Annotated in this window: 56 protein-coding genes and 1 tRNA gene (2 of these 57 running past the window's edge); 30 read left to right on the forward strand and 27 right to left on the reverse strand. The window is 51.0% G+C overall.

Going from position 1 to position 56,715, the window contains the following annotated elements; translation table 11 throughout:
* The 5 genes from Q4E40_RS00265 to rsmA all read right to left on the reverse strand — a co-directional run.
* Window positions 1–74 carry the start of an HIT family protein gene (locus tag Q4E40_RS00265; protein ID WP_303409386.1) on the reverse strand. It extends 328 nt beyond the left edge of the window, so only the first 74 of its 402 coding nucleotides appear in the window; it begins with the start codon at window positions 72–74; its stop codon lies beyond the left edge, outside the window.
* Between the two features lie 4 nt (window positions 75–78).
* On the reverse strand, window positions 79–552 hold the full coding sequence (gene greA, locus Q4E40_RS00270) for a transcription elongation factor GreA (RefSeq protein ID WP_303409387.1): 474 nt from the start codon (window positions 550–552) through the stop codon (window positions 79–81).
* 319 nt (window positions 553–871) lie between these two features.
* Window positions 872–1,825, reverse strand: coding sequence for an NAD(P)-dependent oxidoreductase (locus tag Q4E40_RS00275; RefSeq protein WP_303409388.1), 954 nt, complete (start codon window positions 1,823–1,825; stop codon window positions 872–874).
* Window positions 1,826–1,829: 4 nt separating this feature from the next.
* Window positions 1,830–3,182, reverse strand: a complete 1,353-nt coding sequence (gene mgtE, locus Q4E40_RS00280) for a magnesium transporter (protein ID WP_303409389.1) — start codon at window positions 3,180–3,182, stop codon at window positions 1,830–1,832.
* Window positions 3,183–3,186: 4 nt separating this feature from the next.
* On the reverse strand, window positions 3,187–3,966 hold the full coding sequence (gene rsmA, locus Q4E40_RS00285) for a 16S rRNA (adenine(1518)-N(6)/adenine(1519)-N(6))-dimethyltransferase RsmA (RefSeq protein ID WP_303409390.1): 780 nt from the start codon (window positions 3,964–3,966) through the stop codon (window positions 3,187–3,189).
* A 157-nt stretch (window positions 3,967–4,123) separates the two neighbouring features.
* Between rsmA and Q4E40_RS00290 the strand changes: the two genes are divergently transcribed.
* The 6 genes from Q4E40_RS00290 to Q4E40_RS00315 all read left to right on the forward strand — a co-directional run bounded on the left by Q4E40_RS00290 (window position 4,124) and on the right by Q4E40_RS00315 (window position 9,583).
* Window positions 4,124–5,557, forward strand: coding sequence for a leucyl aminopeptidase family protein (locus tag Q4E40_RS00290; protein ID WP_303409391.1), 1,434 nt, complete (start codon window positions 4,124–4,126; stop codon window positions 5,555–5,557).
* A gap of 7 nt (window positions 5,558–5,564) precedes the next feature.
* Window positions 5,565–6,587, forward strand: coding sequence for a 4-hydroxythreonine-4-phosphate dehydrogenase PdxA (gene pdxA, locus Q4E40_RS00295; RefSeq protein ID WP_303409392.1), 1,023 nt, complete (start codon window positions 5,565–5,567; stop codon window positions 6,585–6,587).
* Window positions 6,588–6,653: 66 nt separating this feature from the next.
* Window positions 6,654–7,202 carry a YceD family protein gene (locus Q4E40_RS00300; RefSeq protein ID WP_303409393.1) on the forward strand — a complete coding sequence of 183 codons (549 nt, stop codon included), beginning with the start codon at window positions 6,654–6,656 and terminating at the stop codon, window positions 7,200–7,202.
* Window positions 7,203–7,256: 54 nt separating this feature from the next.
* A complete protein-coding gene (gene rpmF, locus Q4E40_RS00305; RefSeq protein WP_007658910.1) occupies window positions 7,257–7,454 on the forward strand; it encodes a 50S ribosomal protein L32 in 198 nt (65 codons plus the stop codon).
* A 51-nt stretch (window positions 7,455–7,505) separates the two neighbouring features.
* The gene (gene plsX, locus Q4E40_RS00310; RefSeq protein ID WP_303409394.1) at window positions 7,506–8,450 is read left to right on the forward strand and encodes a phosphate acyltransferase PlsX; all 945 of its coding nucleotides are present in this window, start codon (window positions 7,506–7,508) and stop codon (window positions 8,448–8,450) included.
* 134 nt (window positions 8,451–8,584) lie between these two features.
* Window positions 8,585–9,583, forward strand: coding sequence for a beta-ketoacyl-ACP synthase III (locus Q4E40_RS00315; RefSeq protein ID WP_303409395.1), 999 nt, complete (start codon window positions 8,585–8,587; stop codon window positions 9,581–9,583).
* A gap of 73 nt (window positions 9,584–9,656) precedes the next feature.
* Here the strand turns inward: Q4E40_RS00315 and Q4E40_RS00320 are convergent, their stop codons facing one another.
* Window positions 9,657–10,022: a histidine kinase gene (locus Q4E40_RS00320; RefSeq protein WP_303409396.1), complete on the reverse strand. Its 366-nt coding sequence runs from the start codon at window positions 10,020–10,022 to the stop codon at window positions 9,657–9,659.
* A 24-nt stretch (window positions 10,023–10,046) separates the two neighbouring features.
* On the reverse strand, window positions 10,047–11,306 hold the full coding sequence (locus Q4E40_RS00325; protein WP_303409397.1) for a PAS domain-containing protein: 1,260 nt from the start codon (window positions 11,304–11,306) through the stop codon (window positions 10,047–10,049).
* Between the two features lie 315 nt (window positions 11,307–11,621).
* Between Q4E40_RS00325 and efp the strand changes: the two genes are divergently transcribed.
* From efp to Q4E40_RS00345, 4 genes are all read left to right on the forward strand, one after another.
* On the forward strand, window positions 11,622–12,185 hold the full coding sequence (gene efp, locus Q4E40_RS00330) for an elongation factor P (protein ID WP_303409398.1): 564 nt from the start codon (window positions 11,622–11,624) through the stop codon (window positions 12,183–12,185).
* A gap of 4 nt (window positions 12,186–12,189) precedes the next feature.
* Window positions 12,190–12,684, forward strand: coding sequence for an acetyl-CoA carboxylase biotin carboxyl carrier protein (accB, locus tag Q4E40_RS00335; protein WP_303409399.1), 495 nt, complete (start codon window positions 12,190–12,192; stop codon window positions 12,682–12,684).
* Window positions 12,685–12,811: 127 nt separating this feature from the next.
* Complete coding sequence (gene accC, locus Q4E40_RS00340) at window positions 12,812–14,155, forward strand: acetyl-CoA carboxylase biotin carboxylase subunit (RefSeq protein WP_303409400.1); 1,344 nt, start codon at window positions 12,812–12,814, stop codon at window positions 14,153–14,155.
* A 140-nt stretch (window positions 14,156–14,295) separates the two neighbouring features.
* Window positions 14,296–15,252 (forward strand): DUF6340 family protein, encoded by a 957-nt coding sequence (locus Q4E40_RS00345; protein WP_303409401.1) that lies wholly within the window; start codon window positions 14,296–14,298, stop codon window positions 15,250–15,252.
* 77 nt (window positions 15,253–15,329) lie between these two features.
* Here the strand turns inward: Q4E40_RS00345 and Q4E40_RS00350 are convergent, their stop codons facing one another.
* Together Q4E40_RS00350 and Q4E40_RS00355 are read right to left on the reverse strand one after the other, a co-directional pair.
* A complete protein-coding gene (locus tag Q4E40_RS00350; protein WP_303409402.1) occupies window positions 15,330–15,911 on the reverse strand; it encodes a DUF3109 family protein in 582 nt (193 codons plus the stop codon).
* Between the two features lie 77 nt (window positions 15,912–15,988).
* Complete coding sequence (locus Q4E40_RS00355; RefSeq protein ID WP_303409403.1) at window positions 15,989–17,599, reverse strand: ankyrin repeat domain-containing protein; 1,611 nt, start codon at window positions 17,597–17,599, stop codon at window positions 15,989–15,991.
* 250 nt (window positions 17,600–17,849) lie between these two features.
* Here Q4E40_RS00355 and Q4E40_RS00360 point away from each other — a divergent pair, with 250 nt between their 5' ends.
* From Q4E40_RS00360 to murA, 3 genes are all read left to right on the forward strand, one after another.
* On the forward strand, window positions 17,850–20,105 hold the full coding sequence (locus Q4E40_RS00360) for an ATP-dependent helicase (protein ID WP_303409404.1): 2,256 nt from the start codon (window positions 17,850–17,852) through the stop codon (window positions 20,103–20,105).
* Window positions 20,106–20,224: 119 nt separating this feature from the next.
* Window positions 20,225–20,902: a DUF4290 domain-containing protein gene (locus tag Q4E40_RS00365; RefSeq protein WP_303409405.1), complete on the forward strand. Its 678-nt coding sequence runs from the start codon at window positions 20,225–20,227 to the stop codon at window positions 20,900–20,902.
* A gap of 6 nt (window positions 20,903–20,908) precedes the next feature.
* On the forward strand, window positions 20,909–22,213 hold the full coding sequence (gene murA, locus Q4E40_RS00370; RefSeq protein WP_303409406.1) for a UDP-N-acetylglucosamine 1-carboxyvinyltransferase: 1,305 nt from the start codon (window positions 20,909–20,911) through the stop codon (window positions 22,211–22,213).
* Between the two features lie 141 nt (window positions 22,214–22,354).
* On the opposite strand, the gene Q4E40_RS00375 is transcribed toward murA, so the two are convergent.
* On the reverse strand, window positions 22,355–23,548 hold the full coding sequence (locus tag Q4E40_RS00375; protein ID WP_303409407.1) for a THUMP domain-containing class I SAM-dependent RNA methyltransferase: 1,194 nt from the start codon (window positions 23,546–23,548) through the stop codon (window positions 22,355–22,357).
* 260 nt (window positions 23,549–23,808) lie between these two features.
* Between Q4E40_RS00375 and murB the strand changes: the two genes are divergently transcribed.
* The 3 genes from murB (at window position 23,809) to Q4E40_RS00390 (ending at window position 25,911) form a co-directional block, all read left to right on the forward strand.
* Window positions 23,809–24,825 (forward strand): UDP-N-acetylmuramate dehydrogenase, encoded by a 1,017-nt coding sequence (gene murB / locus Q4E40_RS00380; protein ID WP_303409408.1) that lies wholly within the window; start codon window positions 23,809–23,811, stop codon window positions 24,823–24,825.
* 102 nt (window positions 24,826–24,927) lie between these two features.
* Window positions 24,928–25,365, forward strand: coding sequence for a lipocalin family protein (locus Q4E40_RS00385; protein WP_303409409.1), 438 nt, complete (start codon window positions 24,928–24,930; stop codon window positions 25,363–25,365).
* 105 nt (window positions 25,366–25,470) lie between these two features.
* Window positions 25,471–25,911, forward strand: a complete 441-nt coding sequence (locus tag Q4E40_RS00390; protein ID WP_303409410.1) for a hypothetical protein — start codon at window positions 25,471–25,473, stop codon at window positions 25,909–25,911.
* A 30-nt stretch (window positions 25,912–25,941) separates the two neighbouring features.
* Here the strand turns inward: Q4E40_RS00390 and Q4E40_RS00395 are convergent, their stop codons facing one another.
* On the reverse strand, window positions 25,942–28,338 hold the full coding sequence (locus Q4E40_RS00395) for an endonuclease MutS2 (protein ID WP_303409411.1): 2,397 nt from the start codon (window positions 28,336–28,338) through the stop codon (window positions 25,942–25,944).
* A 376-nt stretch (window positions 28,339–28,714) separates the two neighbouring features.
* Here Q4E40_RS00395 and Q4E40_RS00400 point away from each other — a divergent pair, with 376 nt between their 5' ends.
* Window positions 28,715–29,185 carry a NanQ anomerase/TabA/YiaL family protein gene (locus tag Q4E40_RS00400; RefSeq protein ID WP_303409412.1) on the forward strand — a complete coding sequence of 157 codons (471 nt, stop codon included), beginning with the start codon at window positions 28,715–28,717 and terminating at the stop codon, window positions 29,183–29,185.
* The gene (locus Q4E40_RS00405; protein WP_303409413.1) at window positions 29,182–29,895 is read left to right on the forward strand and encodes a hypothetical protein; all 714 of its coding nucleotides are present in this window, start codon (window positions 29,182–29,184) and stop codon (window positions 29,893–29,895) included. Before Q4E40_RS00400 ends, Q4E40_RS00405 begins: the two co-directional genes overlap by 4 nt.
* On the opposite strand, the gene Q4E40_RS00410 is transcribed toward Q4E40_RS00405, so the two are convergent.
* From Q4E40_RS00410 to Q4E40_RS00425, 4 genes are all read right to left on the reverse strand, one after another.
* Window positions 29,892–30,944, reverse strand: coding sequence for a serine hydrolase domain-containing protein (locus tag Q4E40_RS00410; RefSeq protein WP_303409414.1), 1,053 nt, complete (start codon window positions 30,942–30,944; stop codon window positions 29,892–29,894). The two genes, Q4E40_RS00405 and Q4E40_RS00410, sit on opposite strands and share 4 nt — an antisense overlap.
* A 23-nt stretch (window positions 30,945–30,967) precedes the next feature.
* On the reverse strand, window positions 30,968–31,744 hold the full coding sequence (locus Q4E40_RS00415; RefSeq protein WP_303409415.1) for a TIGR02757 family protein: 777 nt from the start codon (window positions 31,742–31,744) through the stop codon (window positions 30,968–30,970).
* Window positions 31,745–31,888: 144 nt separating this feature from the next.
* Window positions 31,889–32,875 carry a septal ring lytic transglycosylase RlpA family protein gene (locus tag Q4E40_RS00420; RefSeq protein WP_303409416.1) on the reverse strand — a complete coding sequence of 329 codons (987 nt, stop codon included), beginning with the start codon at window positions 32,873–32,875 and terminating at the stop codon, window positions 31,889–31,891.
* Between the two features lie 21 nt (window positions 32,876–32,896).
* On the reverse strand, window positions 32,897–33,667 hold the full coding sequence (locus Q4E40_RS00425; protein WP_303409417.1) for a DUF4905 domain-containing protein: 771 nt from the start codon (window positions 33,665–33,667) through the stop codon (window positions 32,897–32,899).
* Between the two features lie 84 nt (window positions 33,668–33,751).
* Between Q4E40_RS00425 and Q4E40_RS00430 the strand changes: the two genes are divergently transcribed.
* The 5 genes from Q4E40_RS00430 to Q4E40_RS00450 all read left to right on the forward strand — a co-directional run bounded on the left by Q4E40_RS00430 (window position 33,752) and on the right by Q4E40_RS00450 (window position 37,460).
* Complete coding sequence (locus Q4E40_RS00430; RefSeq protein ID WP_303409418.1) at window positions 33,752–35,104, forward strand: NfeD family protein; 1,353 nt, start codon at window positions 33,752–33,754, stop codon at window positions 35,102–35,104.
* A 133-nt stretch (window positions 35,105–35,237) separates the two neighbouring features.
* Window positions 35,238–35,573 (forward strand): hypothetical protein, encoded by a 336-nt coding sequence (locus Q4E40_RS00435; protein WP_303409419.1) that lies wholly within the window; start codon window positions 35,238–35,240, stop codon window positions 35,571–35,573.
* Between the two features lie 36 nt (window positions 35,574–35,609).
* Complete coding sequence (locus Q4E40_RS00440; protein WP_303409420.1) at window positions 35,610–35,954, forward strand: hypothetical protein; 345 nt, start codon at window positions 35,610–35,612, stop codon at window positions 35,952–35,954.
* A 104-nt stretch (window positions 35,955–36,058) separates the two neighbouring features.
* A complete protein-coding gene (gene kdsB / locus Q4E40_RS00445; protein ID WP_303409421.1) occupies window positions 36,059–36,793 on the forward strand; it encodes a 3-deoxy-manno-octulosonate cytidylyltransferase in 735 nt (244 codons plus the stop codon).
* A gap of 226 nt (window positions 36,794–37,019) precedes the next feature.
* A complete protein-coding gene (locus Q4E40_RS00450) occupies window positions 37,020–37,460 on the forward strand; it encodes a hypothetical protein (protein ID WP_303409422.1) in 441 nt (146 codons plus the stop codon).
* A 516-nt stretch (window positions 37,461–37,976) separates the two neighbouring features.
* Here the strand turns inward: Q4E40_RS00450 and Q4E40_RS00455 are convergent.
* From Q4E40_RS00455 to gap, 4 genes are all read right to left on the reverse strand, one after another.
* Complete coding sequence (locus tag Q4E40_RS00455) at window positions 37,977–38,324, reverse strand: translation initiation factor (RefSeq protein WP_303409423.1); 348 nt, start codon at window positions 38,322–38,324, stop codon at window positions 37,977–37,979.
* A gap of 64 nt (window positions 38,325–38,388) precedes the next feature.
* Complete coding sequence (locus Q4E40_RS00460) at window positions 38,389–39,270, reverse strand: diacylglycerol/lipid kinase family protein (protein ID WP_303409424.1); 882 nt, start codon at window positions 39,268–39,270, stop codon at window positions 38,389–38,391.
* A 123-nt stretch (window positions 39,271–39,393) separates the two neighbouring features.
* Complete coding sequence (locus Q4E40_RS00465) at window positions 39,394–40,239, reverse strand: universal stress protein (protein ID WP_303409425.1); 846 nt, start codon at window positions 40,237–40,239, stop codon at window positions 39,394–39,396.
* A gap of 179 nt (window positions 40,240–40,418) precedes the next feature.
* Window positions 40,419–41,411: a type I glyceraldehyde-3-phosphate dehydrogenase gene (gene gap, locus Q4E40_RS00470; RefSeq protein WP_303409426.1), complete on the reverse strand. Its 993-nt coding sequence runs from the start codon at window positions 41,409–41,411 to the stop codon at window positions 40,419–40,421.
* Window positions 41,412–41,594: 183 nt separating this feature from the next.
* Here gap and Q4E40_RS00475 point away from each other — a divergent pair.
* Together Q4E40_RS00475 and Q4E40_RS00480 are read left to right on the forward strand one after the other, a co-directional pair.
* Window positions 41,595–41,666, forward strand: a tRNA-Glu gene (locus Q4E40_RS00475).
* Window positions 41,667–42,077: 411 nt separating this feature from the next.
* On the forward strand, window positions 42,078–43,319 hold the full coding sequence (locus tag Q4E40_RS00480; protein WP_303409427.1) for an alpha/beta fold hydrolase: 1,242 nt from the start codon (window positions 42,078–42,080) through the stop codon (window positions 43,317–43,319).
* Window positions 43,320–43,620: 301 nt separating this feature from the next.
* Here the strand turns inward: Q4E40_RS00480 and Q4E40_RS00485 are convergent, their stop codons facing one another.
* Window positions 43,621–43,971, reverse strand: a complete 351-nt coding sequence (locus Q4E40_RS00485) for a winged helix-turn-helix transcriptional regulator (RefSeq protein ID WP_303409428.1) — start codon at window positions 43,969–43,971, stop codon at window positions 43,621–43,623.
* 181 nt (window positions 43,972–44,152) lie between these two features.
* On the opposite strand from Q4E40_RS00485, the gene Q4E40_RS00490 reads away from it, so the two are divergent.
* The 3 genes from Q4E40_RS00490 (at window position 44,153) to Q4E40_RS00500 (ending at window position 47,241) form a co-directional block, all read left to right on the forward strand.
* Window positions 44,153–45,277, forward strand: a complete 1,125-nt coding sequence (locus tag Q4E40_RS00490; protein WP_303409429.1) for an NtaA/DmoA family FMN-dependent monooxygenase — start codon at window positions 44,153–44,155, stop codon at window positions 45,275–45,277.
* 144 nt (window positions 45,278–45,421) lie between these two features.
* Window positions 45,422–46,165 carry an NADPH-dependent F420 reductase gene (locus Q4E40_RS00495; protein WP_303409430.1) on the forward strand — a complete coding sequence of 248 codons (744 nt, stop codon included), beginning with the start codon at window positions 45,422–45,424 and terminating at the stop codon, window positions 46,163–46,165.
* 65 nt (window positions 46,166–46,230) lie between these two features.
* The gene (locus Q4E40_RS00500; protein WP_303409431.1) at window positions 46,231–47,241 is read left to right on the forward strand and encodes an LLM class flavin-dependent oxidoreductase; all 1,011 of its coding nucleotides are present in this window, start codon (window positions 46,231–46,233) and stop codon (window positions 47,239–47,241) included.
* A 433-nt stretch (window positions 47,242–47,674) separates the two neighbouring features.
* Here Q4E40_RS00500 and Q4E40_RS00505 read toward each other — a convergent pair whose 3' ends face one another.
* The 3 genes from Q4E40_RS00505 to Q4E40_RS00515 form a co-directional block, all read right to left on the reverse strand.
* The gene (locus Q4E40_RS00505; protein ID WP_303409432.1) at window positions 47,675–48,277 is read right to left on the reverse strand and encodes an ankyrin repeat domain-containing protein; all 603 of its coding nucleotides are present in this window, start codon (window positions 48,275–48,277) and stop codon (window positions 47,675–47,677) included.
* Between the two features lie 59 nt (window positions 48,278–48,336).
* Complete coding sequence (locus tag Q4E40_RS00510) at window positions 48,337–49,695, reverse strand: amidohydrolase family protein (RefSeq protein ID WP_303409433.1); 1,359 nt, start codon at window positions 49,693–49,695, stop codon at window positions 48,337–48,339.
* 80 nt (window positions 49,696–49,775) lie between these two features.
* Window positions 49,776–50,624, reverse strand: a complete 849-nt coding sequence (locus Q4E40_RS00515; protein ID WP_303409434.1) for an AraC family transcriptional regulator — start codon at window positions 50,622–50,624, stop codon at window positions 49,776–49,778.
* Window positions 50,625–51,097: 473 nt separating this feature from the next.
* On the opposite strand from Q4E40_RS00515, the gene Q4E40_RS00520 reads away from it, so the two are divergent.
* Window positions 51,098–51,958 (forward strand): EamA family transporter, encoded by an 861-nt coding sequence (locus tag Q4E40_RS00520; protein WP_303409435.1) that lies wholly within the window; start codon window positions 51,098–51,100, stop codon window positions 51,956–51,958.
* A 97-nt stretch (window positions 51,959–52,055) separates the two neighbouring features.
* On the opposite strand, the gene Q4E40_RS00525 is transcribed toward Q4E40_RS00520, so the two are convergent.
* Together Q4E40_RS00525 and Q4E40_RS00530 are read right to left on the reverse strand one after the other, a co-directional pair.
* Window positions 52,056–53,021 (reverse strand): DUF5996 family protein, encoded by a 966-nt coding sequence (locus tag Q4E40_RS00525; RefSeq protein WP_303409436.1) that lies wholly within the window; start codon window positions 53,019–53,021, stop codon window positions 52,056–52,058.
* Window positions 53,022–53,045: 24 nt separating this feature from the next.
* A complete protein-coding gene (locus Q4E40_RS00530; protein WP_303409437.1) occupies window positions 53,046–53,558 on the reverse strand; it encodes an OsmC family protein in 513 nt (170 codons plus the stop codon).
* Window positions 53,559–53,972: 414 nt separating this feature from the next.
* On the opposite strand from Q4E40_RS00530, the gene Q4E40_RS00535 reads away from it, so the two are divergent.
* Window positions 53,973–55,145 (forward strand): MFS transporter, encoded by a 1,173-nt coding sequence (locus Q4E40_RS00535; RefSeq protein ID WP_303409438.1) that lies wholly within the window; start codon window positions 53,973–53,975, stop codon window positions 55,143–55,145.
* A gap of 43 nt (window positions 55,146–55,188) precedes the next feature.
* On the opposite strand, the gene Q4E40_RS00540 is transcribed toward Q4E40_RS00535, so the two are convergent.
* Window positions 55,189–56,064 (reverse strand): SDR family NAD(P)-dependent oxidoreductase, encoded by an 876-nt coding sequence (locus Q4E40_RS00540; protein WP_303409439.1) that lies wholly within the window; start codon window positions 56,062–56,064, stop codon window positions 55,189–55,191.
* A 220-nt stretch (window positions 56,065–56,284) separates the two neighbouring features.
* Window positions 56,285–56,715 carry the final stretch of an amidohydrolase family protein gene (locus tag Q4E40_RS00545; RefSeq protein WP_303409440.1) on the reverse strand. 814 nt of this gene lie beyond the right edge of the window, so only the last 431 of its 1,245 coding nucleotides appear in the window; the start codon falls outside the window, past its right edge; the stop codon is at window positions 56,285–56,287.

Raw genomic sequence — 56,715 nt, forward strand, 5'->3', positions numbered from 1 at the left:
TAGCGATCATCCTCGGCTATTTTGTAAGCGGGAATCTCGCCTTTTACAATTTTAGTGAAGATAGACGGCTCCATAAGCTTAGCGACTGATTTCCAGAATTTCGAACTCGATCTTTCCGGCCGGCACGGTGATCTCAGCCTTTTCGCCAACCGACTTGCCCAACAGGCCCTTTCCGATCGGAGACTTCACAGAGATTTTGCCGGAGGTCAGGTCAGCCTCTTCTTCTGCCACCAGGGTATAGTTCATCACCATGTTGTTTTTCAGGTTCTTGATCTTCACCTTGGAGAGGATCAGCGCCTTGCTCGTATCCAGGTTCGACTCGTCTATCAGACGGGCGTTGCCTACTACTTCTTCCAGCTTGGAAATTTTCAGTTCCAGGTGTCCCTGTGCGTCCTTGGCGGCGTCATACTCAGCGTTCTCGCTCAGGTCGCCTTTGTCGCGTGCCTCTGCCAATTGACGGGCAACCTCCGAGCGACCCTTTGTCTTCAGCTCGTGTAGCTCTTCCTTTAGCTTTTGTAAACCTTCAGCGGTGTAATAAGAAATGTTGCTCATAATACTGTCTTCACGTTTTAAAACACAAAAACAAAAAGAACGGCTATGTGAAACATAACCGTTCTTTTTGCCTGATATGTAATTGATTTATTTTCTCTTCTTCAGCCTGCCTGCATCAAAACAAGCGGGGGCTTCTGGGTAAGCCACATGCGCACGGGCATTCCCCGATGGCACTGAGTTGAGCAAATATACAAATTTATTTTAATACAAAATTTTTCGGCGATACTTATTTATCGGCACCAAAAACACTTGTTTCGGGCGCCTGTATCACTTCTATACGTAAATGCAGCAGCGTAGGACGGGACCCCGAACAGGATTCTTAAGAAAGCTTCCCGGCCTCCTGCAAGGCTTGTATTTTCTGTACCAGCACCTCGTTTATCTGCACATAGGATTCATGCGTCCAGCCCGCGATATGGGGCGTAAGCACCACATGTCCAGCGGACTTAAGGTAATCGAAGTTGCGGCTTTGCGCCTCCGTCAGGCTGTGTAGCTTCTCGTTTTCGAGCACATCGAGGGCAGCCCCTTTCAGCTTGCCGGTCTGCAGGTGCTGAACGAGTGCCGATTGGTCCACCACCTCGCCACGGGAAGTGTTCATGAACCAGATCTGCTTTTGAAAGCCCTGAAAAAAGGCCTCGTCCGCAAAAGTCCGGTTCTCAGGTATATAAGGTATATGCAGGCTCACAATATCCGCTTCTGCCTGCAACTCCTCCAGCGATACAGCCTCTGCCGGCGCTGAGATCTTTTCAGGGGCGAACCGGTCGTAGGCCAGGATGCGGCAGCCGAAGCCACGCAGCACGCGGGCAAAGCTTTGCCCCATGTTGCCGTAGCCGATGATGCCGACTGTTTTGCCGCTGATCTCTTCTCCCCTGTTCTCTTCGCGCAGCCATACCTTGTCGCGCACCTGCCGGTCGCCGCGCGAGATGTTGCGCATCAGACTGAACAGCATCCCCAGGGCATGCTCGCCAACTGCCTGCCGGTTTCCTTCGTTGGCCCCAAACAGCGCTATACCTCGCTCCTGCAGCGCCTCCGCATCGATGTTGTCCAGTCCCGCTCCAGCTCTTCCCACAAACCTGAGTGTATCAGCCATTTTGATAGTATCGGCCGTAATGCGCATTTTGCTCCGCACGATCATGCCCTCAAAACCCACCAGTGCCTCGCACACCTCGATCGGCTTGATGTCCGGGCGGTAGTCGTAGGCTATACCTATACCTTCCAGCATTGGAAACAGGCTGGGGTGTACTTCGTCAATGATGAGGATGCGTGGTTTGGCCATGGGCTTACAAATCATACAGCATGTGCGCTACACCAAAGTATATGGCCAGTCCCAACAAGTCGTTCGCCGTCGTGATAAACGGGCCGGCCGCAACGGCAGGGTTCACGCCCAGTTTGTCGAGCAGCATAGGCGTCAGTGTTCCCATCAGCGAGGCCAGCATCACGACGGAAAACAGCGCTACAGAAACAACCGTCGAGAGTTTGAGATCCTGCCGGAACAGATAGGTAAAACCAAAAACAAGCGCCGAGATGATGAGTGCATTCATAAACGCCACCATGATCAGCTTTAAAAGGCGCTGTGTAAAGTTCTCGAAGATCACCGCGTTGGATGAGAGCGTTTGGATGATGATGGACGAAGACTGTATACCTACGTTACCGCCCGTCGCCGTGATCAGCGGTACAAACAGTGCAAGCGCTGGCAGCATGGCAATGTCGGCCTCAAAAAACCCCATGAAATGCGCGGCCAGCAAGCCTCCCACCATCCCGATCACAAGCCAGGGTATACGGGAGCGCGAAATACGGAACACGCTGTCGTCTTCCTCTACATTCTCCGAGATACCCGTCATGAGCTGACGGCTGAGTTCGGCCTGCTCCTGCATTACGTCAATCACGTCGTCAATGGTGATGCGGCCAAGCAGTTTGCCCTGTATGTTAACCACAGGTATAGCCTCGAGGTCGTACTTCTGCATCACGCTCACCACCTCGTTTTCGTCGCGGAATGACTCGATCGAGATCACGTCTTCGTTGTAAATGTCTTTTACCAGCTTATCGTCTTTGGAGAGCAGAAGTGTTTTAATACCGAGTCGACCAAGCAAAATGTCGCGGTTATCCACCACGTACACGGTATAGATCCGCTCCACGTCCTCGGCCTGCCTGCGAATTTCCTCGATGCATTGCCGCACACGCCAGTTGATATTCACCTTGATCAACTCTTTCGCCATCAGACCGCCGGCGCAGTCCTCTTCGTAGTGCAGCAGGTCCAGAATGTCATCGGCCTTCTCCTCGTTCTCGATCAGGGCGATCACCTCCTCGCGCCGCTGCACATTCATCTCGTTCAGAATGTCCACGGCGTCATCCGAGTCCATCAGGTTGACGTAGCGCGCTATCTCCTGGCTGGTGAAATAGGCTAAGAAGTCGGTGCGGATGTCGTAGTCAAGATCACTGAGAATCTGCGAACCGGTTTCGGGAGGCAGCAGGTCCAGCACGTACTTCGACTCGTTGGTATCGAGCTCGTACAGCACCGTCGTGATGTCGGCCGGATACATGTCGGTCATGGTCTCCAGCAGGAAACCCTTGTCGTCGCGTGCTATTGCCTCTTCAACCTGTTCTATGTATTCGCGTGTGATCTCTACCTGCATGGTATTATATGTTCTGCTCTACGAGCTGGGTCAATGCTATAAAATCCTCTACTGACAACTGCTCTGCCCGTTGGTCGAAGACAGGCTGCGTTGTAACTTCCGGCGGGAGGTTGAAAGTCTTGAGGCAGTTACGCAGCGTTTTGCGCCTTGTTCCAAAACTGTTCTTCACGACAGAGAAAAAGAGCTTCTCGCTGCAGGGCAGGCTCTCCCGGTTGTTGCGCACCACACTGATGACGCCCGACTTCACTTTGGGTGGCGGGTGAAACACGTTTTCGTGCACTGTGAACTTATATTCAATGGTATAAAAGGCCTGCAGGAGCACGCTCAGAATACCATAGGCTTTGGAACCCGGAGGCGAGGCCAGCCGCTCGGCCACCTCTTTCTGGATCATACAGACCACCTCCGGCACCACGTCGCGGTGCTCGAGCACTTTAAAAAATATCTGGCTGGAGATGTTGTAAGGAAAATTGCCGATGATGGAGAACTTGCCCGGAAACAGCTTGCTCAGGTCGGTCTTCAGAAAATCAGCCGAGATGATGCGGTCACCCAGCTGCGGAAAATGCTGCTGCAAATAGGCAATCGACTCACGGTCGATGTCCAGCACTGTTGTGGTGTACTCCTTATGCTCGAGCATGTACTGCGTGAGCACGCCCATACCCGGGCCGATCTCCAGCACATCCGTCACCCCGCCGGGCAGCGTCAGTTGCTCCACTATTTTGCGGGCGATGTTCTGGTCGACCAGAAAGTGCTGGCCCAGGTGCTTCTTCGGACTTACTTTGCTCACGTGCTATGTGTTATGTTCCCGGCTGCTTAAGACAATTTCACCGAAAACCCGTTATACCCTATTACTATGCGACACCACTGCCGGCTATACCTGTGTGCGGCCTTTCGCATTACACTATATACTTACTATATTGCAGCTCCAAAGATACGAATGACAAATGCCAACACAACTCAAATACAATACATCGGTAGGTAAAAATACAGACGTAGCCCTGATTGTGCGGGCTGACCAGACAGATTCGCTCCCAGAGCTCAGCTCAGACGAAGCCGCCTACCTGAAACGTCAGTTGGAGGCGGAGGCGAAGATCGTCTCCCTGAACCGCTATACCCAACGGGTATACGTGGTGGTATACCCAGAAGGCAAAACTCAGAACGCCACCCGAGAGGCGCTGCGCCAGGCGGGCTATACCCTGCTCAAGCAACTTAAGGCCGACAAGGTGGAAGAGCTTGCCATTCAGGATCTCACCAAAACCGACGCCAGCCCCTACCTGGCCGAGGGCCTATACCTGAGCAACTACCAGTTTCAGAAGTATAGGACCAAGAACAGCAAGCCAAACCCTCTACAGACCATCGTGCTGACAGACGAAAACCTGTCGGAGTTTGATGTGATGGAGCTGCAAAACGTGCTCGACGCCGTGACCATCACGCGTGACCTGGTGAACGAGCCCAACAGCCATCAATCAGCCACCCAGTTCAGCGAGGAACTGGTAGCGCTGGGCGAACAGGCAGGATTTACCACGCAGGTGTTCGACGAACTGCAGTTACAGTCTCTGAAGATGGGTGGTCTGCTGGCCGTGAACCAGGGCAGCGAAGAGCCACCTACCTTTAATATATTAGAGTGGAAACCGGAAGGTGCCACTAATAGCAAACCTTACGTGCTGGTGGGCAAAGGCGTGGTATACGACACCGGCGGCCTCAGCCTGAAGCCAACGCCACAGTCTATGGACTACATGAAGTCCGACATGGCTGGTGCCGCTGCCGTAACCGGTGTGCTATATGCGCTGGCAAAAAACAATGTGCAGCTGCACGTCATCGCGCTTATACCTGCCACCGACAACCGTCCGGGCGGCAAAGCCTATGCGCCGGGCGACGTGCTCACCATGCACAACGGCATGACGGTGGAGGTACTCAACACCGACGCCGAAGGCCGCCTGATCTTGGCCGACGCCCTGAGTTTTGCCCAGAAGTACAAGCCGGAGCTGGTGATCGACATGGCCACCCTGACCGGAGCCGCGGCCCGCGCCATCGGCAAAGAAGGCCTGGTAGCCATGAGCAATGCCGGGGACGAGGTGATGACTGCCCTGAAAAAAGCAGGGGAAGCCGAGCACGAACGTATTGTGGAGTTTCCGCTGTGGGATGAGTATAAGAAGCACATCGAGTCGGACATAGCCGACATCAAGAACCTGGGTGGTGCCGAGGCAGGCGCTATTTCGGCGGGTGTTTTCCTGGAGTATTTCACCGACTACCCGTGGGTGCACTTTGACATCGCTGGCACGGCTTACCTGCTGGGCGAAGACTCTTACCGTGGCAAACTGGCTACCGGATCGGGCGTGCGCCTGGTTTACAACTACCTTAGCTCTCTGGCTAACTAAGCAACAAATGGACAACAGACACAAAGCAAAAATAGGCATCAGCATCGGCGACACGAACGGTATCGGCCCGGAGATCATTGTCAAAACCCTTTCAGACCAGCGCATCCTCAATTTCTGCACGCCGGTTATTTACGGATCTGCCGCTGTCATCAACCAGGTACGCAAAGCCCTGAGCGCCGAGCACTTCCACTATCAGCAGGTGGATTCTGCGCAGGAGCTTATATCGAAAAAGATCAACCTGATCAATTGCTGGGAAGAGGACATCGCCGTAGAGCCAGGCACACCCAAGCCGGAATCCGGCAAGGCCTCGCTTGACTCGCTGCTGGCCGCCTCCCGCGACCTGAAAGCCGGTCTGCTGGATGGCCTGGTAACCGCCCCGATTGATAAAGACAACATCCAGTCGGAAGAGTTTAAATTCCCGGGCCACACCGAGTTCCTGACTTCTTACTTCGACGCCGCCGACAGCCTGATGCTGCTCGTGGCAGACGACCTGCGTGTGGCAACCGTAACGGGCCATATACCTGTAAAAGACGTAGCCAGCAAAATCAATTTCGACCTGATCATCCGCAAGATCACGATCCTGCAGGAGTCGCTGCGCAAAGATTTCGGTATACTGAAGCCACGGATCGCCGTGCTCGGATTGAATCCCCATGCTGGTGAGAAAGGGCTGCTGGGAACCGAAGAGCTGGAAATCATCCGTCCGGCTGTGATGCACCTGAAGGACAAAGGTCAGCTAGTATTCGGCCCCTACCCTGCCGACGGCTTCTTTGGTATGCGCATGTACAAGCAGTTCGACGCCGTGCTGAGCATGTACCACGACCAGGGGCTCATACCTTTCAAAACACTGGCCATGGAAACCGGTGTGAACTACACGGCCGGCCTGCCGATCGTGCGCACTTCCCCGGACCACGGCACGGCCTACGACATCGCCGGAAAAAATACAGCTGATGAAACCTCTTTCAGAGAAGCGCTGTTCCTTGCCTGCGACATCATAAAAAAGCGCCAGACAGAGCAAAAGCCTGTTTTATAAATCGGGCTGCTATTTTATTTGTCAAAATATTGTTCTAATTTTGCGTCTTGCAATAAAAACACGGTAGTGAAAAAGCTTAGAGACTACGAAATCGGCATAGCCAAACTCAGTAACAGAAAGCATGATTACGAGTTTGAGATGGACGATTCATTCTTTGCTTTGTTTGAGCAGGAGATCATACTGGGGGGAAAGCTACTGGCGAAAGTAGAGCTCGATAAAACCGAGTCGCTGCTGACGCTGCATTTTGACATTAAAGGGCACGTACGCCTCACCTGCGACCGCAGTCTGGAGGAGTTTGACCAGCCGGTGGACATCGAAGAGACACTGCTGATCAAGTATGGAGAGGAAAATGCCGAGCTGGATGAGGACTTGTGGCAGATCACGCCAGAGACGCAGACGCTCAGCGTAGCACAGCACCTGTATGATTACATTGGTTTATCGCTGCCAATGAAGAAGCTCCACCCACGTTTTGTGGAAGAGCTGGATGAAGACGACGAAAGGGATATCCTGATCTACTCTTCGCGCAAGGCAAGCGACAGTGAAGGGAATGACAACGATGGAGATGACGATGATGACGTTGACCCGCGTTGGGATGCCTTGAAAAACCTGAACTAACAAGCAGTAGAATAATAAAGTATTACATAACAGCAAGTAAATTTATAACTAAAAATGGCACATCCTAAACGCAAGATTTCGAAGACCAGAAGAGATAAGAGAAGAACTCACCAGAAACTCTCTGAGAAAGCGATTGCTATCTGCCCTACTACAGACACTCCTCACCTGTTTCACCATGCTTACGTGGTAGAAGGCGACCTGTATCACAAAGGCAAACTGGCGATCAAAAATTATACAACAAACGCTCAGTAACCGAAGTCTGTACTCCGTTTCAGTTCTGTATAATTTAACGTCATCCAGTACATGAGAATCGCCCTGGACGCTATGGGCGGCGACTATGCACCTGAAGCAAACGTGAAGGGTGCAATGTTAGCTGCAGAACAGCTCGAAGAAGATTATGAGATCCTGCTTATTGGCAAGGAAGATATTCTGAATCAGCTGCTGAAAGAATATGGTTACACTGGTTCTGTTATAAAGGTGGTAAACGCCTCCCAGGTGATTGACATGGGAGAACATCCCACCAAAGCACTCACCCAGAAGCCGGACTCCAGTATCGCTGTAGGTTTTGGTATGCTTAAGGCTGGAAAAGCACATGCTTTTTGCAGCACCGGCAATACCGGGGCTATGCTGGTAGGAGCTATGTTCAGCGTAAAAGCCGTAGAAGGCATTTTAAGACCATCTATCGGCGGTCTGGTACCCAAGCTCAATGGTGGCTTCGGTATTATACTGGATGTGGGTGCTAACGCAGACTGCAAACCTGAAGTACTGGAGCAGTTCGGCGAAATTGGCTCTATCTACGCCAAATACGTACTGGAAATCGAAAATCCGAAAGTTGGGTTGATGAACCTGGGCGAAGAGGAAGGCAAAGGCACTGTCAACACACAGGCAGCGCACCAGCGCCTCAAAGTTAATCCAAACATCAACTTCATCGGCAACATCGAGGGACGCGACATGTTCAACGACAAAGCTGATGTGATCGTTTGTGACGGGTATACCGGCAACATCATTTTGAAGATGGCGGAGTCTGTTTACGACATCCTCAACGAGAAGAACATGCACGATCCTTTTTTCGACAAGTTCAACTATGAGGCCGTAGGCGGCAGCCCGATCCTGGGCATCAATGGCAACGCCGTTATCGGACATGGTGTCTCTTCTCCTCTGGCTGTCTGCAACATGGTGCTGCAGGCCCAGAAAATGGTGGCCACGAACCTGTCTGAACGTTTTAAAAAGCATACGGGCGTCCAATAAAAGACGCTGGCTCAGGCCAAACACCTTTCTTGGCACAAACTGTCTCACTACTCTTTTTGCGTGAGGGCGGTTTGTGCCAAGTTTTTTTTATTATATTGCCGTCTTAAACCTCCAACACTTATACCTTTCACAATATGAGTAAAATTACTGCCGCGATCACAGGAGTGGCTGGTTATGTTCCGGACTACGTGCTTACGAACAAGGAACTGGAAACAATGGTAGAAACCAATGATGAATGGATCCTTTCACGCACCGGTATTAAAGAAAGGCGCATTCTGAAGGGCGAAGGTAAAGGCACCTCGCATATTGCAGTACCGGCAGTACTGGACTTACTCAAAAAAACCAATACCAAACCAGAAGAAGTAGAACTCCTCATCTGCGCCACCACTACCCCTGACATGGTTTTCCCGGCCACGGCCAACCTGATCACGGCTGAAGTAGGCGCCGTGAATGCCTTTGGTTACGACCTGCAGGCTGCTTGCTCCGGTTTCCTTTTCGCACTGGCTACCGCCTCTAAGTTCATCGAGTCAGGACAGTACAAAAAAGTGATCGTAGTAGGAGCCGATAAGATGTCTGCTATCGTTGATTATACCGACCGTGCCACCTGTATCATTTTTGGGGATGGCGGTGGTGCTGTGATGCTGGAGCCTAACACGGAAGGCTACGGTATACAGGACTCCATATTGAAGTCAGACGGAACAGGCGCCCAGTTCCTGCACATGAAAGCAGGCGGCAGCCGCAAACCGGCTACTATCGAAACGGTACAGGCACGTGAACACTACGCCTACCAGGAAGGCCAGCAGGTATTTAAGTTTGCCGTTAAAGGTATGGCAGATGTATCGGCTGAGGTAATGGAACGCAACAACCTGACGGCAGAAGATGTCGCTTGGCTGGTGCCGCATCAGGCCAACAAACGCATCATCGACGCGACTGCGAACCGCATGGGTGTGGGCAGTGACAAGGTAATGCTCAACATTGAGCGTTACGGCAACACAACAAGCGGTACCATCCCACTTTGCCTGTGGGAGTATGAGAAACAGCTGAAAAAAGGCGACAACCTGATTCTGGCTGCCTTCGGCGGCGGTTTTACGTGGGGCGCCATCTACTTAAAGTGGGCTTACGATTCGAAATAACATACTCTGATTATAAACAGGAAAAGCGGCTGAGATGCCGCTTTTCCTGTTTATAGATCCTTCATCCGATTACTTATACCATGTCAGTACGTAGCGCAAGTCGCTTCTCCATTTGCGTGAGCAGTTCCTGAAAGCGATCAGAAAGCTTCTCTATCTCCTTCATGCCGGCATGTGCCTGGTCGATGCTGCCGTTTCGGTAAAGTGTGAACAGCTGATTCGCATATGACAGCAACTCGCTATGTGTTTTCTGGAGATTGAACAGTTCGGGTTCATTGCTATACTTTACCTTCCCCACTTGCAAGAACCAATGGCTGATCGGTCCTGACTCTGAAAAAAACACGCTATCGAATACCCCACCGTACAGCACAGAGCGCACCTTGGACTTAAACAGAATATGTTTAATCCGGATCTGCTGAAAATCTACCTGCGCTGAATTCACTTGTTTCCTTTCTAAAAGCTGCTCCTATTCATCTACTGCAATACCCAATTCCTGCAGTTTTTTCTTCATTTGATATTTGTCGGTCACATTAAAACCAGCGACCAGTATACCTATTGTTTGCTTATGCTCATCGAAAAGCGGCTGGAAAATGAAAGTAAGATAATTGTCCTCCAGCTTGCCCTCTGCAGTAGAGAGCTTCACAATAATCTCTTTGGCCTCAAAAGTCTTGCCCGTCTGGTAGACATTATCCAATACTTCAATAAAGCCCTGCTCTGCTATTTCAGGCAATGCTTCTGCCACAGTTTTACCTATCAGACTTACGTGAGGGAACAGGTCCTGATACTTGGTATTAACCAGTTCGTAGCGATGCTCCGTGCCTTTCAGGATGGCAAAGAAAGTCGGGGCCTGCATGATCAATCGCTCTAGTGTCATGCGCTCGTTCTCCACTTTGCGGAAAGCAAGCTGCACCTGGTCCGCCAGTTCCGACATCTGTTCGTTGCTTGTGAGGAGTTCCTGCACCAGGTTCTTCATGTCGTGGACGTCGCTGCAGCTTCCCAGCCACATCCGGATCGTGCCGTCTTCATTTCGCATGGGCAGGTAGCGGCTCAGGTACCAGCGGTAATCGCCTTCCTTGTCTCGGATACGGAGCTCAAGCTGGCCGGCCTCCCCTTTCTCAATCGCCTGCTGCCAGACTTTAGAGGCACTCTGCAAATCATCCGGATGAATGGCTTCTTTCCAACCACCCGCCATCAACTGCTCCATCGGGATGCCTGTATACGCTACCCACTGCTTATTGAAATAGGTCGAGTTACCTTCTGCGTCATCAGCATCGATGAGTTGCGGCATAGAGTCAGCCATGAACCGGAATTTCTGTTCGATGTCCTGCAAGGCCTTCTTCGTTTCCTCCCGCTCTGTCACGTCATTGGTTTCCTGCAGCACATACAACAATTCGCCCTGCTCATTCATAATCGGCGTATGAGAGGCTTCCCAGCATCGCTCATCGTAGCCGCTCCCGTCAGGTCGGGCAATTGCGTACCGTATCACGTCCAGGTATACCTTCTCGCCTTTGCGCATGGCTTCTTCTATGGAAAGCCGCACCGGGTTTTTTTCATAAGGCACATTCGGCTCGGGGAATGCCTCCAGTAAAAAATGTTTGCCCAGAATACTGTCCAACTGCCGCATCGTTACTTCCAGATAGCGCTTGTTGGCCCCTACTATTTTCATATCAGGGGCAAGCAGCACCAAAGCTTCGGGGGTGTTATCAAAGATGAGCTTATAATCCATGTAAGAGAGAGATTTACATTAAAAAAACGCACTGGCCAGGTGCTGTGGGCATACAACCATACGCACACCAGCAAAAAAGCGGCTATGCCGGCACAGCCTATTTTTTAAGATAATGGCAAATTTATATAAAATAAATGATTCGCCGGGCTATACCCCGGACTTTGTGGTAAGGATACATCCGGCTTGCTTTTCATGCGAATTGCCCTAAGCTTTTTAACCAATATTTGAGTATAATAGCTAACTTTGTTTGCAAGACAGCGATTTGCGCTATACTTTTATCGTTTCATTCAATTTCAAGCGTAACAACAGCATACTATGGCAACCACAGCTGATATCAGAAATGGTCTGTGCATGGAATTTAACAACGACCTTTATGTAGTTGTTGAATTTCAACATGTTAAACCAGGCAAAGGCCCAGCTTTCGTGAGAACGAAAATGCGCAACATCAAGACCGGAAAAATTTTAGATAACACTTTCTCGGCTGGTCATAAGATCACTACTGCCCGTGTGGAGCAGCGCCCGCACCAGTTCATCTATAAAGATGACATGGGGTATAACTTTATGGACATGAACACCTTTGAGCAGGTTGCGCTTGAAGAGAGAATGGTTCCTTTTGCCGATCTGATGAAAGAAGGTCAGGAGGTAACGATCCTGTTCCATGCTGAAACCGAAACGCCCCTTACCTGCGAGATCCCTCCTTTTGTGGAGCTCACCATTACCTATACGGAGCCAGGTCTTAAGGGCGACACAGCTACCAATGCATCCAAACCAGCCATCGTAGAAACAGGTGCCACCATCCAGGTACCGCTGTTTATTGGGCAGGATGAAAAAATCAAAGTAGACACACGAACTTATTCTTACGCAGAACGAGTAAAATAATAACATGAAAGCTAAAGAAATCCAGGACCTTATTGACTTTATCGCCAAGTCTGGCTTGAATAAAGTAAACATTGAGACAGAAGAATTCAAGATCTCGGTGAAGCGCGATCCAGACCAGAAGGTGAGCTATGTGAAAGAATCGGCAGGCGCAACGCATCATGTTGCAGCAGCTCCTGCGGCCGCTCCGGCAGCCCCTCAGGCTCCTGCGCCCCCCGCTGCTCCGGCAGCCCCTGCTGCGCCGGTAAGCGACGACAGCAAGTACATCGCCATCAAAGCACCTATGATCGGCACCTTCTACCGCTCTTCCAGCCCGGACAAGCCGGCGTTTGTGAACGTAGGCGACGAAGTGAAAAAGGGACAGGTAATCTGCATCATCGAAGCGATGAAGCTTTTCAACGAAATTGAGTCAGAGGTATCAGGCAAAATCGTAAAAGTGCTGGTTGACAACGCCAACCCGGTGGAGTACGATCAGCCGCTATACCTGGTAGATCCTAGCTAATTCATCGATTTGAAAATTTGAAAATGTGAAGATTCTGAAATGGAGATGGGGATAACCTTCTCCATTTTTATATCAACTCACCTGCATCTATCCATTTCCAAATCTCCGAATCTCCAAAACTGACATTATGTTTAAAAAAATACTAATCGCCAACAGAGGCGAGATTGCCCTGCGCATCATTCGTACCTGTAAGGAGATGGGCATCAAGACGGTTGCCGTATACTCCACGGCTGATAAGGAAAGCCTGCACGTGCGCTTTGCTGACGAGGCCGTATGCATTGGCCCACCGCCAAGTGCACAGTCATACCTCAACATGCCCAACCTGATCTCGGCTGCCGAGATCACCAACGCCGACGCGATTCACCCGGGTTACGGCTTCCTTTCTGAAAACGCTGAGTTCTCCCGCATTTGCGCCGAGCACAACATCAAATTCATCGGTGCCTCTCCGGAGATGATCAATGCCATGGGTGACAAGGCCTCTGCCAAGGACACCATGAAGAAGGCCGGTGTGCCGACCATACCTGGCTCTGACGGCTTGCTCAAGTCTGCGGAAGAAGGCAAGAAACTAGCCAAGAAAATCAAGTACCCTGTTATCATCAAGGCAACTGCCGGTGGTGGCGGACGTGGTATGCGTATCATCAAGAGCGAAGAAGAATTCGATAAAGCCTGGGAGGATGCCCGCACTGAATCCAAAGCTGCTTTCGGTAACGACGGCATCTACCTGGAGAAGTACATTGAAGAGCCGCGTCACATCGAGATCCAGCTGATCGGTGACCAGCACGGACAGGTAGCGCACCTTTCGGAGCGTGACTGCTCTATTCAGCGTCGCCATCAGAAACTGGTGGAGGAAACACCTTCTCCGTTCATCACAGACGACCTGCGTGACCGCATGGGCAAGGCGGCCATCAAGGGTGCCAAAGCCATCAACTACGAAGGCGTGGGAACGATTGAATTCCTGGTGGACAAGCACCGCGAGTTCTACTTTATGGAAATGAACACCCGTATCCAGGTAGAGCACCCGATCACAGAAGAGGTGATTGACTACGACCTGATCAAAGAGCAGATTAAGGTAGCCGCTGGTGAAAGAATCACGGGCAAAAACTACTACCCGAAGATGCACGCCATTGAGTGCCGCATCAACGCTGAGGATCCGAAGAACAACTTCCGTCCATCTCCAGGTAAGATTACCAATCTGCATGTGCCCGGCGGACATGGCGTTCGCGTAGACTCGCACGTTTACTCCGGCTATACCATCCCGTCGAACTACGACTCCATGATCGCGAAATTGATCGTGAGTGCACAGACGCGTGAAGAGGCCCTTGTGAAAATGAAGCGTGCTCTGAGCGAGTTCGTGATCGAGGGCGTGAAAACCACGGTGCCATTCCACCTGAAACTGATGGATGACCCGGGCTTCAAGGAAGGCAACTTCACGACAGCTTACCTGGACAATTTCGACTTCAGCTCGCTGTAAGCTCCAAAAATTATTAAATGAAAGAAAACCGGCCCCAAAACAGGGTCGGTTTTTTTATTTGGCCCGATATATGCGGTTTTAAAATATAGTGCGATTATCATATTTGCTTAACTTAGCCTCGCACCTCACAAGCAACAAAAATGAACCCAAACAAGCTTCTCGCAACCCTTTTGTGGATTGTACTGGCCATGCAGCTTAGTGGCTGCGCCACCATGATTACGATGGAAACGGTGCGTCCCCCTGTGGTGCGGGTGAGCCCTGATCAGTGGAAGGTGCTGGTCGTGAACCGCTACGATGCGGCTGCACAGGCTACAAATAAAAACGAAAACGTAACAGCCGTACTGCGCGATGGAGCCTACCAGGCTGCCGGGGGAGTCATGGGCGCTATTTACAACGACTCAACTTTTGTGCTGGTCAACCCGGATCAGGCCATCAGCCTGCCTGCCAATACGGAGCGACTCAACGCGGAAGAAACTAATGCACTTTTCAAGCAGTATGGCCCGCACCTGATCCTGACGCTCGACAAGTTCAAGACAGGATTTGGAAAGGTGATGGACAACTATGAGGATGAGGACGGCTTCAAGACAAAAGTTGCCAACTACGACCTGGTGGTGGCGAGCACCTGGTCGCTCTATGACAGCACTGGTACGCTATTGGACCAGGCAACAGTGGAGCAGCAGGAATTCTATGACTCAAGGACCGTAGTGAGTGGCTTGCTGGCCATCGGGCCGGCCATGGGCAAAGCGGGTCCTGTGGTAAACCGGCTGGCGGTAGAGACGGGCTACAGCTACTGGGACCGGTTCTATCCACAGCCGACGCTGTTGGTGCGGCAGGTCCACATGGCGAGCCCGCTGCAAGACGCCCACATCATGCTGCTCCTGGGGCAGTTCCAGCAGGCCATTGCCAATCTTCAGCCGCTGGCACAGGACCTCTCCTCTAAAACAGGTATAAAGGCGGCCCACAACCTGGCCATTGCTTACGAGGCCGCCGGCGACTACGAACAAGCCACCTACTGGGCACGCCAGGCACAAAGCAAAGGCGATAAACTCGCTACCAAACTGCTGGAACTCTGGGCCAACGCCGGCCTGCTCAAATAGTCATCTCCTGAAAACAGCAAAGTCCGTCCAATTTGGACGGGCTTTGCTGTTTTATATGGTATACTTATACCTATACCTTAGGTAGTGGCAGCTTGTGCTTCTTTCTCAATCAACTCTGTCAGTTCACCATACCAGGCCTCTCCGTATTTGCGGATCAGCGGCTCCTTCAGGAACTGGTATACCTTCACCCCCAGGTCCGCCCCGAAATTGCAGGCTGCTGCGCAGATGCTCCAGCGGTCGTAGTTCAATGCCTCAAAGTCGTCGTATTTGGTGATGCGGATGGGGTATAGGTGGCAGGAAATCGGTTTTTTCCAGCTGATCTTGCCCTCGTAATAAGCCTGCTCAATGGCACACTTCAATATACCCTGGTTATCATAAAGTGCATAGGCACACTCCCGGTTTTCGATGGTTGGGGTGGAGTAATCGCCTTCAAAGTCCTGAATATACAGCCCCTGCTCTTCCACGGCCAGTTTCCCGGCTCCGGTCATGTAGGGTTTGATGTGCTCGTAGTTATCCGCCAGTATAGTCAGTTCGTCCTCCTCCAGTGGAGCGCCCAAGTCGCCCTCCACGCAGCAGGCACCTTTGCATTTTTCAAGATTGCAGACAAAAAAATTATCACGGATGTCGTCGCTGATGACGGTATTCTGAAGAACGATCATGTAAGTAATGAAATAAGAAGTCTCATACCGGCCTCACCGGCAAAGAAGAGACAAAATTAACGTTAAATAAGTTTAGACTAGCGCTTCGGGGCCCTGGCTCCTGCCGCCGTCAGAATATTCTGCACACTTTCGCGCTTGGTGTAGTCCATGGCTGTTTTGCCTGAGAAATCGCGCAGGCTTGGGTCGGCACCGGCATTGATCAGCATCACGATCACCTCGTTGCCACCGTCCAGCTGACAGGCCAGCATCAGTGGCGTCAGGCCTTCCAGGTTTTGAATGTTCGGGTTGGCGCCACCTTTCAACAAACGGTTCATCTCCATCATGTGCGTACCATTGGCAAAGCGCACGGCATAGTACAGGGGCGTATTGCCTTTGTTGTCCACTAGGTTTGGGTCAGCTTTGTACTTGAAAAGGGTATCCAGCAGCTGGGCCTGCTCAATCTCAAACTCTTCGGTATTGATGCGGGCACCTGACATGGCATAATGCAGGGCAGTCTTCCCGTCCTGATCAGTCGCGTTTACGTCAGCCCCGGCCTGCAGCAGCAGGCTGGCTACCTCCAATCGAACTTTCGGCTGGTAGATCACACCATAGTCTTCGAGCAACAGCGGAATGAAAATACCATGCATAAGCGGGGTGCGCAGCCTGAAGTCAAAATCATAACCGTTTGGCACGGACACGGTGTTAACGTAAGCGCCATTCTCCAGTGTACGCTTTACGATATCCGGGATACGCTCAATGGCTGCCAGCACCAGCTTTTGGTCAGATGACTGGTTGAGGTACTTTAGTTGCTCAAAAGCATTGGAACTACCTTGGGAAATAGCCTGGTGATAGAGTTTGCGTGCTTTCTCAGGCTCCGGTTTTCCCAGGTTGCCTTCTTCGTAGAGCAGGCCCAAGGTATAGAGGGCTTCCTTTTCTCCGACAGCGGCACCTTTCTCGAGCCAGTACTTCGCCTGCGCCACATTCTCTTTCACACCCTCCCCTCTCAGGTATAGGTTGGCCAGCGAAGTATAGGCCACCACGTCATTCAGCTCAGCGGCACGCTTGATGTAGGTATAGGCATAGCCCTTGTCCTCCATTTCGCCGTAGCCGGTATAGTACATACTACCCAGAATGCGGTTACTGAAGGCGTCGCCCGCGATGGCCATGTCCCGGATGTCGAGGGCGGCACTGCGCATAAGTCGTGTAAAGCGCTGTTTGTCCTCATCGTTCCGGATGGTCATCAGTTCAGCCAGACCCAGGTTACCGAACAGACTGCTGCCTTCCAGCGCCTTTTCGAACAGGATGCGGGCCGTGTCAGGGTCTGCTTTGTAGAACTTCTCAGGGTTGCGCACATAAGCGACTGAGTCAGAGGTGATGATCTCGTCGATCGGTGCGCCGTCTTCCAGCAATTCGCCGTACTGGTGCATGCGCCCCATAAAGTAATAGGCCGCTGCTTCGTCACGCGCCGCTGCCTGACGGAACTTGGCGTATGCTTCGTTGTACTTTAATCCGATATAAAGGTCCATGCCTTCCTGCATTTCCGGGGTGCGCCATACCTGTTTGGTGGAGCGGGGCACCTTCACCTGCTTGAGGGAGTCAGGTATAACCTTAACGACCTGGCTGGTATCGGATTGCGCCACAGCCAGATGCCCGGCCGGGAGCAGTGCAAGGAACAGGAGTAGTTTCTTCATGCGTGGTAATGGGATCATATATTGCTCAGGTATAAGGCAGGTATAAAACGCACCTCTACCCTCTTAATTTACAAAGATACAGATAATGTGGCGTTTCTCTAAAAAGCCCTGCCCGAAGACACACAAATCAGAGGCCAAAAATGCATTCCTTAAGAAGAAACCAATTGATAGGGCTGTCTGGTTCTGTAAATGTGCAAGTGCCGTTCCTAAAACGGATAGGAATGTGTAAATTGCATGGATTATTAATGACGCACGCGGAAGAGACGAAATGGATTATATTAGTTTACTGAACGAGTCGCAACGCAAGGCCGTGCTCCATACCGAGGGGCCAGCCATGATCATAGCGGGTGCCGGCTCAGGCAAAACAAGAGTACTCACCTACCGGATCGCTTACCTGATTGATCAGAAAGTCGACCCGTTCAACATACTGGCCCTGACCTTTACCAACAAGGCGGCCAAAGAAATGCGCCACCGTATCGAGAAAGTGATCGGTAACGAGGCCAAAAATATCTGGATGGGCACGTTCCACTCCGTTTTCTCGCGCATCCTGCGTGCGGAGGCGGACAAGATCGGCTATCCGAAAAGCTTTACCATTTACGATACGGATGACTCCAAGACGCTCATTCGCAACATTGTGAAGGAGATGAACCTGGATGACAAGCTCTACAAGCCGAACATCGTGCTTGGCCGTATCTCCTCCGCCAAGAACAAGCTGATCTCGGTGAAGCAGTACCTGAACGATGCCGTAATCCAGGCGGACGATGAGGCCGCCATGCGCCCGAAGATCGGCAAGATCTACGAGCAGTATGCCAACCGCTGTTTCAAGGCCGGTGCCATGGACTTCGACGATTTGCTGTTCCAGACCAACGTGCTGTTCCGCGACCATCCGGATGCACTCAACAAGTACCAGCATATTTTCAAGTATGTGATGGTAGACGAGTACCAGGACACAAACTACTCGCAGTACCTGATCACGCGCAAACTTGCAGCTCAGAACCGCAATATTGTGGTGGTTGGTGACGATGCGCAGTCCATCTACGCCTTCCGGGGTGCTGATATCCAGAACATTCTCAACTTTGAGCGTGACTACCCGGAGTTGGAAGTGTTCAAGCTGGAGCAGAACTACCGCTCTACCAAGAACATCGTGAACGCCGCCAACTCGGTGATCAAAAATAACTCGGCTCAGCTCAAAAAAGACGTTTACACAGACAACGAGCAGGGGCCGCTGATCGAGGTGATCAAAGCTAATTCCGATAACGAGGAAGGCAAACTGGTGGCCACCACCATCTTCGAAGAGAAGATGAGCAACCACCTCTCCTACGACGATTTCGCCATCCTCTACCGCACCAACGCGCAGTCCAGAGCGATGGAAGAGGCCTTGCGCCGCATGAATATCCGGTATAAGATTGTGGGCGGTCTGTCGTTCTACCAGCGCAAGGAGATCAAGGATTTGATTGCCTACCTGCGCCTGGTGGTGAACCCAAACGATGAGCAGGCGCTGCGCCGTGTGATCAACTACCCGAAAAGAGGGATTGGCGAGACCACCGAGCAGAAGCTGTTTGTAACGGCAGACGAGTCCAACCACAGCGTATGGGAAGTGATCCAGAATGCCGGGCAGTTCCTGGGCAACCGCGTGGGCACCGCGATCGAGAACTTCTCGATCATGATCAAGGACTTTGCCCGCATCGCTGACAACACCGACGCCTTTGAGGTAGCCAAGCACGTGGCCAAGCACTCCGGCATCGTAGACGACCTGTACCAGGATAAAACCGTGGAGGGCCTTGCCCGTTATGAAAACATCCAGGAGTTGCTCAACGGTATAAAAGAATATGTGGATGATCCGGAGAAGGAAGACAAGAGTTTGTCAGCTTTCCTGCAGGACATTGCCCTGATCACCGATGCGGATACGAAGGCAGATATGGAAGGTGAGTTTGTCACGCTGATGACAATCCACTCGGCCAAAGGTCTGGAGTTTAAGAATGTGTTCATCGTAGGTATGGAAGAGAACCTTTTCCCAAGCCAGATGATGCTGAACTCCCGCGCTGATCTGGAAGAGGAAAGACGCCTGTTCTATGTCGCCATCACCCGCGCCGAGAAGAAACTATACCTGACCTACGCCACCAGCCGTTACCAGTGGGGTAACCTGCGCGCCTGTGAGAAGAGCCGCTTCCTCGACGAGATCGATCCGAAGTACCTCAACTTTAAGTATGGCGAGCAAAACACGGCCAGTGGAGGCGGAAATGTATTTGACCGTGTGATGCAGCGCAAGAGCAGCATCAGCAGCCTGGTGCAGCAGCCGGCGCGCAAGCAGGCCGCTACCGCCTATACCGCCCCTGCCGACTTCCAGCCAAGCGATACGTCGAATCTGGCTGCCGGCATGAAAGTAGAGCACCCTAAGTTCGGGTTTGGCGTAGTAAGCAAAATGGATACACAGGGCAACAGCACTAAGGCTATCATCAACTTCGACGAAGTGGGAGAAAAAACCCTGCTGCTGAGCTTTGCCAAGCTGCGAATTCATAATTGAGTGCATGAGTGAGTTAGTGAATGAGTGATTTTTTGTAAATAGAAATTTAATCGCTCAGTCACTCCATCACTCATTCAAAAATAATTAATCCCTACATTTGAGATTCATAAATTGAGATAATGGAAGCAAGTACCACCTTTAAGCAGGACCTGTTGCTGCGCGAATACGGCAGAAACGTACAGGATCTTGTCAATCACATACTGAGCATTGAAGACAAGGCAGAGCGCACCCGCCTGTCATACCTGTTGATCAATCTGATGGCCAAACTCAACCCGCAGTTGCGTGATACCCAGGATTTTCAGCAGAAGCTCTGGAACCACTTGTATGTGATGTCCGGCTCAAAGCTCGACGTGGATGCCCCTTACCCGCTCAGCGCCATGGAGTACCTAAACGACAAGCCGCAGCGCATGGAGTACCCGCTCAGCACGCCCAGGTATAAGCACTATGGTCAGAACGTGGAGTTACTCATACAGCGCGCCACAGAGCTTGAAGACGAAAAGGAACGCGAAGCGGCGACCATTTCCATCGGGAAACTGATGAAGACACTGTACCGCTCTTATAACAAGGACAGCATCACGGACGATGTGATCATGAGCGACATTCAGCAGATCTCCAAAGGAAAACTGAACCTGGACCCGTCTATGATTGAGAGCAACAGCCTGTTCGAATCTGTCAGCAGCAAGTCGCAGGACAGTGGCAGTAACCGCCCGCAACAGCAACAACAGCAGCAGAACCGTGGCGGTGACAAGCGCAGCCACAAAAACACAAGACCAACTTCCAACCAACGAAACAAATAGTATTAAATGGCTTCATTTGAAGTAAAAGGCGGTGCAAAACTGCGCGGAGAGATCATTCCGCAGGGTGCCAAAAACGAGGCACTGCAAATCCTGTGCGCCGTGCTCCTTACCCCCGAGAAAGTAGTAATTTCTAATATTCCCGATATCCGCGACGTCAACAAACTGATTGACCTGCTGCGATCGCTGGGTGTGAAAACAGAGCGCCTGTCGCCGGATACCTATTCCTTCCAGGCCGATGACATCGACATCGATTTCCTGGACTCCGAGCGTTTTGTAGAGCTCGGCCGTGCCATCAGGGGCTCCGTGATGATCGTGGGCCCGATGCTGGCCCGTTTTGGCAAAGCAAAAATGCCAAAGCCAGGTGGAGACAAGATCGGTCGACGCAGGCTGGACACACACTTTACAGGATTCGAAAAACTGGGGGCTACTTTTGAGTACAGCGCCGAAGACGATTTCTATACCGTCACGGCATCCGCTTTGAAGGGCGCATACATGCTGCTCGACGAGGCGTCGGTAACCGGTACAGCCAACATCCTGATGGCCGCCGTGCTGGCAGAAGGTACCACTACCATCTACAACGCCGCCTGTGAACCTTATGTGCAGCAACTTTGCCGTATGCTCAACCGCATGGGCGCGAAGATCAGCGGCATTGGCTCTAACCTGCTCGTGATAGAGGGTGTGGAAGCGCTTGGAGGAACCGAGCACCGCATGCTGCCGGATATGATCGAGATCGGTTCTTTCATCGGCCTTGCCGCCATGACCGGATCAGAGATCACCATAAAAGATTGCAAGATACCCGAGTTGGGCCTTATACCGGACACTTTCCAGCGACTGGGCATCAAAATGGAGTTCCGTGGCGATGACATCTTTATACCTGAGCAAGACCGCTACGAAGTGGATACCTACATCGACGGCAGCATCCTGAACATTGCAGACCATACCTGGCCGGGTTTGACACCGGACTTGCTGAGTGTGGCCCTTGTGGTGGCTACGCAGGCGAAAGGCACTGTGCTGGTGCACCAGAAAATGTTCGAAAGCCGCCTGTTCTTCGTGGACAAACTCATCGACATGGGTGCCCAGATCATTCTGTGCGACCCGCACCGCGCTACGGTGATTGGTCAGAACAAGCAGATTCCGCTTCGTGGCATCCGCATGACGTCTCCTGACATCCGTGCTGGTGTGGCCTTGCTCATCGCAGCTCTTTCCGCCGAAGGCACCAGCATCATCGACAACGTGGAGCAAATCGACCGCGGCTACCAAAACATCGACGGCCGTCTGAATGCGTTGGGTGCGCAGATCAGAAGAATGTAACAAAACAAGTGACCATGAAAAGCGAGTAAATGTAACTCGGCTTAATCATTTGGTACCTGCTATACCTACTAAACAAGAAGAGCACCCTCAGCAGGTGCTCTTCTTGTTTGTATACCTCAGATTTGGTGTATACCTGCCTACTTAGTCTTGCTGCACTTCTTCTTTGCCCTCTCCTCTCCTGCTGCCCCGGTATAGCTCATACTTGAGCAGACGACAGTCAATGGCACCATTGTATAGGGGTGTGCGGCGCGAAGCTTTGAGGCCGATGCTTTTCGCGGCATCCAGGTTGCCGGTGAATACGAAGGCGTCAAAGCCCTGGTAGTTGTTCTTGAGTGTGTCCCCGATCTGCTTGTAAAGCGCGTGGATATCGTCTGATTGGATCCGTTCGTTGTAGGGCGGGTTCATGATCAAGACACCTTCCTCTGTTGCAGCTTTTGTCTCGAAAAAGTCAGCCATTTCCACTTTGATGACATGCTCCAGCCCGGCGTTCTCGATGTTTTTTCGGGCAGCCATCACATAGTCCGGGTCAATGTCGTAACCAATGATCTGGGCTTGTGGCTCGCGCTTTTCTTTGGCTTCGGCCGTTTTCCATACCATCTCGAACAGCTCGGCGTTGTAGTCTTTCCAGCTCTCAAAGCCATAAGGGTCGCGGCGGAAGATTCCTGGTGCAATGTTCTGCGCCATCAGCGCGGCTTCAATCAGGAAGGTGCCCGAGCCAGCCATGGGATCTATGAAGGTCGACTTCTTGTCCCAGCCTGACAGGGCGATGATGCCAGCGGCCAGGACTTCGTTGAGCGGAGCCACGTTGGTCTGCAGGCGGTAACCACGGCGGTGCAGCGAGTCGCCGGAAGAGTCGAGCGACAGGGTAACCATGTTTTCGTGCATGTGCAGGTTCAGGCGCACATCCGGCCGAATGCGGTCCACAGAAGGACGCTCACCGGTGGCTTTGCGGAACTGGTCGACAATGGCGTCTTTGGTTAGCTGGGCTACAAACAGTGAGTGCTCAAATGTAGAATGGCTCACCACGGCATCGATGGCAAAGGTCTGGTTCAGGTCCATCACCTCGGCCCAGTTGGTTTTCTGCACCTGTTCGTAGAGGTCGCGCTCGTTGCGGGCTTTGAAGTTGCGGATCGGTCTGAGAATGCGAATGGCAGTGCGGCACCACAGGTTAGCTTCGTAGAGTTGGCGCAGGTTACCAGAGAAAGAAACGGCCCGGTTTCCTACTTTGATAAACTCTACCTCAAGTGCCCGCAGTTCATCTGCCAGCACTTCTTCCAGACCACTGAGCGTTGTGGCAACTATATTGAAATTATCGCTCTGCTTTTGCTTCGCCATTTGCTATACCTGTTTAAACCGCAAAAATAATGTTAATAGTTAAGAGTTATGAGTTAAAAGTTATGAGTTGTAGTCAATTTAAAGAGTGAAGCTTTGTGTTATTGTTCCTCCAGTATCAGTGTGCTACTAAATCAAGTGTACTATACCTACTGTATGGTAGCCATTTGATCAACCTTATACCTCCATCGTCTCTCCAACTCTTAACTCATAACTTTTAACTCTTAACTAATAAAGCTTAATTTTACGGCAAATTCCCGCTTATGAAATTCGAGAAAGACTTTTCCCTTAAACCTTACAATACATTTGGCATTGATGCCAGGGCCAGGCACTTTGCGCGCTTTGACAGTGTGCAGGAACTGCAGGAACTGCTGCAGCGGCCGGAGGTAAAGGAAGAGCCGAAACTCATTCTGGGCGGGGGAAGTAACTTGCTGTTCACCAAAGATTTTGAAGGCATCGTGCTGCTCAATGGCATCAAAGGTATGGAAGTGCTGCGCGATGACGGTAGCTATACCTACGTGCGGGCAGGTGGTGGGGAAAAATGGCACGACCTGGTGCTCTTCTGCCTCGAACATGACCTGGGCGGCATCGAGAACATGTCGCTTATACCTGGCACGGTGGGGGCCGCTCCCCTGCAGAACATCGGGGCTTATGGCGTCGAGCTGAAGGATGTGTTTGTAGAACTGGAAGCCGTGCAGCTCGAAACCGGCCAGGTCCATACCTTCGACAAGGAGGCCTGCCAGTTCGGGTACCGGGAGAGCGTATTCAAACACAGCCTGAAGGGACAGTATGTGGTAACGTCCGTAACCCTGCGCCTTCGCAAAAACCCTGAAGTGAACACCACTTACGGCGCCATACAAACCACCCTGCAGGAAATGCAGGTGCAGCAGCCAACCATACACGATGTAAGCGCCGCCGTATGCCACATACGCCGCAGCAAACTGCCTGACCCGGCACAGATCGGCAATGCGGGCAGCTTCTTTAAAAATCCCGAAATTCCGGTCCTCCTCTTTGATGTGCTCAAAGAGCAATATCCTGATATGCCTGCCTACCCGGTATCGGAAATGAGCGTGAAGGTACCGGCCGGCTGGCTGATTGAGCAGTGCGGCTGGAAAGGCAAAGTAATCGATAACTTCGGCGTACACAAAAACCAGGCCCTGGTACTGGTGAACTATGGCGGCGCGAAAGGTGAAAACCTGCTGCAACTGGCACACGATATCATTCAGTCGGTGAAGGAGAAATTCGGCATTTCGCTGCAGCCAGAAGTGAACATCATCTAAGCCTCAGGGCTTCCGGGAAGGCCCAAAATTTTTAAGTAAACTTCCCTAACTTATTTAAACAGGCTGCGATATACAGGGTAGACTTTAATAGCTTACAACCCTATGAAACTTTACATATACCGCTACCTACTTTTATTTCTGGCGTTTCCCCTGACGCTGGTCTCCTGCGACGATGACGATCCTGAGCCTACCAAAACCGACCTCGTTGTAGCCCACGAATGGCAGGGTGAGCGTGTGTTGGTCAATGGCATTGATGTGTCAGACCGCCCGGAGATCAAGGACATGTTGCTCGACATCAAGAGCACGCGCCTGACGCTGCGCCGCGATGGCACCTATACTGCAGTTTACGACCAGGCAGGCACCTCACAAACCACTACCGGCACCTGGGAGTTCAAGGAAAATGAGACGATCATCTACTTCGACCTGCTCGGCGACCTTCAGATAGAAAGCCTGACCACCACCAACATGGACCTGATCACCACCGTGAACCGCAACAACACAAGCTTCGATGCGAAGGTCCAGTTTGTGAAGAAAGACTAAATTAACTAAGTTAGGGCCGGCGAATGCCCTACGTGCTACTTCACGGCACTTTTCCCAGCGCAGGACAGGATCCAGGTAATCTATGTTTTACTATAAAATCATTCTATGAGAATTCAAAAATTACTCACCTTCCTGTTTGCCCTGCTTCTGGTAACCAGCATGACCTCGTGCGACAAAGACAAGGACAAAGAGCCGACGAACAAAGACATATTGACATCCAGCATCTGGAAAGGCGAATCTATATGGGCCTATGGCAGCGATATCTCCGATCTGTTTATGGATGAGCTCGGTTATGACATCAAAAAAAACACGGTTAAGTTTGACAAAGCAGGCACATACGTGGACTCCTATGAAAGAAGTTCATTGAACGGCACCTGGGAATTTGCGGATAACGATAAATCCATCATATTCGATAAAGGAACCGATGATGAATACACAGCTACTGTACTGATGCTTACAGATAAAGAGCTTCGGATGGAGCAAACGATAGAACCTGAAGAAAATGATGAGGAGCCCCTAACACTGGAGGTCCGATTTATTAGATAACTAAAAAGGCTCCCTTGCAGGAGCCTTTTTCTATTTCAGTACAGCCAGGGTGGCACCATCGCCTCCCCTTTCCTCGGCCTCGCTGGCCAGGCTGACCACTTCCGGTATAGAGTACAGGTAGTCGCGCACGACCTGCCGCAGCACCCCGTTTCCCCGCCCGTGCACGATCTTGATCTCCGGTATTCCCAGCATGATGGCTTCGTCCGTGAAGTTCATCACTTTGTTTAAAGCATCCTCGGCATACTCGCCCCGGATGTCGATGGTAGAGCCAAAATCGGCCATACGCTGTGTGATGTTCATGCCACGGGTATAGCCCTCGGCCACTTCGGCTTTCTTCTGCTTTTTGGTCTGCGCTTCGGCACGCTCCAGGTTGTCCACCTTTACGATCGTCTTCAGGCCACCAAAAAGTACCTCGGCTGTTTTGCCTTTAATACCTACGATCTCGCCCACTGAGTCCTGCCCGATCAGCGCCACCGTATCCCCGGCTTTAAGCGGTCCGCCATTGCTGGCAATCCGTTTATGGGCAGGTCGCGGCTCCTCTTTGCGCACCTTTTCGGTGGCAAATTCCTCGAGTTCGCGGCGGGCCTGCTTGGTCTGCTCCTTTTCGGCCTGGCTCTGCTTGATCTGCTGGATGGTGGCCTCGATCTTCTGATTAGCGTCCTTGAGCAAGAGTTTGGCCTTGCCTTTGGCTTCGCGCATCACATCCTGCTTACTCTCCTCCAGGAAGTTCTTCAGGTCAGTATACTCCTTCACGTTGCGCTTCAATTTTAGCTCCAGGGCGGTGGCTTCTTTCAGCTTCTTCTCCAGTTCCTGCTTCTCGGTTTCCAGTTCTTCCAAGAGGCGGTCGTAGCGGATCTTGTCCTTGCCTACCAGGCTGCTGGCCTTGTCCACGATTTGCCGCGGCAAACCGATCTTGCGGGCAATCTCAATCGCAAACGAAGAACCCGGTTTGCCAATCTCCAACTGGTAGAGCGGCTGCAGGTTTTTGTGGTCGTAGCGCATGGCCCCGTTCACAATGCCTGGCGTGCGCTCGGCAAAGTTCTTCAGGTTGGTGTAGTGCGTCGTGATCACGCCAAACACCTTGCTGTCGTTCAGGTTCTGCAGCACGGCCTCGGCAATGGCGCCGCCCAGCACGGGCTCCGTACCCGTACCAAATTCGTCTATCAGCACCAAACTCTTGTGATCGGCCACCGTCACGAATTTCTTCATGTTGGTGAGGTGCGAACTATAGGTACTCAGGTCGTTTTCGATGGACTGCTCATCGCCAATGTCGATGAAGATGTCGTGGAAGATGCCGGCCTCCGAATTGTCGGCCACCGGTATCAGCATGCCGGTTTGGAGCATGTACTGCACCAGCCCCACTGTCTTCAAACTAACGGATTTACCACCGGCGTTCGGACCGGAAATCAGCAGAATGCGCTGGTCACGGGTCAGTTCTAGTTCCATCGGTACTGTCGGTTTGCCCAACTGCTTATGCGACAGGTATAGCAGCGGGTGAATGGCCTCTTTCCAGGCGATGTGCGGGTACTTGTGCAGCTTCGGCATAGTTGCCTCCACACGTCGGGCAAATGCCGCCTTGGCCCGGATAAAGTCCAGCAGACCCAGGTACTGGTACGCTTTGCGCAGCTCCGGTATGAAGTTGCGCAGCGTGTTGGTCAAACCTATCAGGATGCGGATCAACTCACGATGGTAGGCATTCTCCAGGTCCTTGATGTCGTTGTTGAGTTCGAAGATAGACTCCGGCTCAATATATACCGTCTGTCCCGTGTTCGATTCGTCATGGATCAGGCCTTTGATGCGGCGCTTGTGCTCGGCAATAACAGGTATAACCAGACGCCCACCGCGGATGGTTGGTTCGGCATCGCCGGGAGTCCAGCCTTCGTTCTTGGCGTGTCGCATGATCGAGCTGATCGTTTTACGCAACTGTCCCTGCTGCGCGATCAGATCGCGCTTGTAACGCTGTAGTTCGGGCGAAGCATCGTCGCGCACGGCACCGGCATCGTCCACCACTTTGTCGAGGGCGGCTATCAGCGAGCGTTCGACCATCACGTTGGCACCCAACGCTTTCAGGGCCTCAAACTTACCCTCTTCGGTGCTGGAGATGAAGCGCTGCGAGTCGCGGATGGTGCGCAGTGACATTTTGATCTCGAAGAAAGCCTGCACTTCCAGGAAAGTCCCGGGTATAGCGGCGCGGTCAAGGTAGGCGGTTACGTCGAAGTAATGCTGCAGCGGAATTTCGGCGTCGGACTCGAGCAGTTGTTTGAACTCGTTCGTCTGCTCCAACAGGCGCTGCACCAGGTCATGGCGGTTCAGGAAGGTCATGCGGCTGACAAACTGCCGGCCGAGTGGGCTCAGGCAAAGTTCCGAAAGCATTTCGCGTACCTGCGCAAAGCCGATTTTTATTTCAAAGTTATCTGGATAGATCAATTGTTATCTCTTAGATTTAGGGCAAATTTAGCATATTATAACAAGTAAAGGTGCTGCTTTCGTTCGCTCGGATTTTATAAATTATGCATCGTTTGGATTGGAGGTGGTCGCTTGCTGTTCGTGCATGATTCACCCACCCCTGCTCATTCCGATTGGGGAATTTTCCTGAAGATTCGGACAGGGGTGCTGGTGCAGCACTTGGACAGGTATACGGGTGCATAATTTCCGGTGCACGATTCGGACAGGTCGCGACCTGTCCCTACAAGGAGACGATCATGCTGCGTAGCACCACATCGTTAGGGTGTATTATCGTTGCGTATTAATTTATTAACTTATTAACTTATTAACTTTCTAACTTCTCAACTTTCCAACTTATATGGTTCTAGACAAACTCACCAACGCCAACCGCTATACCTGTATGCACCCGCTTTTTGCGCAGGCTTTTCAGTTTTTGCAGGATGCCGACCTGAAGACACTCCCGCTTGGTCAAAAGGCGATTGTGGGCAAAGACCTCTTTGCGATCATCTCCGAAGGGAGTGGTATACCTGAAAAAGACGCTAAGATAGAGGTGCACCGCAAGTACATCGACATCCAATACGTGATCAATGGCACCGACCACATGGGCTGGAGAGACCTGGCCTTGTGCAGCGAACCCAACGACCCCTATACCGACGAGCGCGACGCCGCTTTTTTCCCGGACAAACCTGCTTTTTGGTTTGATGTGCCGGCCGGTTCTTTCACCATCTTCTACCCCGACGATGCCCACGCCGCCATGATTACGGAAAAGGAGGTGCGCAAAGTTGTGTTGAAAATCGCCGTGGAGCCGGAAGGCCATGTGGAGGCATGAAAAAACTAGCCTCTTTGCTTGCTTTGCTCTGCCTGACTACTGCAGCCAGCGCACAATCACAGCCTGACTCGCTCAAAAATCGCGCCTTTGGGAGTTATATTTTTGTTCCTGTCGAATCCCCGATCATCGAAAACAAAGGCTTTGAGAATGCGGTGGCTGCTGCCGGATTACCAGAGGCCAAGCACCCGACTGCTACTTTAGGTCTAGGCTTCCAGTTTTATGTGAACCGCGGAATCAGCACGATTTCTTTTGCGATAGGTACCCGCAAAAAAGATGAAAGTGCATACCTGATGGAAATGGAATACCGGTCATTCTCTTTCAATTTCGGCTACGATCTGACCAAAGGCCATCGCTACGCACTCTACCCATACCTTGGCTTCAAAGGCAATGGACTTAATTACCTGTACCGCGAGAAATTAGAGGAGACAATGGATCTGGAGGATTACCTAGAAACAGACCTGCAGTATAGGGAAATCCACAACTCGAGAGCACACCTGGACTTGGGTTTCGGCTTTGCTAAGCAGTCTTTTTATTTGGTCAATGTGCGGGTAGGCTACATGGTGCCACTCGAAAAATCACGTTGGACCATCAACGACGATCTGCACCTCAATACCGCGCCAGGTACTAGGTATAGGTTTTACTTTTCACTCAACATCGGCTTTGGTGCTATCTTCACCGAAGACGACGTCAGAAGAAGGAACAGCCATTAGCGGGTCAATTGCAGCAAGTTTCGAATGAGCCCTGATTCGGTTTGCAGCACATGAAATTGCGATAACACATCCAGAAAGCCCGTCAGCAGGTGCGGGTTATCGGCTATGTTGGACAAACAGGCGATCAGCACGTCATGTTCAGGTATACGGATGACGAGATTGCTGAAGCCGCTGGTATTGCCGGTATGGTACATCTCCAGTCCCCCCGAGTTGCGTCTGCTGAAGAACCAGCCCATGCCGTAGAATCCATTATGATAGCCTTCGAGGGGAGTGCATACCTGCTCCAGCGCGGGCACCATACCTGGTTGCTGGCTGAGTGCCTGGTGCCAGCGCAGGTAGTCGCGCACCGAGGTATAGATGCAGCCGTCGCCTTTGGTAGCCGTGCAGGTGGCCTGATCGGCCAACACGATATTATCTTCCCCGTTTCGGGCATAGCCCATGGCGCGTGCAGGTATAGATCGATTCCTTTCATAGAGCTTTGTGTGGTGCATGCCGAGCGGCGCAAAGAGGCGCTGTTGTAGGAAATCGGCATAGGCTATACCTGACACCTGCTCCACCACCAGCGCCAACAGCACATAGCCGGTGTTGCTATACCTGTAAGTGGTGCCAGGCGAGAAGTAAGTTTCATTCTGTGAGACAGCAATCGCCAGTACTTCCGCATCGCTGATCTGCCAGTCAGGCCGCTCCTCTACAAACTCCTCGTAATCAAGCAAACCGGAGGTATGGCAAAGCAAATGCCGCAGCGTCACCTGCGTACCTATACCTGCCGGAAACTCTGGAAAGAACTGCTGCAACGCATCGTCATAAGACAAGCGCCCCTCCTGCTCCAGCAGCTGGATGCACATGGCCGTAAACTGCTTGCTCACCGAAGCTAGCCGGAAAGTAGTGTCAAGTGTAATCCGTTCGCCGGAGGAGAGATCCGCTATACCTATACTGCCGGCATACAGCTCCTCTCCTGCCACCGACACCAGCAGGGCGGCACCAGGGCCATCGGAGGTATAGGAATTCCTCAGGTGCTCGTCTAACGCTTTTTGTAATTGCTGCCGCATAGGATAATGTTGAGTGCTCTTCCTTAGAATTTCTCTTCCACACCCAGTCCGAACAGAGCGTAATCGTATTTTACCGGATCCTGTGGGTCAAAAGCGCGCAGGTGATCGGTCAGTTCCTCAGCTGTTTGCCAGTCCATGCCTTTGCGGGTGATCAGGCCGAGGCGTCGGGCCACCCGCTCCACGTGCACATCGCAGGGACACACTAAGTCAGCAGGCTGCATGGTATGCCAGAGGCCGAAGTCCACGCCGCCGTCAGCGGGCCGCACCATCCAGCGCAGGTACATGTTCAGCCGCTTGCAGGCCGACTTGCGGGCCGGGGTCGAAATGTGTTTGCGAGTGCGGTGCGGGGCTTCCTCCAGACTAAACACCAGGTCGTGAAAATGCTCCAGCCGCTCTTTCTGTGTCCTGACCTCGTTCCGTATACCTGTAAAAGCCGTTTCCAAGCTGTCGTGCTGCTCATAGTACCACCGGAACCAATGAAAGAGGTATAGCAGGTCGGTGTCGTTGAAAGTGCGGTGCTTGAAACCCAGAAAGCGTGGCAAGTCCTGCTCTTGGTGCTGTAGGATAAACTCGTGCGGGGCATTGTCCATCAGGTCCATTAGCCTGAGGCAGTTATTGATGATGGTCTTGCGCTGCCCCCAGGCCAGGATGGCTGCAAAAAAACCGCTGATCTCAATGTCCTGCTTTTTGGTGAAGCGGTGCGGAATGGACACCGGGTCGTGCGGAATAAAGTTGGGCTGGTTGTAGTGGGCCACCCGGTCGTCGAGGAGGGCTTTTATCTGGGCGATATCCTGTTTCATGTGCTTGGTACGAGAAATGGCGCCTTGCAAGTTAAGTAATCTGCAATTGGCAGACCAATTCGCGGATGCTCATCTGGTATAAAATGCCTCAAAACAAAAAAGCCCGGACATTGCTGCCCGGGCTTTCCTTTATCACTATACCTGCTAGGGCATGTAAGACAATTCTACTCTGAACTTCTGGTCGATGGCGCCCAGCTTCTGGCAGGCCTTCTTAGACAGGCGCACCACCACGTTGTTGTTCTCGCCTGTGTTTGGCAATTTGCCGATCACGCGCACGTACACCACCTGGTCGTTCATAGCGTTTTTCACTTGCATGATCGTGCCTACCGGAGCCGTTTTGTGCAGTGCCAGGTATTTGTTGGTATCGGCTTTCGGGTCGATCATTTCGGCCATCCCTGTCTCGAGGATCTTCTTGGCACCAGACACAGAATCTACCGTCTCCTCGTCATCGTCATTCTTCACGCTGGTGGCAGGTGCCGGCGAGGCAGGTTGCGGCGTCAGTACAACGTGTGTATTGGTCGGGGTAGTCGTTGCGGCTACAGGCTCTGTCGAAGCTACGGCTGTCTCCGTTACTTTATCTTTTGCTATCTCGTCATCTGTCTCGCTCACATAGATCGGATTCTTGGAAGGAACCGGCTGGCCTTTGCCTACGATCAGCAAAGCACCCACGCTGATCGTGTTATCTGGCAGGTTGTTCCAACGCTTGATGTCATCCACTTTCACGGCATGCATACGCGAGATCGAGTACAGCGTCTGCTGAGGCTCTACCTGGTGCAGCTTCTCGCCACGGCTGTTCACAGTAAAGGTACGGTTGCTGGCCGTGCCTGCGGCAGGAGCCTGCTTAACAGCGGGAGGCGCTGCGGCATACTTACGCGGAATCAGCACCAGCTGGCCTACGTTGATGGTGGTTTCTACGGATGGGTTGGAGTCCACGATCTGGGCCACGGACACGCCATACTTCCTGGAAAGGGCGTAAAGCGTTTCTTTCGGCTCTACGCGGTGCTGCACGTATACCTTCCCGTTCTTACGCTCCACACCCACCGAGTCGCGCAGGGCAACCAGGTCGAAGGCTGAAGCCGAAAAAGGAAGAAGTGGCAATGCTACAAGGGCGATGAGTAAAATTCGGATCATAGCTAAAAGTCGAACTAAAAATTAAAGAGAATATGCCTTCAAGGTTGTTTTGTTTTGCACGAAATACAAACTGCGCATAAAGATAAAAAAAGTATCTGAACCTACGCCATCCAATGCTCCTGCAAGTAACTCATTTAAGTGCAAAAAACCATTTAAATCAAAAATAGCCAGAAAATTATCTAACTTATTTTCGCCTGCATCCTTGTAGTAACTTACTAGCAGACACGTATCCGTTTCAGCATACTCAAGCGCCCTTACGGGCTCACAGTCAAGCTCCTGCCTTAAAAAATCGCGTACCTGTTCATAATAAACCTCCCCCTCCCGGTACAGGTGCGGGTATAATACACCCTCAAATCGGAGTTGATGGTAGCGCTGCACCCGATCGGCCGCCTCTTTTTGACCTATATCGTTTTGCACCGTTTTACCGTAACCGCTTTCCAGCAAAAGCAGTTCCCCACGTTCCTGACTAATATCACTAGCCAGCAGCCCCCGCTCCTCTATACCGTAAAAGGCCAGGTCCGGCTGCTGCCACAACGCCCTGCCTGAGTCAGCCGCAAAAGCCCGTATGCCCTTGTGCTGCCCCAGTTTGCGGTCGCCGTAGCCATGCAGGTATAGCACCTGGTCGTGCATGTCTTCCAGGCCCAGCCACCAGGTGTTATGATCAGGCAGATTCAGCTCCAGCAGCTGCCCATCGGCCAGGCGCAAGGTATAGAAGCGCGCCTGCAACAGGTCGGCATCACGCACCTCCAGCGCCATCCAGCCGCCGCGTGCATCCAGGCGAATGCGCCACACGGGCGCCTCAAAATCGTATTTAAGGAGTAGGGAAAGAATAAGCGGGATTTTTTTAGTATCTTATTTCCGATTAAGCCCAAATGTATGAAATCTAACGCAAAAATATGGCCTTGGCCCTCACTCCTCTTGCTGGTCCTTCTGTTTTCTTTCACGGCAGCATGGGCTCAGGAGAAGCAGCGCCAGAAGGTGTTCATCATGGAGATCGGGTCGGAGATTGACCCGCGCACCAACCGCTATACCCAGCTGGCGCTTGACGAGGCCACCCGCTTGGAGGCCGACCATGTGCTGCTGAAACTGAACACCTATGGGGGTGCCGTGAACGACGCCGACGCCATCCGCCTGCGCCTGCTCGAGTATCCGAAGCCAGTCTATGTGTTCATCGACAAAAACGCCGCCTCGGCCGGAGCGCTCATCTCCATTGCCTGCGACAGCATCTACATGGCGCCGGGTGCCAACATTGGGGCGGCCACGGTGGTCGGGGCCGACGGGCAGGCCGCTCCGGGTAAATACCAGAGCTACATGCGCTCCATCATGCGCTCCACCGCCGAAGCCAACGGGCGCAACCCCAGACTCGCCGAAGCCATGGTGGACGCTGCTGTGGACAGCACGTTGTCGGCAGACCAGGTGCTCACGCTCACCACCTCCGAAGCCATCCAGCACGGCTTCAGCGAAGGGCAAGCCAACAACATTGAGGACGTGCTACAAAAGCTCAATCTGCAAGACGCCGAGATCATCCGCTACGAACTCAGCACCACCAACAAGGTTATTTCTTTTTTCCTGAACCCCGTCATCAGCGGCATCCTCATCTTGATCATCATCGGCGGACTTTGGTTCGAACTGCAGACTCCGGGTGTGGGCTTTCCGCTCATCGCCGCCATTATTGCCGGCGTGCTATACCTGACGCCCTTCTACCTCAACGGACTGGCCGAGCATTGGGAAGTGCTGCTGTTCATTGTGGGGCTGGTACTGATTGGGCTGGAGGTATTTGTGATTCCGGGCTTTGGGGTGGCGGGTATTAGCGGCATTACGCTGGTGTTTCTATCGCTGCTCCTGATCATGGTCAACAACCAGGCTTTTGACTTCACATTCGTATCGTCTGAGCGCCTGATGGAAAGTCTGGTGTCCGTGCTGCTGGGTATGATCAGTGCCGTAATCATTGTGATGCTGACCTGGAACCGCGTGCTGGGTAGCCGTGCTTTGCGCCGTGTCACACTTGTCAACACCTTCGACAGCAAGGAAGGTTACCGCTCCAGCCACTCTGCCGAACACCTGATTGGCAAAACAGGTATAGCCTACACCCGCATGGCACCAAGCGGTCGCATAATGATAGACGACAATGTGTACGACGCACAGGCCCGGGATGGCTTTATCGAGAAGGGTGATTCTGTACAGGTGATCGACCAAAGCACCTTTGCACTGCGGGTAAAGAAAGTTTAAGAGTTAAGGGGTTTAGGAGTTCTAGAGCCAGAAAACTAGGCACTTCGGTAAACTGAATCAAATAGGAGTCATCATGCAACCCTCCTAGTGAAATCCGGGTCTTGCCAATAAAGACACCACCTAATTTAAGTAAATGAAAAGACTGACGCTTTACCTTGTCGCACCCCTGGTGCTTATGTTAACCGCTTTCTCCTGTGACAAGGACGAAGACCTGGAGGTGATGGAATCGACCGCTACCCTGGTGTGGTCAGGTGACTATGCCGTAGATGGATGTGGTTTCAGTATTGATTTAAATGACCGGCAATATAAGCCTGAGAATGAACAGGGAATAGACAATAAATTCAAAGCGCAGGAATCCCATACCGTTCACATCAAGTATACCCTGCCTGCCAAACCCAAGGAATTTACCTGTGGGTGGGGAGCGCATAAAATGAATGCTATCCGTATAATTTCCATCAACGAGGTATAGCCTTATACCTGCACGTCAACCTGTAAACTATACCTGATGAAAAACTTACTGTATACGGCCCTACTGGCCCTGATAACAACGATGGCCTTTACTGCCTGCCAGAACAATACGGACGGGAACGCCGAAACCGATGATGCCATCCTGATCTGGTCAGGTGAGTACATGGTTGACGGTTGCGGCTTTGAAGTGGAAATCGACGGAAAGCGTTTTAAGCCCGACAACGAAAATGAGATAGACGAGGCATTCAAGGTAGAAGGCGAAACACCCGTGATCATCACCTACGAGAAACTGGGCCGCCAACTCGACATCCGCTGCGGATTGTCGACGCAAAGCAGGGTCATGGACGCCATCCGGGTAATCTCTGTTAAGAAACGGACCTAGGCCGCCGCCAAGCTTTTTATACCTGCCTGCTGCATTACTCCTATCTCTTGCGTAACTTGCCGGGGCCTGCCGCTGCATGGCCGGCCACAGCAAACGTCTGCCTTATGCAAATACTTGGCATTATACCTGCCCGCTACGCCTCCACCCGATTTCCCGGAAAGCCGCTTGTCGACATTAATGGTAAAAGCATGATCCGGCGGGTGTACGAACAGGCTTCATCATCTGGTTTAACAGAAGTGATCGTAGCCACTGATGATCAAAGCATTCTGGATCATGTGCAGGAGTTCGGAGGCAAAGCAGTGATGACAGCAGCCCACCACCAGAGCGGCACCGACCGCTGCTTCGAAGCCTACCAGCTACACGACCAACCTTTCGAGTACGTGATCAACATTCAGGGAGACGAACCCTTCATCAGGCCCGAGCAGATCGACCTGCTTGCCAACTGCTTCACAAATCCGCAGACGCAACTCGCGACCCTGATCAAGAAGATCAGCACCCCGGAAGAGCTCTTCAATGTCAATGCGCCGAAAGTAGTCGTGAGCCGCCATGGCGAGGCCCTGTATTTCAGCCGCCAGCCTATACCCTACTGCCGCAACGTCCCCAACGACATCTGGCATAAACAGCACACTTACTACAAGCACATCGGCATCTACGGCTACCGCACCGACATCCTGGAACAGATCACCCAGCTGCCACCTTCCAGCCTCGAGCTGGCTGAGTCGCTGGAGCAACTGCGCTGGCTTGAAAACGGCTTCCGCATCACCACCGCCATCACCGAGTTCGAAACCATAGGCATCGATACCCCGGAAGACTTGGAGAGAATAATTAATAATGATTAGTGAGTGATGAATAAGGGGGAAGAATGACTAATGGATAAGGGTCTTGCATTGTGGATGATTAACCTAAGTCTCAGCCTAGACCATTCATGTTTTGATTCAAACTCCCTACGTCAAACCACTGATTACATTATTCTTAAGTATAGAAATGCCCCTGTATCAAAGACACTAAAACCGATTCTCCACGAACATCAATTATACATTAATCATTAATCACTTGTCATCCTTCATGAAGAACTATACCCTACTGCGGTTTGTGAAGTTGAACCTATACTTCTTCGGGATGTATGGGCTACTGACTGCGACCTGGTTTGGGATAACCGGAAGATTTAGTGAGGAGGCGACTGGGGCAATAAACGAGATTTTGGTGAATGCGGCGATCTTCTCGCTGCTGTTTACGATTGCTCTCCTGCTGTGGTATAGGCGAACAGAAGTGAGAATCCCGGTGAAGACTATCTCCCCGAAAGCACTAGATCAAAAACTGGAGGAGATCGGCTACGAGCGTATACCTGGCAAAGACAAAGGCGCAGTGCAGGTATACAAGCCCCGCCCACCCAAAGCCCCTGCCCTAGCCGGCCGCCTGTTCGTGCAAAAGTCCGCTAACTTCTACCACCTGCAAGGCCCGGTGAGTAAGCTGAAGAATCTGGGAGTGCAGGAAGTTATTAGGTAGGGATGTAGGGATATTATAGGTAATGTCGTTCGTGTTTGGACGCTTAGCGCTCTTTCAGACATCCATGCCCGAAAGCTTTATCGAGGGCCCCTAGCTCCATTGCTGGGGATGTCCACATCCCCGTGCTCAGGTTCGCAGGTATAGGGGACAAGGATATCCCAGGCAGAAATACTTCCAGACACGGATGTCCGAATGAACGCTATAACTTACAAACGGGGATTAGGAAATCCCCGACCGTTTGCTTCGGGATTGATAAATCCCGAAGAGCCTTTTAGAGTGACTTTATAGAAAAGGAAACCATTTGTAGGGACAGTGCGGCCTGTCCGAATCGTGCATCGGCAATCATGTACCCGTATACCTGTCCAAATTGTGCACTGGTAAACCTGACTGAATCATGTGCTGAATTCCCTGTTCGAATGTGCTGGTTAATCCCCTTCTCGGAGAGGCAGAATTGGTTTTATTCCGCATCCAACAATTTAACCATCAACAATTCAACAATTTAACAATTCACTCAAATCACCCGCCTGCCTTTTTTGCCTTGTAGCCGGCGGCCTGGAGTACCTGCAGCACCTTATCACGGAAATCCCCCTGAATCAGAATCTCACCATCTTTAGCCGAGCCGCCAACACCACATTTGTTTTTAAGCATTTTACCCAACTCTTTCAAGTCCTCGTCTGTCCCGACAAAGCCAGCCACCAGCGTGACCTGCTTGCCTGCGCGTGATTTCTTATCGAGCATTACTTTCAGGTTCTGCTGCTGGGGCGGCAGCGTTTCGGACTCATTTTCCCGCTCGTACTCGTAGTTAAAGTCAGAGTTAGTGGAGTACACCACCCCCTGCCTGCCTTTTTTATTCTTGTCACTCATAATCTTGTTCTCTATACTTTAATGCTGCCGCGCTATACCTCTTGCGCTCCTCACGCTTGTAGCGCTAGTGTGCCACCACATGCAACGATTGTGGCACCATGCGCACTATAAATTCCTTTGCCTTACCCAGGTACTCGCCGTCGGCGTGGTGCATCATCTCGTGGTCGGTCTGCACCGTTACACCTTTGGTCTTAAAATACTCGGCACTGTCTGCGCTTGCCGGCTTGTTGGCCAGCATGGCGTAGCTCAATTGCAGCGCTTTGAACATATCCAGCTTACGCACCAGGCACACGTCCAGCATGCCATCCCGTATGTTGGCCATAGGGGCGATATAGGCGTTATTGCCATATTGTGCCGCATTAGCAAAGGCCATCACGAACAGCTCTGTTTCAATGGTTTTTCCATTGATGACGGCCTTCACCGGAAGGTGGCGGTAGTTGCGCACTTCCTTCAGGATGAGCTCTACATAGGTCTGCAAACCCCGTTTCTTGCTCCCCGCAAACACCGAACTGATGTAGGCATCAAAACCTATACCTGCTGTCGTGAAAAAGGGGCGCCCGTTGATCGTGCCGCTGTCAATCTGAGACCGGTGCCCGTGGTTGAGGAAGCGAATGGCCGCGTCAACGGTCAGGGGTACCTGCAGGTGGCGGGCCAGCCCGTTGCCGGATCCCCGTGGGATAATGCCCAGTGCCGTTTCGGTATGCAGCAGTCCCTGAGCCACCTCGTTTACTGTACCATCTCCCCCAACGGCTACTACGACCGCATAGCCCTGCGCTGCCGCCTCCCTAGCCAGTTCCGGGGCATGACCGGCGTAATCGGTATACACAATGTCGTGGTCAAACTTTCCGTGGTCCAGGTGGAGTTTGATGCGTGCGGCAACATCTACCCGGCTACTGGGACCGGAAGTGGGATTGATGATGAACCGGAATCGGGGACGTTTGCTCATATCGCTCGGATCGGCCAAAGGCGCTGCTGACTGGGTTAATTCTACGCAAATTAACCTATTTCTGGCGGAGAATAAAAAAGCCCGGCGATTTGCCGGGCTTTCTGTTACGTAGGTATAGGTTCCTTATTTGAGGTGGAAGGTCAGCACCGGGATATCCGAGTGGTTGACCAGGTCTTCGGCGATACTGCCGCTGAGCAGGTGTGCCAGACCAGTACGGCCGTGCGTGGCCATCATCACCAGGTCAGCGCCCACCTCTTCTGCAAAGTTCAGGATGCCGTTTTCCTCGATCACGTCATTGTATACATTGGTGGTGTAGTTTTGCAGCCCGTAGCGTTCTGCAGCGTCCTGCATGCGCGTACGCAGAATGGAGTTCGACTCAAAAGCGCCGGGCGTGTTGATGTACACCAGGTGCAGCTTGGCACCGAACATCTGCTGGAAGAACTTAAACTTCTCCATGGCCGTACCGATTTCGCGCTTGAAGTCAGAAGGCAGCACGATGTTGCGCACCTTGAAGTTAGGAATGGCTCCTTTAATAGTCAGTACCGGGCACCCGGCCGTGCGCACCACCTTCTCCGTGTTGGAGCCCAGCAGGAACTCATTCATACCGCTGGCGCCTTTCGAGCCCATCACCACCAGATCTACCTGATCATCGCTGATCACACGGCGGATCTTGCGGATCACGTTGTCGGCGTCCACTTCCTGCACTACCTCAACCCCGGCGTGCTCCACGGAGCGCTCCAGCTGTGCCATACGGCTTTTGGTCGCCTCCAGCAGCTTCATCATGTATACCTGTTCCATACCGTCTCCGCCCACCAGGTCGCCGGTCACGCTAAAGGATTGAGAGTAAGGCATCTCGACAACGTGCAGCAGTTTAATGGCGGCTCCTGTCTGGCGTGCGATGGCAACAGCTACTTCAAAGGCATGACGGGCCTGGTCAGAAAAGTCGGTGGGTACAAGTATTCTTCTCATAATTGGTGCGGTTTATTGCTTTGCTTTGTTTTCATTGTAAAGGTACAGGGCTCTATACGCCCGAACGATGACGAATGTCATTTCAGGTGAAATATAGTAATTTTCTTTTATATACGCTAAAAACACAAAAGCCCACCAGAGAGGCGGGCTTTTGCAGGTATAAGGTATAAAACCGGTGATTAGCCAAGCTTGGCGATCAGGTCAGCTGTTCTGTTTGAGTAGCCAGCCTCGTTGTCGTACCAGCCTACCACTTTCACCAGTGTTTCGTTAGCGGAAGTCAACTCTGCATCGAACACGCAAGAGTGGGTGTTGCCTACGATGTCAATCGAAACGATCGGATCTTCGGTGTACTCCAGGATGCCTTTCATGTCGCCTTCAGCGGCTTTCTTCATGGCAGCGTTGACCTCTTCTTTCGTGGCAGGACGCTTCAGGATACAGGTAAGGTCTGTCAGTGAGCCATCCGGAATAGGAACACGCATGGCCACACCGTCCAGTTTGCCTTTCAGGTGAGGAAGCACCAGGCCAACAGCCTTGGCAGCACCTGTAGACGTTGGGATGATGGAATAAGCGGCTGCACGCGCTCTTCTCAGGTCGCTGTGCGGGGAGTCCTGCAGGCTCTGGTCAGAGGTATAGGCGTGTACCGTGGTGATATAGCCTTTCTCGATACCGAACGTATCGTCCAGTACTTTCGCCATTGGCGCCAGGCAGTTTGTTGTACAAGAGGCGTTCGAAACGATGCGCTCGTCACCGGTCAGGATGTCTTCGTTCACACCCAGCACTACAGTTGGGATGTTACCTTTGGCAGGAGCCGAGATAACTACTTTGCGGGCACCTGCCTCCAGGTGGCCACCAGCACCCTGCTCGTCTACGAAACGACCGGTTGATTCCAGCACTACGTCCACGCCCATTTCGCCCCAAGGCAAGTTCTTTGGCTCGCGCTCTGCTGTGATCTGAATCTCTCTGCCGTTTACGATAATACCGTTGTCAGTGGCTTCTACTGTACCATTAAAACGGCCGTGCACTGAGTCGTACTTCAGCAGGTGAGCCAATGTTTTGGTGTTGGTCAGGTCGTTGATCGCTACTACCTCTACATTGTCCTTCTCCAGAAGGGCCTTAAAAGTAAGTCTGCCGATACGGCCAAAACCGTTAATTGCAACTTTAATTTTAGACATGGTATTTGGGATTGATTTGTTTTAAAATTTTGATGCTGCGAAGTTACGATTACGGATAAGGAAAACCAACATATTTTTTCCCTGCTGGCTCTTAATGTTTTACGTACAATCAGGCTAAAAAATCAAAAAAACATTTGCCTTGTAAGCGCTTTGCCTTATCTTTGCACCACCAAATGACAGAATGGTCCGTTCGTCTAGGGGTTAGGACTCCAGATTTTCATTCTGGCAACAGGGGTTCGATTCCCCTACGGACTACTCGAAAGCCTATTAGAGCAATCTAATAGGCTTTTTTATTTTATTTCGGGCACCTAAGCAGCCCCCCTCCAACCGCTTGGCTTCAAGAATACAATAATTTTATAAACTATAAGTAACTGGACAAAGGCGAATCCAGCAGTTCCTGCTGTCTTTCCTCTAATTTCGTGACTCTCGACGATAGCCAAGCGGTGTTAGGAGACAAAATACATCTATTCGTCTAAAAGGTTATTAAATATATACACAGTACCTTGTATTACAAAGTACTGTGTATATATTTGTACCACTTACTCCCCACATTACCTGGGACCTAAATAGCAGTCTTTGTTTTTAGGATATTCGGAATAAGTAACTGCACCTGTTATAATGACAACCTTGATAAATTTCCATCTTCTCTTATAAACAACTAAAACTATGATGATCAAAAGAACACTATTGCTGCTGTTTTTCTTCGGGAGCATCATGTTGGCGAATGCCCAACAAACAAAAATGATTAGTGTCGGGGATCACTCGCTGGAGATGATACAGGCAGGGGCTGGCGAATATACCGTGATCTTCGAATCAGGCTTCGGGACAGACTACAAAGTATGGGGCAATGTGGCTGCAGAAGTGCTGAATGCCAACCAGGTGATGCTGTATTCAAGAGCCGGAACAGGCAGATCAGAAGCAAACCCGAAACCTCAAACCCTGGAGGCAGCTGTACAGGATCTGAAAACCCTCATTGATCAGGCAAACCTGAAACCGCCTTTCATCTTAGTGGGCCATTCGTACGGCGCCTTCATTATCCGGGCCTATGCGGCGCAGCATCCGGATAAAGTGAAAGGGCTGGTCTTTGTTGATCCGGCGCATGAAAAAATGATGCAGGAATTGAAAAAGGCAGATCATGCCAAAGCGATCAAAGACATGGAGCTGCAAAACAGCTTTATACCAGACAGGTTCAAGCAAGAGAACGAAGCCATCAACAGGATTTTTGAAAAAGCTGCTTTGCCTGATTTCGGAAAGTTGCCACAAGTACCGGCTATGGTGCTTACCTCTGTGCAGAAAAGGGCTAACCCGGAATTGTTTCTGCACGAGCCAAAAGGCGTGGAAGTATGGCGAAAGCTGCACAACGATTTTTTCAGCCAGTTTACCAGCGGCGCGCATGTAATAACGGCCAATAGTGGCCATAACATACACAGAGAAGAGCCGGAACTGGTGATCAACGCCATCAGTCAGGTGGTGCAGGCGGCAACGAAGGAAAAAGCGCGGCAAGAGCACGAAGCCAAAATGTTGGCCTTAGATAATAAAATCGTGAAGGCGGACACGTACCTGAAGCAGCGAAAAGAATCCAAAGCGGAAGCAATCGTGTTTGATGGGTTGAAAGGCTCCGGATTCGGTGAGCGCACCATCAACACCATCGCCTACCAGTATCTTAACAACCCGGCCACATTACCGGTTTCCCTGCTGATTTTCAAGTATAACACGGTGGCTTATGCTAGCTCGGCCAATGCATTCGATAGCTACGGGGAAGCCTTGTTTAAGCAAGGCAGGCTAAAGCAGGCTGAAGAGCAGTTCCAGAAAGCCATCAAACTTGCCACTGCTGCCAACGACGCCTCCACGCTTGAAAACAGCCAGAACAACCTGGAAAAGATTAACCAGCTAAAAAGGTCTAAATGACTTAAAAGGATGCAACACCTATCTGTTTTTAGCTCCTCTTCCATGTAAATACGCTTCTAGAAAAGTCAAATCCCTGTGGAAAAAGTTCGATAATACACTCCTTAGGTCTGCGAAAAAGCCGCTTCAGATAAAAATGGAGCGGCTTTTTTGGTTCGATTAATTCCCCTTCGGTTTTGAATTTTACTATTGTGTCACTTGGTATCTCACATCTTCAATCACAACACTATACCGCCTTATTTGATTTCCGGCGCTTCATTTATAATTTACTGAATTTGATCTCTCTAAGATACTTACCTCAAAATTAACTCTTTTCGAAGATTTTCTGCCGGTGGTTCAATCCCCATTCCTTTAAGGCATAGATGATAGGAGACAGCGTATCAGCATAGGGTTGCGGCTTATACAAGATCTTAACCGGGTAGTCCTCTACCACAACGCGCTTGATTAAGCGGTGCTGCTCCAAGTCCTTGAGTTCCTTTGCCAGCACCTTGGGTGTGATTCCCGGAATACTCTCCTGTATATCAGTGAAGCGCTCGTTTCCGGTCGTGACGGAGATAATGATGGGCAATTTCCACTTGCCATTGATCACGTCAAGTGCATCCCGCACCGGCTTTACCGTGTTCAGGCAATCATTGCATGCTTTTTTTGCTGCCATTGCTCGCTTTATGATGGTTTTACACTTTCCTTCAGGAAAGTACTATACAAAGGAAAGTGTATTTCCGTAAATTTGCAACATAATTATTCAGGGCCTACTGTAGAATTTAAACTGCGGCGCCCCATACGCACCCATGGAGGAGTTTCTGTTTGGGTAGAAACAGGCATCAATAGTAGTTGAAATGGAAAATATAAAGAAGTTAAAGCTGGCGGCCATTATAGATGGTCTGGGATGGAATTATGTGGGCTGGCAGCATCCAGAAATGCCGGCTGACGCCAGCGAGAACATTGATTTTTATATCCAGCAGGCAAAGCTCGCCGAAGGAGCCAAGTTTGACACGCTCTTTTTGGTCGACGTGAGCCATGTTGGCCCGGGAAACATCCCGCATTACCTGAGCATGTTTGAAGGTGTTTCCGTCATGTCCGCCATCAGCACACACACCCAAAAAATCGGCTTATCGGTTACCGCGTCCACTTCCTATGCCGATCCTTACAGCGTCGCCCGGCAAATCCTGTCATTGGACAAGATAAGCAGGGGCCGCGCGTCTTTGAACGCCATTACTTCAAACCCGGGAGGCATGGTCAACTTCAGCCGAGGCCATTTGGGCAAATCAGACCAATACCCCATGAATAAAGAATTCATGGAAATCTTATTGGGCTTGTGGGACACCTATGAAGACGATGCTTTTATCCGGGATAAGGAAAGTGGCGTATTTTTAGATCCCCGAAAAATGCATCGGGTGAATTACCGGGGAAAATATTTCCAGGTAGAAGGGCCTTTAAACCTTAGCCGTTCGGTTCAGGGGCGACCCGTGTTGTACACAGCAGGTACTTCGCAAACGTTTATGGATCATGCCACCAGCTATACAGATGGTGTATTTACCCATGGCCATACCCTGGAGGAAACAGTGGCCATTGCCAACGAATTAAGGCGCCAATTAGTTGAAAAAGGCAGAAGGCCGGAAGACTTTATCGTGTCAGTCTCCCAGAATCCGATCGTTGGCAGGACAGATCAGGAAGCCCTGGAAAAATACCTGGAACTGTTGCGGTTGATTCCCAAAAACAGCCTCCCCCGCCCACTGTTTTTTGGATCAGCCGAGAAAGTGGCCGATCAGATACAGCAGTGGCATGACCAGGGAGCAATCGATATGTTGATACTTCGGCAGGATCATCCCCATGGTTTGCGGGATTTTATTGACTTGGTCGTGCCTATTTTGCAGGAACGCGGCATATTCCGTACTGAGTATGAAGCTGATACACTGAGAGGCAATCTGGAGTTGCCCATGCCAGCCTTCAGAGAAATCTAAACGGCCGGCTCTACACCAGGGGCATATAGAATTTGTTGAGAAATTTTGCCTGGGTCCCATAGGTTTCGGCCCGTACGGTTAGGATTTCCTGTAAAGGCCATAAAGAATTCGTCATTACATTAACTGACCTCTAAAGAAAATAATATGAAAATAGGAATCATTGGAACAGGTGCAATTGGAAGCATCCTTGCCCAAAAACTCTCTGCTGCAGGGCATCAGGTAAAAGTAACCAACACCCGAGACATGGCCACTCTTAGCGAAATAGCGGCCAATTTAGGTGCCGAGGCGGCCACCCTTGAAGATGTGGTAAAAGATGTGGATGCCATCATTTTCTCCATCCCTTTCAAAGCATATAAAGACCTGCCGAAAAATTTACTGCAGGACGTAGCCCAGGAGGTCATTATTCTGGATACCTCCAATTATTATCCAATACGTGATGGCGAGCTGCCTGGCTTAGAAGGCAAGACGGAAAGTGAATACATTTCAGAAACCTTAGGAAGATCGGTTATCAAGGTGTTCAACAACATTTTGGAGTACACTTTGAGGCATAAAGGGAAGCCGGCCGGTGAGGAAGGAAGAATTGCGATTTCGGTTGCCGGAGAAAACGAGGCTCATAAAAAAGTGGCCGCTGAACTGGTTGACCAGGTAGGTTTTGACACAGTGGAGGGGGGAAGCCTTGCCGAATCGTGGAGACAGGAACCAGGCACCCCTGCCTATTGCACGGAACTGAATACAGTAGAATTGAAACAAGCACTTGCTGCAGCCAAAAGGGGATTAGCCCCTGCAGCTCGGGATGCTGCCATGGAAAAATTCATGAACGCAAAGACTTTTCCTTTTCATGAAGAAATGGTGGCCATTAATCAATCAACTTATGCAGTAAATAAATAATATGTCTTTTAATTGGTCATAATCAGCTGTACCGAATTAACAGTAACGAAAAAGAATTGAATACCATGAAAAATAACATTGCTTATTCCATTTTAGAACTTGCCATTGTATCGCAGGGAGAAACCATACAAAAGACCCTGCACAATTCATTGGCCTTAGCCAAAGAAGCGGAAGCACATCACTACAAACGCATTTGGTTTGCCGAGCATCATAATTCAAACAATATCGGCAGTAGCGCTACCTCCCTGCTCATCGGTTACGTGGCCGAAAACACTACCTCCATCCGGGTAGGTTCAGGGGGTGTGATGCTTCCCAATCACTCGCCTTTGATCATAGCTGAACAGTTTGGCACGCTCGCACATCTATACCCGAACCGCATTGATTTGGGTCTGGGAAGAGCACCGGGAACAGATCAGGCAACTGCTCGTGCCATCAGGTCAGATTTTATGGAGGCTGCACATTCTTTTCCGAGGGAAATAGAAAAAATTCAGCAGTATTTTTCCGAAGGAAATATAGTTGCCAGTGTTAGGGCTCCCGTTGCAGAAGGCACCGGTGTTCCGCTCTATGTATTGGGCTCCTCGACCGATAGTGCCCACATAGCGGCTCAAAAGGGATTGCCTTACGCCTTTGCCAGTCATTTTGCATCAACACATCTACACAACGCGTTACGAATCTATGAACAGGAATTTCAACCTTCCGGGGTATTGGATAAACCCTATACCATGGCCGGGGTGAATGTTTTGGTGGCCGATACCGATGAAGAAGCGGAAAAACTGTTTACTTCCTTAATCAGAATGTTTGTGGGTGTATTAACCGGTTCCAGAGACCCCTTACACCCACCAACCGAACTGACCGAGGAGTTGGAAGGAGTCTTGCAACACCCAACTTTACAACAAATGCTACGGTATTCCTTTGTAGGTAGTAAGCAAACGGTAAAAACGCAAATTCAGGAATTTCTGGAAGAAACGGGAGTGGATGAACTGATCACTGTGTCCACCATGTACGACATAAATGACCGCCTAAAATCTACCAGACTATTTGCAGAAATTATGAAGGAGATAAATGAAAATAGGTAAAAGGAGGCGATGCACCATTTAAAAGAAACTAGGCTGTTGTAATACAGAGTTAAACCTTTATTTAGAATAATTATCTTAATGCTCCTATCCTACCCCCAGAAAATCACTTAAGGAGGTAAGATCATTGTGGATAAAGTTCGATAATTCACTCCTACGGACTACTTAAAAGCTTCTCAGTTTACGCTGAGAGGCTTTTTTTATTCCTTCTGACGGACTAGCTAGAGCCTGTACTTCTAAAGATCTACAAGTTCCTTTCATCAACTAACCACTCTAATGACAACTTTAAGATGAAATCTAAGCCCAAGTGTGCATAGTAGACAGATATCGTCTTAACTTAAGCTATACCTGCGTCAGCAAAGAGGCCGTATACTTGATCAGGTATAGCGGCCTCTTATAATTTCTGCACCTATTTTATTCTGAATGATCAGGAGTCTCAGCGTGCTTCTTCCAGCACCCTGGCAATGGCAGTGAATCCCATTTTACGGGCATGCTGCAGCGCTGTTACCCTATCGTTATCCGGGATGTTGATGTCGCAGCCGGCATCAACCAATACCCGTACCACCTCTACATAGGTTTTGGAACCATCTCCCAATACAACAGCCTCCATCAGCGCAGTCCAGCCCAGGCGGTTTACATGGTCTATGGGAAAGCCTTTGGTGTTGGCCAGCAATTTCACCACATCCAGGTGCCCTTTCTCGCATGCCGGAATCAGGGCGCTGCCGTTGTAGCGGTTAAACACATCAAAGCGGGCACCGTTTTCCAGGTATAGCTTCACAAGATCCGTATACCCTGCTGCGCCGGCGTATAAGAAAGGGCTATCTTTCATCGCATCCTGTTGGTTAACATCAGCGCCGTGTTTAACAAGCAGCTGCGCCATTTCCAGGTTGTTCTGGTGCGTGGCTAATAGTAACAGCGACCTTTTCTGCGCATCGGTCGTGTTCACGTCTGCTCCATTTTTCAGGGCAGTTGCTACCGCATCTAACTTGTTATTTTTAACGGCCTCCACCAGGGAGCCTTTTGTGGCAGGTGTTTGCATAGCAGTTTCTGTTTGGCAGGATGTGAGCAATAAAAACGAAAATATTAACAATAGTGTGTTCATACGCTAGTTGTTTGATACACGATATTTCCTTTATGAATCAATGATCTCACGGGAGATACACGGGAAACGGCTTCTGCCGAGCAACTGGCGTCTACCAATACCAGGTCAGCTTTGACGCCTGGCTGCGGCCACTGCCTGTTTCCTTTGTCATCCAGTGGCAGGATATTGTGGGTAGCCAGCTTCAGGCACCTGGAGAGCTCGAACTCGGAGACGTAATTATAAAGCTGCGCCATCAGGTTCACTTTCTGTAGAATGCTGCCCGTACCAAAAGTGTCCCAGTGGTCAATGATGGAGTCGTTGCCAGTGCGCACGTCTACGCCGTACTTGTAAAGCGCCGGGATAGGCATCATCTGTTTTCCGATGGGGATGGTAGAAATGATACCTATTTTGGCGGCGGCCAGTTTCTCCGCTACTCCTTCCAGCTTTTGCTTTTCAAGCGAGGCAAGTACATAACAGTGGCTGATAAAGGTTTTGTCTTGCAGGACAGGATTCTCGTTTACACGATCGATCAGGTATTCTATCGTTTTAAGTCCGGATGCACCGCCTTCGTGCAGGTGAATGTCGATGCCCTTTTTGTGATCCAGCGCCAGCTGCACTACAAAATCCATACTTTTCTTCATATCACCGTCGACAGCCCCCGGGTCTAAGCCACCTATAAAATCAATACCCATCGCGGCGGCTTCTTTCATCAGCTGCTCTGATTTTGAACGCAGGATGCCATGTTGCGGAAAGGCTACCAGTTCTGCATCAAAACTATCCTTCTTATTCTCAAGGGCCTGTTGCAGATTCTGAAGGGAATTGAGCTTAGAAGTAGGTTCGATGTTGACGTGGCTTCTGGCAAAGTTAGCTCCATGCGACTGCAGCAACTCGATCAGTTTTTCTGCCCGCTCAGTAGAGGTTGGCAGCATCTTCGGGAGTACCTGTTGCTCGTAGGCAATCATGTCCTGCACCGTTCTGTTCTTCTTGCGCCGCGCCTGCCACGGACCGCCGTAAAAGGTCTTGTCCAGGTGAATGTGCATGTCCTTGAATGCAGGAAGCAGTAGCAGGCCCTGGGCATCCATAGCGTTGGCATCTGGGTTATTGGGCAAGACAGCTTTTACCTTACCGTCAAGGATTTCAAGGATGAACAAGTCTGTCTTCGTACTTACCACTTCATCTCCCTCATACTCGAATCCTGTCTCCAGTCTCACATTTTTAAGTGTAAGGGCATTACCGGCAGCCATGTAGCTGTTTTGCTCAGCAGCCTGTGGCTGCGCCGTAGCCAGCATACCTGTACAGGAGGCCAGGGTGCTTCCAGCAAGCAGCATCGCAGAATTTTTGATGAAATCTTTACGCGTTATCGGTTGAAGAGCCATAGTACTGTCTTTTAAAAGTACAAAGGTAGCACCTCCTATACTCAAAACAGATGTGCGGTTCCTGCCAAAACTTGCAAATTTCATAACTGCTCCCGAAAGGAACGCGGCGACATACCTGTTTTGCTTTTGAAAAAGTTGGAGAAATGCGCCAGGTCACTGAAGCCAAGATCAAAAGCAATTTCTTTAACAGGCAACTCGGATGCATGCAACAATCGTTTGGCTTCCAGGATGATGCGGGTATGTATAAGAAACAGGGCAGGCACCTGCAGATTCCTTTTGCAGAGTATGTTCAGGTAATTAGCCGAGATGTGCAGTTGGTCGGCGTAGAAGGCGACTGACTTTTGCTCTTTGAAGTAAACATCTACCAGGTGCTGATATTTCATAAGCGCCGGCACAGCGCGGTATACCTTCAGGTAATCATACTTTTCCCCGGCCTCGCGGTTCACCAGCTGCGCAATCAACTGGTTTCTCAGGTTAACAATGTTCCAGTGTACGGGCGCTCTACTTAGTTCAGCGTCGATGGACTGAAACTCATGCTGTAGTTGTGAGAAAGTCTCGGAGGAAAGCTCAAGGACAGGTTGCTTCTGATACAGCACAAAAGTAAGCTCCAGCGAAGACGAGAAAATTTCGAAAACAGGCTGGCTGATCATCAGCTGATACGCCACTGTATTTTCACCTAAAGCCCAGCTGTGTACCTGGCCCGGAAATAGCAGGTGCAACTGATGATCCCCTACCTCATACTGCTTGAAATCTATCGTATGCGTTCCGCTCCCTTGCTCAAACAAAAGCAGCATGAAAAAGTCATGCTTGTGCGGCTTTTCTATAAGCTGCTTTCCTTGTACCAGATGAAACTGCAACTCGTTAGTGTGATGGAGATCAGGCTGAAACTCCTGTATACCAAACACCGGGAAATTATCTTTAGGCTTCACAACTTTCGGGTTAAACAAACTATTATAATCGAGACGCTTAAACCAGGAATAACCAGAGAATCCTATTGTGAGTCTAGGTGGAGCATCCTCCTCAATCAAATCATTTGCGTGATAGTGTACGCATCTTAAAACAAAAAAATCTTTTCTCCTCCAGCAGTGGCCCTGGCAGTTTATGGTAGAAATATTGTGATGGCAGCCTCTGCTGTTGATTTAAAGTCACCAGACGATTATCAATTGGAATTTAAGGGAATCATCCTCATCTTTGTGCCGTAATAATTTACCATGACACCTTATCTTTCCAACACCCCTACCCCACAACGTTTTGCTTACAATATAACCCTTGTTTCTTCGTCTATCTCTTTCTGCCTGGCCCTCCCTTTGAGCAGTTAATCTAAGCTATCAGATTGTTTCACAGCCTTTAACTCTCTCAGGAATTGCCCTGGGATTCCATCGCATTTACCCTCATCTGGAAAATGTTAAATTTACCGAATAAGAAAATATCAATTCCGGCTATACCTGCCGTGCTGCTTGCCATGATCAGTGTGCAGGGCGGCGCTTCCATTGCCAAGTATCTTTTCCCTGTCTTAGGAGCCAGCGGAACGGCTTCGCTGCGCATTGGCTTCTCAACGCTCATCTTACTGGCTGTCTCCAGAACCAACCTCTTCAAGGTAACCAAAAAGCAGTGGTTGTACTGCCTGGCCTACGGCACCTGCCTGGGCGCCATGAACCTGGTGTTCTATTTCGCCATCAAGCGCATCCCGCTGGGCCTGGGTGTTACCCTGGAGTTCACCGGACCACTGGTGCTGGCATTACTGGGCTCCAGAAAGAAGCTGGATCTGCTTTGGGTGCTGCTGGCCTGCATAGGTATAGCCCTGATTGCTCCGTGGCAGAACAACAACGTGGACCTGTTAGGTGCAGGCCTTGCTGTCGGGGCCGGCGCCCTGTGGGCTGGCTACATTGTGCTGGGCGGAAAGGTAGCAAAAGTGATGAAAGGCAGCGATGCGGTCGGAGTAGGAATGCTCTTTGCCACCATGTTTGTGCTCCCTTTTGGTATATTCAGCGGCGACCTGGCGGCAGTTACTGCACCCCTGCTGTTAATCGGTGTGGCTGTTGCGCTTTTAACCAGTGCTATACCTTATACCCTGGAAATTGGTGCCTTGCGTCAACTCCCGCCCAAAACTTTTGGCATCCTGATGAGCCTGCACCCGGCCTTTGCAGCCCTCTCGGGTTTGCTGTTCCTGGAAGAATACCTCAGCGTGACCCAGTGGGTATCCATTTTATGCGTCGTAACAGCCAGCGTGGGTGCCACTTACTTTTCAAGGAAGGTCCGATAATCGGTAGAAGCTGGAAAGGACTGCTGCTCTCCTGGGTACCCCCAATGGCTGGCGGGGAATGGGCGTAAGCTTTAAACTAATTAAAAGCAACGCTTCTTTATTGATCTTTGTCCACCTGCTTGTACGCACGGCGATCTGCTTTTCTCCGGTTGTCAAAGTTCTCCTGTTCCAGCGCTTTGCGATCCCATCGGGCCAGCTCAGCTGCCGCCTCGTAGGTGCTGTGCAGGAAGTCCAGCAGCACTGCCTCTGGATCATCGGCCTCCTGCACTGCATCGTAAGGCAGAATGAATTCCCTAAGCTCCGGATGGTAGTAGGCCTGGTCAGGTTTTATGCGGGCATCCTTATACCCTTCCGGCTCCGGGTATATGTAGCTGTAAAACGCAGCCTCAGGAAATGCCTCACTCCCCGGCCAAAAGCCGCAGCTACAAACCTCTTTGGAGTAAGCTTCCTGCGCTACCCAATCGGGTAGGTTTGGCACGCCCCCCGGGTGCTTGGGTGCATCACGGCCAGAGAAGCGCGACACGGCCAGATCGAAGCTGCCCCAAAACAAATGCACGGGGCTGCACTTGCCTTTGAATTCAGCCCTGAACCGGGTAAAAACATCGTGCGCCCGCAGGAGTGCCTGGTGCAAAACCGTGGCATGATCGGGGTTGTAGGTAGCATGCGTTTCATCTTTATGAAAGGGAATGGGGTCTTCCAGTTCATTCGGTACAGGGTAAATGTCTGCCTCTATACCTACTTCCCGAAGGGCATCCAGCACCTGCTGGTAGCACCCTGCCACCGACAGCTTTTTCAGGTCAATGTTGTTTGTTTCGCCTGCACTGGTTTTTAGCTGCAGTTGATGGTGTATAAAATCGAAGTCCAGCTGAAAATCTTTGTCCCCGGCCACGACATCCGAAGTAGTGAGTCCGCTGGGAGTAACATACAGGGTAACGTGCCAGGAATGATTGATCCAGGGCATTTTGACCAGTCTGATCTTCCCCACGATCTGCGTCCACAGGTGGATCGTTTCATAGGTCTTTTGAGCTTCTTTAAAGGACAGCTTGGGCCATGTTGTTTTCATAGGCGATTATTTTCGAACAGTTGATCAATCCAGTAGGGTGATGATATCGCTGGGCCTGCTTAAAAGGCGGTGCAGCGGACATGCTTTCGCTATTTTACACAGCTTGCCCCGCTGCTCTGTCGTCAGCGTTTCACCAAAAGATACACTGCAGTAAAAAGTGTTATTGCCGGAAGCCGTGTTGGTGCTTTTCACCAGGTTTACTTTAGCCTTAATCCGGCCTATCTCCCACCCTTTCCGCGTTATATACATACGCAGGGTGATCACCATGCAGGATGCCAGGGCCATACACAGGTAGTCTCCGGGGTTGGGCCCCAGATTCTGGCCTCCAAGATCAAAAGGTTCATCGGCTAGCAGCCTATGCTGGTTCGTGATGAGTTTTGTCGCATAAGCTTCACCTGTATTTTCTGCTTCGGCAGTGGCTATGATGTTGGGCATTTGTATGTTGTTAGTCGTAAGCACAGTAATGGATGACTCGCCCTGAAAAACCTGGCAGTTGACAGTCTTGCTCCTATACCTGGTGAATGGCTGTTGCTTCATCCCCAGCCCTTTACACCTTATACCGCTTTGGTAGACAAGGGTTTCCGGCACTGGCATACGTATTTTACGCTGCCCGTTTTCTGATGTAGCAAATGATCGGAATAGCCGCTGACAACTGTGAAATTATACCTTCCGCGGGTAATTGATCAAAAGCTGTTTGTTTGAATCGCAACCTATCTGTAGTCAAAATGGCACCGTATATACCTAAGTATCAGTCCATATATGGAAACAGCTTTGTCCCGGCCTAAAATTGTGCAAAATTGCAGCCGGAAAGCCCGGGAAGATTGTAGTGGAAGCCAGTGAGTAGGATTTCGCGTATAGCAAGGCAGTAAACAAGGTTACATTTCAGGACTTCAAGCCCCCACCCTATCAGCTTTTCAACAGGCTTTCAAACAGCTACAACCAACATCTGCTATGAACGATCAAAAAACTACAGGCAGCGTGAAGGATTATTTCCCATGGCTGATCATGGTGCTGATGTCCTCTGTAACATTTGTCGGGATTCTTTCGGAGTTGATGCCTTCGGGCGTTCTCCCGCAAATGATGGCAGATTTGAACATCAACGAGGTGCAGGGCGGCAATTTGGTGGGGTATTACGCCATCGCGTCTGCCATTTTCGCGATTCCGCTGGTGTCACTGACCATGCAGTTCAACCGTAAAATCCTGTTACTGATTTTGCTGGCGGGATTTGCTGTTTCAAATATTGTGGCGGGCCTCTCCCTGAATTACACGGTTATCATAATTCTCCGGATCATTGGCGGGATTTGTGCTGGTGTGATGTGGCCCATGATTGCAGCCTACGGCATGCGCCTGGTTGACGAGGAGCAACACGGTAGGGCGATCGCGGTCATTATGGCGGGAAACACCTTGGGCATCAGCCTGGGGATGCCGATCGTGACCTTTATCGGCAACGAATATGGCTGGCAAACAGAATTCATTGCGCTTGGGGTATTTATATTTGTCATTGGTCTGCTGTGCATTCTCGTATTGCCATCCACACCGGGAGAGAAACTCACCAAAAGATCATCGCCGTTTGCCCTGCTCAAAATCCCGGCGGTTTTAATCGTGCTGCTCCTCACCCTGCTTGGTGTGAGCGCGCATTACGGCGTTTATGTGTACATCACCAGCCTGGTGGATGAAATAGAACTTGCCGGCGGAATAGAAAGTGCTTTGTTGCTTTTTGGGGCCGGCTCCCTGATCTCTGTCCTGCTGGCCATAAAATACACTGATCTATACCTGAGGCTGCTAACAGTGGCCATGTTTGCCTTGCTGATCGTTTCCATGCTCGTCTTTATATTGTTCGGTGGAACGACAGGTATAGCCCATTTCGCTTTCTTCCTGTGGGGACTTTCATTTGGTCCGCTGGTCACGCTGTTCCAGGCGGCGGTGAGCAGGCAGGTAGAAAGCGCCAAGGATGTGGCCACCTCCGTTCAGTCCTCCACCTTCAACTTTTCCATTATGCTGGCAACGTCCGGAGCCGGTCTGTTGCTTGGCATTTACTCTCCCATGGTCCTGACTTCAATGGCCATCGCCCTGGCTATTCCGGGCCTGCTGATTTCCTTCTTTGCGAGAAAGACCTTGGGTTAATCTGTCGGCATCCTTTGTTCTAAACCGTAGCTATCTTTCGGCATTATGTATTATTGGCGCTATCGCCACCGGTCACGTCAATGGTGGCGCCGCTGACCATAGCTGCTTCGTCTGAAGCCAGAAAAACCACAGCCGGAGCGATCGCTTCCGGTTCAATCCATGGCACTCCTAAAGGGGTTTTCTTAAGTAATGTTTTTTTGGCATCCTCCTCATCCTTCTTTGCGTTCCCGGTTGGTTTGTTGCCGCCAGCCTGAATTGCCTGCGCGTAACGCTGCTGACGTCGGGTGAGTGGGGTATTAACCAAGCCGGGTATAAGTGCATTTACAGTGATGTTGTATTCCCCCAGTTCAAGTGCGGCCGATTTCATCAGCCCGATAATACCCCACTTTGAGGCCGAGTATGATGAGCCATTTTTTGTACCGTGTCGCCCCTGCGTGGAAGAAGTGACAATAATGCGTCCACCGCCTCGCTCTACCAGCAGCGGTGCAAATGCACGAAGTGTATTTGCGGTCCCGGTCAGATTCACTTCAATTTGCTCGTGCCAGTCCGCGTCTTCCATTTCGAGTAACGGCTTAAAGCCCTGAATACCTGCATTGGCGAAAACGATATCCAAGCCTCCGGATTCTCTTTTAATCTGTTCTGCAGCATCCCGTAGTTCAGCCATATTACGCACGTCAAGCCTTATCGACAGCCACCGCCTGCCGGCTTCCTGCACGGCGCGACCTGTTTCTTCAAGGTCTGAAGTGGCAGCAGGTTCAAGTTCAAAATTCGGGCTTACGGGACCGGCAATGTCAATTCCAATGATATGTGCACCTTCACGCGCCAATGCAATTGCTGCTGCTCGTCCAATACCTCTTGCTGCACCGGTAATGACAGCAATTTTATCTTGTACCCGTCCGGAATCCTTATTGCTTTTCATATTTTTGATTAGGTGTGGCCTCGTATATGGGCTGTAAAATCGTCCATGTAAGGACAATGGAATTTCACGAAACTACATCACATGACCACCAGTTTATGGGAACAGTTTATATAGCAGTTCTTGAATCATCCTTACCCAAGCCACTACTATGGAACCGCCCTTGATTACCAAACAGTCTTTTCAGTTGTGCATGGTTTACTGGTAAGAAGTTGAAAGTAAATCAGATGTCTAGCGAAATTTCGTATTCAGGTTCTCTGCGACGGAAAAGGAATTCACCGTTGCGAACGGAGGCCAGGACGACGGCTCTTTGACGGATCGCTTCAAAAGCAGAAGTTTCGTTCAGAACGATAAAGTTCGCCGGCTTACCCTTCTCCAGGCCATACTGGTCTTCCAGCAACATGGTTTTGGCACCGTTGTAGGTGATCAGATCAAAAGCCGTTTCCAGTTCCTCGTAAGAGGCGACGTGGGTTAAGTGGATGCCGTTGTCCAGGATATTCATCAGGTTTCCGTTGCCCAAGGGGTACCAGGGATCGTTGATGGAATCTTGCCCGAAACTGACATTGATGCCTTCTCTCAAAAACTCTCTTACGCGGGTCAGGCCACGGCGCTTCGGGTAGGTATCCTGGCGGCCCTGCAGGTAGGCATTTTCTG

This window comes from Pontibacter coccineus (genome assembly GCF_030546575.1).
Classification (GTDB): Bacteria; Bacteroidota; Bacteroidia; order Cytophagales; family Hymenobacteraceae; genus Pontibacter; species Pontibacter coccineus.

Bases quoted from the DNA above. Each gene is read 5' to 3' on its own strand.
- greA (WP_303409387.1), bottom strand. From the start codon at position 552: ATGAGCAACATTTCTTATTACACCGCTGAAGGTTTACAAAAGCTAAAG.
- Q4E40_RS00275 (WP_303409388.1), bottom strand. From the start codon at position 1,825: ATGGCCAAACCACGCATCCTCATCATTGACGAAGTACACCCCAGCCTG.
- mgtE (WP_303409389.1), bottom strand. From the start codon at position 3,182: ATGCAGGTAGAGATCACACGCGAATACATAGAACAGGTTGAAGAGGCA.
- Q4E40_RS00290 (WP_303409391.1), top strand. From the start codon at position 4,124: ATGCCAACACAACTCAAATACAATACATCGGTAGGTAAAAATACAGAC.
- pdxA (WP_303409392.1), top strand. From the start codon at position 5,565: ATGGACAACAGACACAAAGCAAAAATAGGCATCAGCATCGGCGACACG.
- rpmF (WP_007658910.1), top strand. From the start codon at position 7,257: ATGGCACATCCTAAACGCAAGATTTCGAAGACCAGAAGAGATAAGAGA.
- plsX (WP_303409394.1), top strand. From the start codon at position 7,506: ATGAGAATCGCCCTGGACGCTATGGGCGGCGACTATGCACCTGAAGCA.
- Q4E40_RS00315 (WP_303409395.1), top strand. From the start codon at position 8,585: ATGAGTAAAATTACTGCCGCGATCACAGGAGTGGCTGGTTATGTTCCG.
- Q4E40_RS00325 (WP_303409397.1), bottom strand. From the start codon at position 11,306: ATGGATTATAAGCTCATCTTTGATAACACCCCCGAAGCTTTGGTGCTG.
- efp (WP_303409398.1), top strand. From the start codon at position 11,622: ATGGCAACCACAGCTGATATCAGAAATGGTCTGTGCATGGAATTTAAC.
- accB (WP_303409399.1), top strand. From the start codon at position 12,190: ATGAAAGCTAAAGAAATCCAGGACCTTATTGACTTTATCGCCAAGTCT.
- accC (WP_303409400.1), top strand. From the start codon at position 12,812: ATGTTTAAAAAAATACTAATCGCCAACAGAGGCGAGATTGCCCTGCGC.
- Q4E40_RS00345 (WP_303409401.1), top strand. From the start codon at position 14,296: ATGAACCCAAACAAGCTTCTCGCAACCCTTTTGTGGATTGTACTGGCC.
- Q4E40_RS00350 (WP_303409402.1), bottom strand. From the start codon at position 15,911: ATGATCGTTCTTCAGAATACCGTCATCAGCGACGACATCCGTGATAAT.
- Q4E40_RS00355 (WP_303409403.1), bottom strand. From the start codon at position 17,599: ATGATCCCATTACCACGCATGAAGAAACTACTCCTGTTCCTTGCACTG.
- Q4E40_RS00360 (WP_303409404.1), top strand. From the start codon at position 17,850: ATGGATTATATTAGTTTACTGAACGAGTCGCAACGCAAGGCCGTGCTC.
- Q4E40_RS00365 (WP_303409405.1), top strand. From the start codon at position 20,225: ATGGAAGCAAGTACCACCTTTAAGCAGGACCTGTTGCTGCGCGAATAC.
- murA (WP_303409406.1), top strand. From the start codon at position 20,909: ATGGCTTCATTTGAAGTAAAAGGCGGTGCAAAACTGCGCGGAGAGATC.
- Q4E40_RS00375 (WP_303409407.1), bottom strand. From the start codon at position 23,548: ATGGCGAAGCAAAAGCAGAGCGATAATTTCAATATAGTTGCCACAACG.
- murB (WP_303409408.1), top strand. From the start codon at position 23,809: ATGAAATTCGAGAAAGACTTTTCCCTTAAACCTTACAATACATTTGGC.
- Q4E40_RS00385 (WP_303409409.1), top strand. From the start codon at position 24,928: ATGAAACTTTACATATACCGCTACCTACTTTTATTTCTGGCGTTTCCC.
- Q4E40_RS00390 (WP_303409410.1), top strand. From the start codon at position 25,471: ATGAGAATTCAAAAATTACTCACCTTCCTGTTTGCCCTGCTTCTGGTA.
- Q4E40_RS00400 (WP_303409412.1), top strand. From the start codon at position 28,715: ATGGTTCTAGACAAACTCACCAACGCCAACCGCTATACCTGTATGCAC.
- Q4E40_RS00405 (WP_303409413.1), top strand. From the start codon at position 29,182: ATGAAAAAACTAGCCTCTTTGCTTGCTTTGCTCTGCCTGACTACTGCA.
- Q4E40_RS00410 (WP_303409414.1), bottom strand. From the start codon at position 30,944: ATGCGGCAGCAATTACAAAAAGCGTTAGACGAGCACCTGAGGAATTCC.
- Q4E40_RS00415 (WP_303409415.1), bottom strand. From the start codon at position 31,744: ATGAAACAGGATATCGCCCAGATAAAAGCCCTCCTCGACGACCGGGTG.
- Q4E40_RS00420 (WP_303409416.1), bottom strand. From the start codon at position 32,875: ATGATCCGAATTTTACTCATCGCCCTTGTAGCATTGCCACTTCTTCCT.
- Q4E40_RS00430 (WP_303409418.1), top strand. From the start codon at position 33,752: ATGAAATCTAACGCAAAAATATGGCCTTGGCCCTCACTCCTCTTGCTG.
- Q4E40_RS00435 (WP_303409419.1), top strand. From the start codon at position 35,238: ATGAAAAGACTGACGCTTTACCTTGTCGCACCCCTGGTGCTTATGTTA.
- Q4E40_RS00440 (WP_303409420.1), top strand. From the start codon at position 35,610: ATGAAAAACTTACTGTATACGGCCCTACTGGCCCTGATAACAACGATG.
- kdsB (WP_303409421.1), top strand. From the start codon at position 36,059: ATGCAAATACTTGGCATTATACCTGCCCGCTACGCCTCCACCCGATTT.
- Q4E40_RS00450 (WP_303409422.1), top strand. From the start codon at position 37,020: ATGAAGAACTATACCCTACTGCGGTTTGTGAAGTTGAACCTATACTTC.
- Q4E40_RS00455 (WP_303409423.1), bottom strand. From the start codon at position 38,324: ATGAGTGACAAGAATAAAAAAGGCAGGCAGGGGGTGGTGTACTCCACT.
- Q4E40_RS00460 (WP_303409424.1), bottom strand. From the start codon at position 39,270: ATGAGCAAACGTCCCCGATTCCGGTTCATCATCAATCCCACTTCCGGT.
- Q4E40_RS00465 (WP_303409425.1), bottom strand. From the start codon at position 40,239: ATGAGAAGAATACTTGTACCCACCGACTTTTCTGACCAGGCCCGTCAT.
- gap (WP_303409426.1), bottom strand. From the start codon at position 41,411: ATGTCTAAAATTAAAGTTGCAATTAACGGTTTTGGCCGTATCGGCAGA.
- Q4E40_RS00480 (WP_303409427.1), top strand. From the start codon at position 42,078: ATGATGATCAAAAGAACACTATTGCTGCTGTTTTTCTTCGGGAGCATC.
- Q4E40_RS00485 (WP_303409428.1), bottom strand. From the start codon at position 43,971: ATGGCAGCAAAAAAAGCATGCAATGATTGCCTGAACACGGTAAAGCCG.
- Q4E40_RS00490 (WP_303409429.1), top strand. From the start codon at position 44,153: ATGGAAAATATAAAGAAGTTAAAGCTGGCGGCCATTATAGATGGTCTG.
- Q4E40_RS00495 (WP_303409430.1), top strand. From the start codon at position 45,422: ATGAAAATAGGAATCATTGGAACAGGTGCAATTGGAAGCATCCTTGCC.
- Q4E40_RS00500 (WP_303409431.1), top strand. From the start codon at position 46,231: ATGAAAAATAACATTGCTTATTCCATTTTAGAACTTGCCATTGTATCG.
- Q4E40_RS00505 (WP_303409432.1), bottom strand. From the start codon at position 48,277: ATGCAAACACCTGCCACAAAAGGCTCCCTGGTGGAGGCCGTTAAAAAT.
- Q4E40_RS00510 (WP_303409433.1), bottom strand. From the start codon at position 49,695: ATGGCTCTTCAACCGATAACGCGTAAAGATTTCATCAAAAATTCTGCG.
- Q4E40_RS00520 (WP_303409435.1), top strand. From the start codon at position 51,098: ATGTTAAATTTACCGAATAAGAAAATATCAATTCCGGCTATACCTGCC.
- Q4E40_RS00525 (WP_303409436.1), bottom strand. From the start codon at position 53,021: ATGAAAACAACATGGCCCAAGCTGTCCTTTAAAGAAGCTCAAAAGACC.
- Q4E40_RS00530 (WP_303409437.1), bottom strand. From the start codon at position 53,558: ATGAAGCAACAGCCATTCACCAGGTATAGGAGCAAGACTGTCAACTGC.
- Q4E40_RS00535 (WP_303409438.1), top strand. From the start codon at position 53,973: ATGAACGATCAAAAAACTACAGGCAGCGTGAAGGATTATTTCCCATGG.
- Q4E40_RS00540 (WP_303409439.1), bottom strand. From the start codon at position 56,064: ATGAAAAGCAATAAGGATTCCGGACGGGTACAAGATAAAATTGCTGTC.